The sequence below is a fragment of the Peribacillus tepidiphilus genome, assembly GCF_009466385.1.
Classification (GTDB): Bacteria; Bacillota; Bacilli; order Bacillales; family DSM-1321; genus Bacillus_BN; species Bacillus_BN tepidiphilus.
Genome location: NZ_WIAQ01000001.1, coordinates 115,344 through 173,014 on the forward strand (window position 1 = coordinate 115,344; position 57,671 = coordinate 173,014).

Annotated in this window: 64 protein-coding genes and 1 riboswitch (2 of these 65 cut by a window edge); of the genes, 8 read left to right on the forward strand and 56 right to left on the reverse strand. The window is 37.3% G+C overall.

The window, feature by feature from the left end; translation table 11 throughout:
* From GD441_RS00605 to hbs, 4 genes are all read right to left on the reverse strand, one after another.
* Positions 1–388: the beginning of a heptaprenyl diphosphate synthase component 1 gene (locus GD441_RS00605; RefSeq protein ID WP_153122620.1), read on the reverse strand. It extends 434 nt beyond the left edge of the window; the window shows 388 of its 822 coding nt (coding positions 1–388); its start codon is at positions 386–388; the stop codon falls past the left edge of the window.
* A 161-nt stretch (positions 389–549) separates the two neighbouring features.
* Positions 550–774 carry a trp RNA-binding attenuation protein MtrB gene (mtrB, locus tag GD441_RS00610; RefSeq protein ID WP_153122623.1) on the reverse strand — a complete coding sequence of 75 codons (225 nt, stop codon included), beginning with the start codon at positions 772–774 and terminating at the stop codon, positions 550–552.
* A gap of 27 nt (positions 775–801) precedes the next feature.
* A complete protein-coding gene (gene folE / locus GD441_RS00615; RefSeq protein ID WP_153122625.1) occupies positions 802–1,368 on the reverse strand; it encodes a GTP cyclohydrolase I FolE in 567 nt (188 codons plus the stop codon).
* 270 nt (positions 1,369–1,638) lie between these two features.
* Positions 1,639–1,911, reverse strand: a complete 273-nt coding sequence (gene hbs, locus GD441_RS00620; protein ID WP_153122627.1) for a non-specific DNA-binding protein Hbs — start codon at positions 1,909–1,911, stop codon at positions 1,639–1,641.
* 680 nt (positions 1,912–2,591) lie between these two features.
* Between hbs and GD441_RS00625 the strand changes: the two genes are divergently transcribed.
* On the forward strand, positions 2,592–2,909 hold the full coding sequence (locus tag GD441_RS00625) for a hypothetical protein (protein ID WP_153122629.1): 318 nt from the start codon (positions 2,592–2,594) through the stop codon (positions 2,907–2,909).
* A gap of 3 nt (positions 2,910–2,912) precedes the next feature.
* Here GD441_RS00625 and spoIVA read toward each other — a convergent pair whose 3' ends face one another.
* From spoIVA to GD441_RS00665, 8 genes are all read right to left on the reverse strand, one after another.
* Positions 2,913–4,391, reverse strand: coding sequence for a stage IV sporulation protein A (spoIVA, locus tag GD441_RS00630; protein WP_153122631.1), 1,479 nt, complete (start codon positions 4,389–4,391; stop codon positions 2,913–2,915).
* A 455-nt stretch (positions 4,392–4,846) separates the two neighbouring features.
* Positions 4,847–5,569, reverse strand: coding sequence for a hypothetical protein (locus GD441_RS00635; protein WP_420849632.1), 723 nt, complete (start codon positions 5,567–5,569; stop codon positions 4,847–4,849).
* A gap of 19 nt (positions 5,570–5,588) precedes the next feature.
* Positions 5,589–5,792 carry a DUF2768 domain-containing protein gene (locus GD441_RS00640; RefSeq protein WP_153122633.1) on the reverse strand — a complete coding sequence of 68 codons (204 nt, stop codon included), beginning with the start codon at positions 5,790–5,792 and terminating at the stop codon, positions 5,589–5,591.
* 280 nt (positions 5,793–6,072) lie between these two features.
* Positions 6,073–7,125, reverse strand: a complete 1,053-nt coding sequence (locus GD441_RS00645) for an NAD(P)H-dependent glycerol-3-phosphate dehydrogenase (protein WP_153122634.1) — start codon at positions 7,123–7,125, stop codon at positions 6,073–6,075.
* 15 nt (positions 7,126–7,140) lie between these two features.
* Positions 7,141–8,451 carry a ribosome biogenesis GTPase Der gene (gene der, locus GD441_RS00650; protein ID WP_153122637.1) on the reverse strand — a complete coding sequence of 437 codons (1,311 nt, stop codon included), beginning with the start codon at positions 8,449–8,451 and terminating at the stop codon, positions 7,141–7,143.
* Positions 8,452–8,585: 134 nt separating this feature from the next.
* Entirely contained in the window at positions 8,586–8,771 is a 186-nt protein-coding gene (locus GD441_RS00655; protein ID WP_153122639.1) for a capping complex subunit for YIEGIA, read from the reverse strand.
* The gene (locus GD441_RS00660; RefSeq protein WP_153122641.1) at positions 8,768–9,664 is read right to left on the reverse strand and encodes a YIEGIA family protein; all 897 of its coding nucleotides are present in this window, start codon (positions 9,662–9,664) and stop codon (positions 8,768–8,770) included. The genes GD441_RS00655 and GD441_RS00660 overlap by 4 nt, the downstream gene beginning before the upstream one ends.
* Positions 9,661–10,266 (reverse strand): YphA family membrane protein, encoded by a 606-nt coding sequence (locus GD441_RS00665; RefSeq protein WP_153122643.1) that lies wholly within the window; start codon positions 10,264–10,266, stop codon positions 9,661–9,663. The genes GD441_RS00660 and GD441_RS00665 overlap by 4 nt, the downstream gene beginning before the upstream one ends.
* A gap of 121 nt (positions 10,267–10,387) precedes the next feature.
* Between GD441_RS00665 and GD441_RS00670 the strand changes: the two genes are divergently transcribed.
* Positions 10,388–10,519, forward strand: coding sequence for a YpzI family protein (locus tag GD441_RS00670; RefSeq protein ID WP_153122645.1), 132 nt, complete (start codon positions 10,388–10,390; stop codon positions 10,517–10,519).
* A gap of 50 nt (positions 10,520–10,569) precedes the next feature.
* Here GD441_RS00670 and fni read toward each other — a convergent pair whose 3' ends face one another.
* The 9 genes from fni to prsW form a co-directional block, all read right to left on the reverse strand.
* Entirely contained in the window at positions 10,570–11,598 is a 1,029-nt protein-coding gene (gene fni, locus GD441_RS00675; protein ID WP_153122647.1) for a type 2 isopentenyl-diphosphate Delta-isomerase, read from the reverse strand.
* Between the two features lie 11 nt (positions 11,599–11,609).
* The gene (gene rpsA / locus GD441_RS00680) at positions 11,610–12,743 is read right to left on the reverse strand and encodes a 30S ribosomal protein S1 (RefSeq protein ID WP_153122649.1); all 1,134 of its coding nucleotides are present in this window, start codon (positions 12,741–12,743) and stop codon (positions 11,610–11,612) included.
* Positions 12,744–12,920: 177 nt separating this feature from the next.
* Positions 12,921–13,505 carry a lysophospholipid acyltransferase family protein gene (locus GD441_RS00685; RefSeq protein WP_153122892.1) on the reverse strand — a complete coding sequence of 195 codons (585 nt, stop codon included), beginning with the start codon at positions 13,503–13,505 and terminating at the stop codon, positions 12,921–12,923.
* Positions 13,505–14,182, reverse strand: a complete 678-nt coding sequence (cmk, locus tag GD441_RS00690; protein ID WP_153122651.1) for a (d)CMP kinase — start codon at positions 14,180–14,182, stop codon at positions 13,505–13,507. The genes GD441_RS00685 and cmk overlap by 1 nt, the downstream gene beginning before the upstream one ends.
* 232 nt (positions 14,183–14,414) lie before the next feature.
* Positions 14,415–14,600, reverse strand: coding sequence for a DUF5359 family protein (locus GD441_RS00695; RefSeq protein ID WP_153122653.1), 186 nt, complete (start codon positions 14,598–14,600; stop codon positions 14,415–14,417).
* 68 nt (positions 14,601–14,668) lie between these two features.
* Positions 14,669–15,325, reverse strand: a complete 657-nt coding sequence (locus tag GD441_RS00700) for a flagellar brake protein (RefSeq protein WP_153122655.1) — start codon at positions 15,323–15,325, stop codon at positions 14,669–14,671.
* A 145-nt stretch (positions 15,326–15,470) separates the two neighbouring features.
* Positions 15,471–16,823: a germination protein YpeB gene (gene ypeB / locus GD441_RS00705; RefSeq protein WP_153122657.1), complete on the reverse strand. Its 1,353-nt coding sequence runs from the start codon at positions 16,821–16,823 to the stop codon at positions 15,471–15,473.
* 15 nt (positions 16,824–16,838) lie between these two features.
* Positions 16,839–17,657, reverse strand: a complete 819-nt coding sequence (gene sleB / locus GD441_RS00710) for a spore cortex-lytic enzyme (protein WP_153122658.1) — start codon at positions 17,655–17,657, stop codon at positions 16,839–16,841.
* Positions 17,658–17,951: 294 nt separating this feature from the next.
* Positions 17,952–18,641, reverse strand: coding sequence for a glutamic-type intramembrane protease PrsW (prsW, locus tag GD441_RS00715; protein WP_153122660.1), 690 nt, complete (start codon positions 18,639–18,641; stop codon positions 17,952–17,954).
* 133 nt (positions 18,642–18,774) lie between these two features.
* Between prsW and GD441_RS00720 the strand changes: the two genes are divergently transcribed.
* The gene (locus GD441_RS00720) at positions 18,775–19,749 is read left to right on the forward strand and encodes an asparaginase (RefSeq protein WP_153122662.1); all 975 of its coding nucleotides are present in this window, start codon (positions 18,775–18,777) and stop codon (positions 19,747–19,749) included.
* Positions 19,750–19,846: 97 nt separating this feature from the next.
* On the opposite strand, the gene GD441_RS00725 is transcribed toward GD441_RS00720, so the two are convergent.
* The 12 genes from GD441_RS00725 to GD441_RS00780 form a co-directional block, all read right to left on the reverse strand.
* Positions 19,847–20,809, reverse strand: a complete 963-nt coding sequence (locus GD441_RS00725) for a YpdA family putative bacillithiol disulfide reductase (RefSeq protein ID WP_153122664.1) — start codon at positions 20,807–20,809, stop codon at positions 19,847–19,849.
* 501 nt (positions 20,810–21,310) lie between these two features.
* Complete coding sequence (locus GD441_RS00730) at positions 21,311–22,588, reverse strand: Glu/Leu/Phe/Val family dehydrogenase (protein ID WP_153122666.1); 1,278 nt, start codon at positions 22,586–22,588, stop codon at positions 21,311–21,313.
* 298 nt (positions 22,589–22,886) lie between these two features.
* Entirely contained in the window at positions 22,887–23,462 is a 576-nt protein-coding gene (locus tag GD441_RS00735; protein ID WP_191992058.1) for an adaptor protein MecA, read from the reverse strand.
* 93 nt (positions 23,463–23,555) lie between these two features.
* Positions 23,556–24,464, reverse strand: coding sequence for a MerR family transcriptional regulator (locus GD441_RS00740; RefSeq protein ID WP_153122670.1), 909 nt, complete (start codon positions 24,462–24,464; stop codon positions 23,556–23,558).
* A 116-nt stretch (positions 24,465–24,580) separates the two neighbouring features.
* On the reverse strand, positions 24,581–25,351 hold the full coding sequence (locus GD441_RS00745) for a metallophosphoesterase (protein WP_153122672.1): 771 nt from the start codon (positions 25,349–25,351) through the stop codon (positions 24,581–24,583).
* Between the two features lie 9 nt (positions 25,352–25,360).
* Positions 25,361–25,756: a hypothetical protein gene (locus GD441_RS00750; RefSeq protein WP_153122674.1), complete on the reverse strand. Its 396-nt coding sequence runs from the start codon at positions 25,754–25,756 to the stop codon at positions 25,361–25,363.
* Between the two features lie 56 nt (positions 25,757–25,812).
* Positions 25,813–26,445, reverse strand: a complete 633-nt coding sequence (locus GD441_RS00755; protein ID WP_153122676.1) for a CBS domain-containing protein — start codon at positions 26,443–26,445, stop codon at positions 25,813–25,815.
* A gap of 77 nt (positions 26,446–26,522) precedes the next feature.
* Positions 26,523–26,981, reverse strand: a complete 459-nt coding sequence (locus GD441_RS00760) for a YpbF family protein (protein WP_153122678.1) — start codon at positions 26,979–26,981, stop codon at positions 26,523–26,525.
* A gap of 88 nt (positions 26,982–27,069) precedes the next feature.
* On the reverse strand, positions 27,070–27,747 hold the full coding sequence (locus GD441_RS00765; protein WP_153122680.1) for a LysM peptidoglycan-binding domain-containing protein: 678 nt from the start codon (positions 27,745–27,747) through the stop codon (positions 27,070–27,072).
* Positions 27,748–27,771: 24 nt separating this feature from the next.
* Positions 27,772–28,356, reverse strand: coding sequence for a CPBP family intramembrane glutamic endopeptidase (locus GD441_RS00770; RefSeq protein ID WP_153122682.1), 585 nt, complete (start codon positions 28,354–28,356; stop codon positions 27,772–27,774).
* A complete protein-coding gene (locus GD441_RS00775) occupies positions 28,353–29,846 on the reverse strand; it encodes a RecQ family ATP-dependent DNA helicase (protein ID WP_153122684.1) in 1,494 nt (497 codons plus the stop codon). Before GD441_RS00775 ends, GD441_RS00770 begins: the two co-directional genes overlap by 4 nt.
* Positions 29,836–30,897, reverse strand: a complete 1,062-nt coding sequence (locus GD441_RS00780) for a YpbB family protein (RefSeq protein WP_153122686.1) — start codon at positions 30,895–30,897, stop codon at positions 29,836–29,838. Before GD441_RS00780 ends, GD441_RS00775 begins: the two co-directional genes overlap by 11 nt.
* Positions 30,898–31,138: 241 nt before the next feature.
* Between GD441_RS00780 and GD441_RS00785 the strand changes: the two genes are divergently transcribed.
* Positions 31,139–31,387, forward strand: coding sequence for a ferredoxin (locus GD441_RS00785; RefSeq protein ID WP_153122688.1), 249 nt, complete (start codon positions 31,139–31,141; stop codon positions 31,385–31,387).
* A gap of 204 nt (positions 31,388–31,591) precedes the next feature.
* On the opposite strand, the gene GD441_RS00790 is transcribed toward GD441_RS00785, so the two are convergent.
* Positions 31,592–32,176 carry an ECF transporter S component gene (locus GD441_RS00790; RefSeq protein WP_153122690.1) on the reverse strand — a complete coding sequence of 195 codons (585 nt, stop codon included), beginning with the start codon at positions 32,174–32,176 and terminating at the stop codon, positions 31,592–31,594.
* Between the two features lie 157 nt (positions 32,177–32,333).
* Positions 32,334–32,470, reverse strand: a riboswitch (FMN riboswitch).
* 272 nt (positions 32,471–32,742) lie between these two features.
* Here GD441_RS00790 and serA point away from each other — a divergent pair.
* A complete protein-coding gene (gene serA / locus GD441_RS00795) occupies positions 32,743–34,353 on the forward strand; it encodes a phosphoglycerate dehydrogenase (protein WP_153122692.1) in 1,611 nt (536 codons plus the stop codon).
* An 87-nt stretch (positions 34,354–34,440) separates the two neighbouring features.
* On the opposite strand, the gene GD441_RS00800 is transcribed toward serA, so the two are convergent.
* The 18 genes from GD441_RS00800 to GD441_RS00885 form a co-directional block, all read right to left on the reverse strand.
* Positions 34,441–35,253, reverse strand: coding sequence for a histidinol-phosphatase (locus GD441_RS00800; RefSeq protein WP_153122694.1), 813 nt, complete (start codon positions 35,251–35,253; stop codon positions 34,441–34,443).
* Positions 35,254–35,376: 123 nt separating this feature from the next.
* Positions 35,377–36,093 (reverse strand): peptidoglycan DD-metalloendopeptidase family protein, encoded by a 717-nt coding sequence (locus GD441_RS00805; protein WP_225434104.1) that lies wholly within the window; start codon positions 36,091–36,093, stop codon positions 35,377–35,379.
* A 229-nt stretch (positions 36,094–36,322) separates the two neighbouring features.
* Positions 36,323–37,537: a GerMN domain-containing protein gene (locus GD441_RS00810; protein WP_153122696.1), complete on the reverse strand. Its 1,215-nt coding sequence runs from the start codon at positions 37,535–37,537 to the stop codon at positions 36,323–36,325.
* Positions 37,512–38,063, reverse strand: coding sequence for an RNA polymerase sigma factor SigX (sigX, locus tag GD441_RS00815; protein ID WP_153122698.1), 552 nt, complete (start codon positions 38,061–38,063; stop codon positions 37,512–37,514). The genes GD441_RS00810 and sigX overlap by 26 nt, the downstream gene beginning before the upstream one ends.
* A gap of 274 nt (positions 38,064–38,337) precedes the next feature.
* Positions 38,338–40,125, reverse strand: coding sequence for an ATP-binding protein (locus GD441_RS00820; RefSeq protein ID WP_153122699.1), 1,788 nt, complete (start codon positions 40,123–40,125; stop codon positions 38,338–38,340).
* Positions 40,122–40,838 (reverse strand): response regulator transcription factor, encoded by a 717-nt coding sequence (locus tag GD441_RS00825; RefSeq protein ID WP_153122700.1) that lies wholly within the window; start codon positions 40,836–40,838, stop codon positions 40,122–40,124. Before GD441_RS00825 ends, GD441_RS00820 begins: the two co-directional genes overlap by 4 nt.
* A 294-nt stretch (positions 40,839–41,132) precedes the next feature.
* Positions 41,133–42,311 (reverse strand): c-type cytochrome biogenesis protein CcsB, encoded by a 1,179-nt coding sequence (gene ccsB, locus GD441_RS00830; protein ID WP_153122701.1) that lies wholly within the window; start codon positions 42,309–42,311, stop codon positions 41,133–41,135.
* Complete coding sequence (gene resB / locus GD441_RS00835; protein ID WP_153122702.1) at positions 42,298–43,950, reverse strand: cytochrome c biogenesis protein ResB; 1,653 nt, start codon at positions 43,948–43,950, stop codon at positions 42,298–42,300. The genes ccsB and resB overlap by 14 nt, the downstream gene beginning before the upstream one ends.
* Before the next feature lie 17 nt (positions 43,951–43,967).
* The gene (gene resA / locus GD441_RS00840; protein WP_153122703.1) at positions 43,968–44,495 is read right to left on the reverse strand and encodes a thiol-disulfide oxidoreductase ResA; all 528 of its coding nucleotides are present in this window, start codon (positions 44,493–44,495) and stop codon (positions 43,968–43,970) included.
* A 98-nt stretch (positions 44,496–44,593) separates the two neighbouring features.
* Positions 44,594–45,322, reverse strand: a complete 729-nt coding sequence (gene rluB / locus GD441_RS00845; RefSeq protein ID WP_153122704.1) for a 23S rRNA pseudouridine(2605) synthase RluB — start codon at positions 45,320–45,322, stop codon at positions 44,594–44,596.
* A gap of 231 nt (positions 45,323–45,553) precedes the next feature.
* Positions 45,554–46,087, reverse strand: coding sequence for a spore maturation protein (locus GD441_RS00850; RefSeq protein WP_153122705.1), 534 nt, complete (start codon positions 46,085–46,087; stop codon positions 45,554–45,556).
* Between the two features lie 3 nt (positions 46,088–46,090).
* Positions 46,091–46,681 (reverse strand): nucleoside recognition domain-containing protein, encoded by a 591-nt coding sequence (locus tag GD441_RS00855; protein ID WP_153122706.1) that lies wholly within the window; start codon positions 46,679–46,681, stop codon positions 46,091–46,093.
* Positions 46,674–47,822 (reverse strand): D-alanyl-D-alanine carboxypeptidase family protein, encoded by a 1,149-nt coding sequence (locus tag GD441_RS00860; protein ID WP_153122707.1) that lies wholly within the window; start codon positions 47,820–47,822, stop codon positions 46,674–46,676. Before GD441_RS00860 ends, GD441_RS00855 begins: the two co-directional genes overlap by 8 nt.
* Positions 47,823–47,920: 98 nt before the next feature.
* Entirely contained in the window at positions 47,921–48,790 is an 870-nt protein-coding gene (locus GD441_RS00865) for a superoxide dismutase (RefSeq protein ID WP_225434105.1), read from the reverse strand.
* A gap of 152 nt (positions 48,791–48,942) precedes the next feature.
* A complete protein-coding gene (locus GD441_RS00870; protein WP_153122709.1) occupies positions 48,943–49,431 on the reverse strand; it encodes a YpuI family protein in 489 nt (162 codons plus the stop codon).
* A gap of 37 nt (positions 49,432–49,468) precedes the next feature.
* Positions 49,469–49,879 carry a hypothetical protein gene (locus GD441_RS00875; RefSeq protein WP_153122710.1) on the reverse strand — a complete coding sequence of 137 codons (411 nt, stop codon included), beginning with the start codon at positions 49,877–49,879 and terminating at the stop codon, positions 49,469–49,471.
* A gap of 87 nt (positions 49,880–49,966) precedes the next feature.
* Positions 49,967–50,545 (reverse strand): SMC-Scp complex subunit ScpB, encoded by a 579-nt coding sequence (gene scpB, locus GD441_RS00880; RefSeq protein ID WP_153122712.1) that lies wholly within the window; start codon positions 50,543–50,545, stop codon positions 49,967–49,969.
* Positions 50,535–51,296 carry a segregation/condensation protein A gene (locus GD441_RS00885; RefSeq protein WP_153122714.1) on the reverse strand — a complete coding sequence of 254 codons (762 nt, stop codon included), beginning with the start codon at positions 51,294–51,296 and terminating at the stop codon, positions 50,535–50,537. Before GD441_RS00885 ends, scpB begins: the two co-directional genes overlap by 11 nt.
* Before the next feature lie 261 nt (positions 51,297–51,557).
* Between GD441_RS00885 and GD441_RS00890 the strand changes: the two genes are divergently transcribed.
* Together GD441_RS00890 and GD441_RS00895 are read left to right on the forward strand one after the other, a co-directional pair.
* Complete coding sequence (locus GD441_RS00890) at positions 51,558–51,650, forward strand: YjcZ family sporulation protein (RefSeq protein ID WP_153122716.1); 93 nt, start codon at positions 51,558–51,560, stop codon at positions 51,648–51,650.
* A gap of 108 nt (positions 51,651–51,758) precedes the next feature.
* Positions 51,759–52,289: a DUF309 domain-containing protein gene (locus GD441_RS00895; protein ID WP_153122718.1), complete on the forward strand. Its 531-nt coding sequence runs from the start codon at positions 51,759–51,761 to the stop codon at positions 52,287–52,289.
* 45 nt (positions 52,290–52,334) lie between these two features.
* On the opposite strand, the gene GD441_RS00900 is transcribed toward GD441_RS00895, so the two are convergent.
* The gene (locus GD441_RS00900) at positions 52,335–52,694 is read right to left on the reverse strand and encodes a GNAT family N-acetyltransferase (RefSeq protein ID WP_153122720.1); all 360 of its coding nucleotides are present in this window, start codon (positions 52,692–52,694) and stop codon (positions 52,335–52,337) included.
* A 448-nt stretch (positions 52,695–53,142) separates the two neighbouring features.
* Between GD441_RS00900 and GD441_RS00905 the strand changes: the two genes are divergently transcribed.
* Positions 53,143–54,021, forward strand: a complete 879-nt coding sequence (locus GD441_RS00905; RefSeq protein WP_153122722.1) for a DUF1002 domain-containing protein — start codon at positions 53,143–53,145, stop codon at positions 54,019–54,021.
* A gap of 98 nt (positions 54,022–54,119) precedes the next feature.
* On the opposite strand, the gene lysA is transcribed toward GD441_RS00905, so the two are convergent.
* From lysA to spoVAEA, 3 genes are all read right to left on the reverse strand, one after another.
* On the reverse strand, positions 54,120–55,439 hold the full coding sequence (lysA, locus tag GD441_RS00910; RefSeq protein WP_153122724.1) for a diaminopimelate decarboxylase: 1,320 nt from the start codon (positions 55,437–55,439) through the stop codon (positions 54,120–54,122).
* A gap of 350 nt (positions 55,440–55,789) precedes the next feature.
* Positions 55,790–57,271: a spore germination protein gene (locus tag GD441_RS00915; RefSeq protein WP_153122726.1), complete on the reverse strand. Its 1,482-nt coding sequence runs from the start codon at positions 57,269–57,271 to the stop codon at positions 55,790–55,792.
* Positions 57,234–57,671, reverse strand: partial view of a stage V sporulation protein SpoVABEA gene (gene spoVAEA, locus GD441_RS00920; protein ID WP_153122727.1) — the 3' portion only. It continues 162 nt past the right edge of the window; only the last 438 of its 600 coding nucleotides appear in the window; its start codon lies beyond the right edge, outside the window; the stop codon is at positions 57,234–57,236. The genes GD441_RS00915 and spoVAEA overlap by 38 nt, the downstream gene beginning before the upstream one ends.

Genomic DNA, 57,671 nt, shown 5'->3' on the forward strand with positions numbered 1-57,671 from the left:
CGTTTATATCTTTAATAGCAGTAGCTAAGGATTGAATAAGCGACACATTTTGAATATCCGCTAATATTTTATAATATAGACCACTATAATACACACCGGCTAACACGGTTAACTGACGATTTTTTAATAAATCCGAAATTTCCTTTTCCGCTTTGGAATTTGAAACTTTTTCATGAGTGTCAAGGGCCATTTGGACAAGCATTGTTGATGTGATAAATTTATCCTTTTCTTCATCACTAATTTCCAAATCGTCTAGCAATGAAGCTAATATCGTCAATTTTACCTCATCAACAAATGGTGGTTCCAAATATTGAAGAAGGTAAGGATGACTTGCCTTTGAATGAATCAAATCCCGAAGCTCATTTATGTATGTAGTTATATTCATCATTCTAAATCACCCTTACACCTTGAGTTTATGTACTTACAATTTTTCGCACGATCCTACGATTTAAGCGACCATAATAAAAGCACACATTATTATATCACAAAATAAGAATAAAAGGCTCTGTTAGAGTATTTTTTCAAAAAAATAAGCAGGAATTTCCCTGCTTATTTTTTTGAGCTGTCTATTTCACCGAATGGCGTGTAGATTTTCGCATTACCTCTTACTTTTATGGCAGAGGTGTGTTCTGTAAACTGGGCAATCATCACTTCACCTGAGTCTAGCTTTTCTGAATGATGGAAACGGGTATCTGATCCTCTTGTCAAACCAATGACATTCACTCCGTCATCCAATGCCTTGATTACAACATAATCAAAGTTTTTTTCACTCATTTTGACTCACCTCATCTTTTCTTTTATTTAAGATTTAATTAGGGAAAGAACCTCACTTCTGGTTCTGGCATCTTCTGCAAAAACACCCCGAACAGCTGAGGTCACGGTTTTAGCCCCAGGTTTTTTCACACCTCTCATCGTCATACACATATGTTCCGCTTCAACAATTACCATTACCCCGTATGGATCTAACTTTTCCATGATTGAATCAGCCACTGTGGATGTAATTCTTTCTTGAAGCTGTGGCCTTCTTGCAACAGCTTCCACCGCTCGTGCAAGCTTGCTTAATCCAGTAACCTTTCCATTTTTCGGTATGTATGCAACATGAGCATGTCCATAAAAAGGGACAAGGTGATGCTCACATACTGAATAAAATGGAATATCCTTTACAAGAACTAATTCTTCATGGTCTTCCCCAAAAATGGTTTCAAAATGCTTCTTTGGGTCTTCATTCAATCCAGAAAATATTTCTTCATACATTCTGGCTACACGTTTCGGTGTATCTAAAAGTCCTTCTCTTGAAGGGTCTTCTCCAACTGCTTCCAATATCATTCGAACTGCTTTTTCTATTTGGGCATGATTAACCTTTGCCATAACTTTTCCTCCTACAGCTAAACAATCAATGTAAAAATTACATGATACCATCTTAGCACAATTACGAAAAAATAAGCAAAAAAAGAAAAGCCCAAAGCGCCGAGTAGAAAAATTAAGAGTGTAAAGTCAAACTTCTTTAATCTAAACTTTTTCAATATATAGGGCGGATATTCAACTATGGTAGAAACTGATCTTTTAAAATTATGAATGATAATAAAAAGGACCTTGCATACGCTAGGTCCTTTTATCTACATATTGCAGGATATGTAATTACTTCACTGCATCTTTAAGTGCTTTTCCTGGTTTGAATGCAGGAACCTTGCTTGCAGCGATTTCAATCTCTTCCCCAGTTTGAGGGTTGCGACCTTTACGAGCAGCACGTTCACGCACTTCGAAGTTACCGAATCCGATAAGCTGTACTTTATCACCATTTTTTAATGCGTCTAAAATCGTATCAAAAACAGCATCAACAGCTTTTGTTGCATCCTTTTTGGATAGCTCGCTAGCTTCTGCAACAGCATTGATTAATTCTGTCTTGTTCATGCCATTCACCTCCTCCCAAAAAGAATTTCATACAAAGTAAGATTTTATATAACCGAATAATCAATTGCAATCATTCGATATATTTTCTATTAAAAAAAATTTCATACCTAGTATTTTTTTAAAAATAAGGAGCCTATTAATTCGCTTAATACCGGAAGAATGGCTGATGTAATGCGTTTTCTGTTAGTAGATTATCATAATCAACTAGTGTTAGCAAGAGAATTCCATCAATAATGGCAATGTTTTGCTTAATTACTTAATTTTTCTCTCCATAAGAGAGTGCAAAACCTATTTTTGATCGGATCCTATCAGTATTTTTTATACTATCCATGATTGCCGTATTTTCAAATAATAAACCTGTAAACAGCGCTAAAATAAAGAAGGGATTGTCCAGAAAGTCAGTTTTCCTGACTTTCTGGAGCCTCTTTTTTATCATTTATTTAAAAAATAAAGTTCTTTTCACATAGAATGATGTTTTTAGACTATAAAGTTTGCCCGTTGATTTCCGCTCCAGGCACTTGCTTTCCGCGGGGAGGGATGTCACTCCTCGGCGTTGCCGCCTGTGGGGTCTCCCACTTCCCTCTTTTTCCCGCAGGAGTCAAGTACCCTCCGCTACAATCAACTCAGATCGTACCTATATTGAAGCCAATGCCAATAGTGAAGAAAATTATGTATATGCGATGGGTGACGAGAAAGAGCCTCGATTTGATTTTCCCATTCCATATGGATCCTATATTCAAGAACAGACACGCAAATACAAAAAAGACATCAAAAACGCGAAAAACTGGACCTATCATGAGCAAGAGGATTGTTTTATTTGCCCGAATGGAAGAAAGGTTACGTTTAAAAGAATCAGTCTGGTTATAGTAGCAGGCATCCGCCAGCTACTTTCAGAGAAAAATCCAAATAACACAAAGGCAAGTGGAGAAAAACGAATCGTTTTTCTCCACTTGCTTCATTTTAGGGACTTTTTAGACAACCCCTTCTTTATTTGCTAATTTTTACAATATGATGGCAATCAGTCCACCTGAGCCCTCATTAATGATTCTTTCGAGTGTTTCTTTAAGCTTATAACGTGCATTTTCAGGCATAAGTGAGAGCTTTGCAGAAATGCCTTCCCTAACAATGCTGCTTAAGCTTCTTCCGAAAATATCGGAATTCCAGATGGATAAAGGATCATCCTCAAAGTCCTGCATCAAATAGCGAACAAGCTCTTCACTTTGTTTTTCTGTACCGATAATCGGAGCGAACTCGGATTCTACATCTACTTTAATCATATGGATAGAAGGTGCAACCGCCTTTAGTCTTACACCAAAACGAGCTCCCTGGCGAATAATTTCCGGCTCATCAAGGCTCATGTCTGCTAATGAAGGTGCTGCTATTCCATAGCCTGTTTGTTTCACCATTTTTAATGCATCAGAAATTTGGTCATATTCAGCTTTTGCATGTGCAAAATCCTGCATAAGCTCTAGCAGATGATCCTTACCTCTTATTTCAACCCCAACAATTTCTTTTAGAATGCTGTCATAGAGCTCATCCGGTGCAAATAAATCAATTTCCGCTACCCCTTGACCCATTTCGATCCCAGCCAAGCTTGCTGAATCGATGAAATCAAAGTCATTAAATTGCGTAATGACACGATCCACATCTCGAAGTCTTTTAATATCTTTAACTGTTTCTTTTACTGCTTCCTGGTAGCTTTCACGAAGCCAATGATTTTCCCTGAGTACCATCACCCAGCTAGGTAGATTTACATTCACCTCAAGCACAGGAAATTCAAATAGCGCTTCACGAAGGACGTTTAATACGTCTCCCTCTCTCATGCTCTCAACGCTCATCGCAAGAACCGGAATATCATACTTTTCTTGGAGCTGAGTTCTTAGTTCGGCTGTGTCAGGGTGATGGGGTTGAACAGAGTTAATGACAATAATAAAAGGTTTTCCTACCTCTTTTAACTCTTCGATCACTCTTTCCTCTGCTTCAACATAATCAGAGCGAGGAATTTCACCGATCGTCCCATCCGTTGTTACGACCACTCCGATGGTCGAGTGATCTTGAATAACCTTTCTTGTGCCGATTTCAGCTGCTTCATGAAATGGTATTGGTTCTTCGTACCAAGGTGTATGGATCATTCTAGGACCATTTTCATCTTCATACCCTTTTGCGCCAGGTACTGTATACCCAACACAATCCACTAGACGAATGTTTACTTTAAGACCTTCGTCTACCTTAATGCTAGCTGCTTGATTAGGTACAAATTTCGGCTCTGTCGTCATGATTGTTTTTCCGGCAGCACTTTGAGGAAGCTCATCCTGTGCTCTGGAACGTTCTGCTTCATTACTAATGTTAGGAATCACAACCAATTCCATGAACTTTTTTATGAAGGTAGACTTGCCAGTGCGGACTGCACCAACAACTCCCAGATAGATGTCGCCGCCAGTTCTTTCTGCAATATCTTTAAAAATATCTACTTTTTCCACGAGATCCCCTCCCGAAATTAGAGTTGCTGGGATGAATTTATCCATTTAGTAATATACTTGGACAATACATGTGTATGATTGCTATACAAAAGTATTCTTACTTTTTTTCAAAAACCCCCTTTTTTTCTGCAATTTTAGTAAGTTGTTATTGGCACATATCGTTGTTTCCCATGCTTTTCTTGTCATGGCGTTCCCATCGAAAAAGAAAAACAACACTTCACACAGAATTTCAGGTATTCTTTAGATCATTGACGCTAATTATTGACCCTTTTCCCCAACTTATATGTAGAAGAGCAATTTTTAGCCTTGTTCTTCCCGAAATCCATTATTCATTACTAGTAAATAAACCTTATGATCTATACAAAGAAGCAAACAAAAAAACCCTTCTCCTACAATATATTTCGTAAGAAAAGGGTTATGACTATGGTTCATGATTTTCTACTATTCAAACTCCATTATTTACTCAGGAAAATAGGCTTATTTGACTTTTGGTCGATTGTATAAGGTAAAGAATAAGCAGGAACAAAGAAAGAATTCTCCACTAGAATGTTCCTGATATCCTCACCATACTTGTAGTTATGTTTATTATTTTGCAAGGCTGTCAAAAGATCTGGCGTATAATCAACAAATATTTGTGCTTCATTATTAATGATTAAGCCTAACGGTTTTTGAGAATATGGACTTATTACAGTCGGAGGTTCTTTTAAACCAAGTTTCTTATAATCCAAGGTAAAAACATGATCTGCTATTCTTTCCTTAAATGGAGGATAGCCATTCGATTGACGATATACTTCTAATCGAATGGTCAAATCCTGTATTGCCCCGGCCATTCTCATATCAAACAGCTTAACGGTTGGGTCATTTTCCACATCTACAAGAACATATTGAAAAACACCACCGCTTTCAAATGCATTACCCGGAGGCTCCGCCATATATTTTGGCACAATTTTCTTAAAATCGATTAAATATTTTTGGTAAATCGGCGTGTCACCATCTTTTGTTTTGATAGGTAACAGTCCTTTTTCATCCTTTTGATACTGATCGACAGCAGATTGCACTGCTTGTATCTGGTCTTGATAAGGAACCTGGTTTTCGGCTCTATTTTCTTGAGGATACAAACAACCAGATAGAACGGACATAGAAGCCGCAAAAACTAGGACGAGAATCAGCTTTTTGATACTGCGATGATGGATGTTTTTAAGCATCTGTCGGTCCACTCATCACTACAAAGAATATGATAATACCAGCCAAAATCATTAATATGTAAGCGATTATCGCAGTTAAAACCTTCAAAAAGCCCTTTCTCAATTTAAATCTGCTCAAATAAATAAAAAGCAAGGATATAAACATGAAGATCATTGCGGCAAATGAAATCCACATTTTTTGCAATGCTGGCGTCATTACTTTCACTCCTTTTCACGAAAAGTATTATAACATACCCAGCATAAAGGAAGTACATTTTTTGTAAGTATGAGTCAGAGTTGACTCATTAACTTTTATACAATTAAGTCTAAAATATAATAAAAAACAGAAGATTAGACTCTCGCCTAAGTTCTTCTGTTTGACTAAAGTTATACCGCCTGACAGGTTTTTTACTAGCTTGTTACATTATATAATATGTTACAATAGGGCTTCTGCATCTGCATTTGCCCATTAATATCAATCTTTTACGGAAAATATTTTAGGACTCTTGTTTGTCAACCAAAATGTTAACAAGGTCCTCCATTTCAGACTTTTTCATGCGGGACATTAAAGAATCTACTGCAGCTTTTACATCTTCGCCGTTAAAGAGGACGTTATATAAAGCTTCCGTAATCGGCATTTTCACCTTATATTTTTTTGCCAGCTGATAAGCTGCCTTTGTCGTCCTTACTCCTTCGACCACCATTCCCATATTTTGTAGCACTTCCTCAAGCTTATGTCCCTTACCAAGCATATTACCCGCTCTCCAGTTGCGTGAGTGAACACTTGTACAAGTAACGATCAAATCACCGATGCCGGTTAAGCCTGAAAATGTAAGCGGATTAGCCCCCATTGCGGTTCCAAGCCGAGCAATTTCCGCAAGACCTCTAGTGATCAGAGCAGCTTTTGCATTATCTCCATACCCTAGGCCGTCTGTGATCCCAGCAGCAAGTGCAATAATATTTTTTAATGCACCGCCAATTTCCACTCCAATAAGATCTGGATTGGTATACACACGAAAATTACCATTCATAAATAGATCCTGAATTTTTTCTGCTGCCTTCATATTTTTGGATGATACGGTAACGGTTGTTGGATGTCGTAAGCTTACTTCTTCGGCATGACTTGGTCCTGAAAGAACGACAATGTCTTTTAATAAATGGGCAGGCATTTCTTCTTCTATCATTTCAGAAATCCTAAGTAAAGAGTCCGGTTCAATTCCTTTACTTACATGGACGATCAATATCGGGTGGGTTATTTCCTTTGCCACCTTCTTAAGAACATCACGAATGGCTTTTGTAGGAACTGCCAAAATAACAATTTCTAAGTTTTGAAGCGCTTCATGAAGGGATGTATACCCTTTTATTTCTTCCGGCAAAACAATTTCCGGAAGATATTGCTGATTTGTGTGCTTCGTGTTGATTTCTTCGATCTGCTCTGATTTATGCCCCCATAATCTGACTTCATGCCCATTGTCAGCCAACACCATTGCCAAAGCTGTTCCCCAACTACCTGCACCTAACACAGCAACTCTTTCACGAGCTTGATTCATACCATCACAACCTTTTTATTTTCTTTGTCTAGCAAAAATTTTGATCGGTGTACCCTCAAAGCCGAACGCATCCCGAATTCGGTTTTCTAAAAATCGTTCATATGAGAAGTGAAGAAGTTCCGGATCATTTACAAACAATACGAAAGTTGGAGGTTTTACAGCCACTTGAGTTGTGTAATAAATTTTTAAGCGATTTCCTTTATGCGTAGGAGTAGGATTCATTGCTACTGCATCCATAATCACTTCATTTAAAACATTCGTTTGAACACGCATTGCATGATTTTCACTTGCTGTATTGATGAGAGGCATTAACGTATGAATTCTTTTTTTCGTTTTGGCTGATAAGAAAACAATCGGTGCGTAATCCAAGAACAAGAAATGGTCGCGAATTTTTTGCTCGAAATCCTTCATCGTTTTATCGTCTTTTTCAATAGCGTCCCATTTATTAACGACAATAATGACAGCTCGTCCCGCCTCATGGGCATAGCCGGCAATTTTTTTGTCTTGCTCTCGAATTCCTTCCTCAGCATTCAGAACAACCAATACGACATCTGAGCGTTCAATGGCTCTTAGGGCCCTTAACACACTATATTTTTCAGTACTCTCATAGACTTTTCCTTTTTTCCTCATACCGGCTGTGTCAATAATGACATAATCCTGGCCATTATATTTTAAAGGAGAGTCGACAGCATCTCTTGTTGTACCCTCTATATCACTAACGATGACACGTTCTTCACCTAATAAGGCATTAACTAATGAAGATTTTCCTACGTTCGGTCGACCGATTAAGCAGAACTTTATTACATCTTCATCGTACTCTTTTCCATTATATTTAGGAAAATGTTTCACCACTTCATCCAGTAAATCCCCTAATCCCAATCCGTGTGTTCCAGATATAGGAAACGGTTCTCCGAATCCAAGTGAATAGAAATCATAAATCTGATCTCTCATTTCCGGATTATCTACCTTATTTACAGCAAGAACAACTGGTTTCTTGGACTTGTATAATATTTTTGCAACCTCTTCATCAGCAGCAGTTACTCCTTCACGGCCGTTTGTCATAAATATGATGACATCTGCTTCATCAATGGCTATTTCTGCCTGCTGACGAATTTGCTCTAAGAACGGTTCGTCCCCAATATCGATTCCACCAGTATCAATAATATTAAACTCATGTGTGAGCCATTCTCCAGAACTATATATTCGGTCTCTTGTAACTCCAGGAATATCTTCTACAATCGATACCCTTTCTCCTACGATACGATTAAAAATCGTTGACTTACCTACGTTAGGCCTTCCAACTATAGCAACAACTGGTTTTGGCATGGAAGTCACCCTTTCTTTATTTCATTTTTTTATCGTTTTTTTAGCTAAAATAACCCTTCTTGCATAAAGAAGGGTCTAACTATCTTATAGTACCAAATTTTCATTAGCACAACAACGATTATCCCAAAAGCCCTTTAATGCTTGACGATAATATAAATATCCTCAGTTAAAGCATGAGCAATCCCATCCAAAATGGCCTCCAAATTTGCTGCAAAATCATCCATCTCCTCTTTGTTTGAGCAATGGAATACGTGAGCTCCAACTGGTACTTTTTCTGGCTTTGTTGTCACAACGGCTAAAATATACTTTTCTAGCGTCATCGAGAGACCTTTCCTTTCTTCCCAATATTAGACTTAGTAGGCATTCTGATCGCATTTTCTAAAGTAGGAACATTGCCGATGATCGCAATGGCTTTTTCGATATCCTTTTCTTGTGGTAGGACAAAAACCCCGACGCGGCCATCGTCTAAGTCTCTTTTTGCCAAAGGAACAAGTGCAGGTGTACCAGAATCCCGATACACACCTAACGCTGTCGATACATCATGAAGAATGGCCTGTCTTTGACCCAAATTTGCAATCGTAGAACGAACATTGAAGTTTTTTGGTTTTAAAATGAAGCCCATCCCGTACCGTAGAACTTCTTTTTGTCGTTTAGGAAGTCCGATATTCATTATGTAAATATTATCAACATATAAGCCTGCGCCATCAAATCTTGGCTCAAAATATTCTATATCCACTAAGTCCTTCAATCGATTACCGGACATAAATCTATGACATAAACATAACGAAATGATAAACGCAACAAGTCCGACCCAAATATTCCAAAGTAAAATTCCAGCAGTAGTCAATAAAGAAGTTAAAATGACCAAATAGTTTCTGCCTTCAAAGGCAATTGCAATGCCTTCTATGTATGTATTCCCTCTTTTCACCAACTCGTATTGGTCTAACTCAGTAAGTGTATTTCTTTCCATATTCCGAACTTCCCGAAACTGGGATGCAGCAAGTGTTAAAAAAGTAATAGCAGTAAATTCCTCTTCCAGGATGGCTGGGATGACAATGCTCCCTAGGCCTGCAGCAATAAACCCTAACGCCAAATGTATGATTTTCCCATGCAAATAAGTTGGATATTGCCGATAATCGCTTCTTAGCATATATAATCTTGCAATCGTTCCTGCCATAACGCCAAAAAGGATCGGTAATGCATACTCATTCATCGCGATTTAACCTCTTTCTTACCTAATGTTTTGTTGGTATACATATAGCCAGCCAATAATTCTAATCCGTGCCACAGGGAACTTACCATTACTACCATTGATAGTTGATCGTACCAAGTTAGAGTGGCCATTTCATAAGGAACTCCAAGAGGATCAAAAACTAAAAATAAAAGTCCATCCCCTATGAGCATTCCAAGTACGATACTTAACAGTCTCTGTTTCCAATCGGATAGGAGTATTATGCTCAAATACGTCAAAATTATTGTCAGCATCCATTTTGGATCAAAAAGAACCCAAATAGGATCAATGAATGAGAATAATATAAAACTGCTGGTACACAGCCCCATTAGGAAGGAAATAACCACAACACTCCATTTATTCTTAGACCGTAAATTTCCAATATAAAATGAAGCGAAAATAATAAGAAGAAGCGCACCTGCATTTACGTCCGTATTGTATAAAGGGATACTTTTATTGGACAAATAAACAAGTAATAATATCTGTATGAGCAATTTGTCTCGATTGCTATTTGTTGAGGGAACAAAAAAAATCAAAAAGACAATGACAATCCAAGCAATCCAGAAGAAAAAAATTCCATCCACTTTTCTCCCTCCTTTCCCTACCATTATGGACTAAATACAAAAATTTTAACGACTAAACATACAGACAATGACGAAGCATAAAGTCAATGGAAGATGGAATGTTACTAGTAGGAGGTGTGTGATGGGAAAGGATCGACAAGAAAAAAAGCTAAAGCAAAGCAGAAGGACGGAGTCAGACCGTGACCAGTCCCTAAGCTATCCGGGCTCAACAATGTTGGAAGGCCCTGAAGAATCAAGAAAAAGGAATCAATAGGGGCAAATTCTAAAAAAAAAGCGATGATGAAGATAGTAAAAATTTCTTCATCATCGCAGCCCCCGTTGAATTGCCCAATGATAGGTTTTTCCTTCAATTACAATCGGTGCTTTTTTTAATTCACTTATATTCCTCGTACCTAATGCAGTCATGATTAGTCGTAGGTCTTCTTGAATTGTCCGAATTTCTTCAATTAATAGTTCCAGCCCTTGCTGTTTGTAGATTTTTAGGAAATGTCCTGCTAGTCCAACTGCATCCGCACCAAGAGCATGACTTTTTGCAATGTCGAGTGAGTCTCGAATTCCCCCAGAAGAAATGATTGAAATTGGAGCATCAACACTTTTGGCTTCGAGAAGAGAGCAAGCTGTTGTTATTCCCCAATGATTGAAATAAGAGAGTACTTTTTCACGGCGTTCATTCTCAATTTTCGCAAAATTTGTACCGCCGAATCCCCCAACATCAATAATGGATACCCCAACAGAAACAAGCTTCTCAATCGTTTCTTTACTCATTCCGAAACCAACTTCTTTTACAATGACGGGAACATTTATACCGGAAGAAATCGTTTCAATTCGTTTTAAAGTATGTTTGAAAGAGCGATCTCCTTCAGGCATGGTTAATTCTTGGATGACGTTCAAATGAATTTGCAAAGCGTTTGCTTCAAGCATCTCTACAGCTCTCTTCGCCTGATCGAGAGTGGCTTCCCCACCCAAATTACCTATAATGATTCCATTAGGATTCTCTTTGCGGACTACAGAATAGGTGTCAACTTGTGTTGGATCTTTAATCGCTGCCATTTGTGAGCCTACTGCCATGCCAATCCCCGTCTCTTTCGCAGCAATAGCAAGGTCCCTATTCAGCTTTTTCGTTTCTTCCCCGCCGCCTCCGGTCATGGCATTGATAAAAATTGGCGAACTTAAGGAAAGTTCGCCAATAAACGATTGAAAATCTATTTCTTCAACACTACGATCCGGTAAGCTTTGATGAACAAACGTAATATCATGAAAGCCATTGGATCCTTCCTGCCCAATTTTGAGGGCATGTTTGATATGATCCAATTTACGTTGTGTTCTTGACAAGCGCATCACCATTATTTTAATTTTTTTAATTGGTCTCCAATCACTTCACCTAATTGGAACCCTTTTGCTTCTTCAGGTAGCTCATATTCTTCAGCAGCAGGAACTGCTTTCTCCTCTAGCTCTTTAATACTTAAAGAAAGTCTTTGCTCTTCTTCGTTCACATCAAGGACTTTCACTTTTACAGTTTGTCCTTCTTTTAACACTTCATGAGGAGTAGCGATATGTTTGTGTGAGATTTGAGAAATATGAACCAGACCTTCTACACCTGGGAAAATTTCAACAAAGGCTCCGAAAGAAACAAGTCGTTTTACAACACCCTCTAGCACAGAGCCCTTTGGAGCTTTTTCGCTAATGTTTGACCAAGGGCCTGGTAATGTTTCTTTAATGGACAAGGAAATTCGCTCATTTTCTCGGTCGACCGATAATACTTTTACCTTTACCTTGTCCCCCTCGCTAACTACATCAGATGGCTTATCGACATGCTCATGGGAAAGCTGGGAAACATGGACAAGTCCGTCAACTCCTCCGATGTCAACAAAAGCGCCAAAATCGGTTAACCGTTGAACCGTTCCATCCAATACTTGTCCCTCTTGAATAGATTCCAAAATGTTTTTCTTCTTTTGGCTTTTTTCTTCTTCGACGACAGCACGATGAGAAAGAATTAACCGATTTTTCTCACGATCTAACTCAACAATTTTGAAAGTCAACGTTTTATTTTTGTAATCAGAAAAATCTTCAACAAAATAATCTTCAACAAGAGAAGCAGGTACAAAGCCACGGACACCTAAGTCCACTACAAGTCCGCCTTTTACGACGTCTTTCACCTCAGCTTCGAAAACTTCACCCGCTTGGAACTTCTCTTCGAGTTGATCCCATGCTTTTACAGCATCGACCTTACGTTTAGAAAGAATTACATTTTCTTCTTCCACTTTAATAACTTCCAATTCTAATTCGTCACCTTCATTTACTACGTCAGAAGCTTTTTCCACATGAAGGCTAGATAATTCACTAATCGGAATAATGCCATCAGATTTACTGTTCTCTACGTCTACAATTACTTGTTTCTCTTCAACCTTAATGACTTTACCTTTTACTTTGTCACCGATTTCAAATTGGCTCACATTCATTTGCTGTTCCTCTGTCATATGTACTCCTCCTTCACACAATCTGCTTTCAAAGCGGTTAAATAGCTAGGTGATCAGCTTTGTTTTTTACTTAAATTAATAGTAAGACAAAGCACCGCATTTTAGCTTTCATTGATTGGAATAAACATCCTTTAAACTAAATTCTAATAAAAAAAGGATTTTGTCAAGCAAAGTGAATTATTTATGCTGAGAAATCAATTCAGCAATCTTTTCCATAATGATTTCTGTTGCCTCCTCGGCTGAAAGTTTTTGATTTTTACCGTATTCCTTTAGGTCAATTGGTTTTCCATATACGACTTTTAATTTTCTAAAAGCCTTATAAGGTCCTATAATCGCGCATGGCATCACAACGGCATCCGTCCTTAACGCAAAGAAGCCAGCACCTGCGAGGCCCTTACCAAGCTCACCGGTTTTACTTCTTGTTCCTTCCGGAAACAATCCCAAAACTTTTCCTTCTTTTAGAATGGCTAGCCCTTTTCTTAAGGCCTCTCGATCACTCATACCCCGTTTCACTGGAAAAGCATGTAGACTAGGCAACAATTTTTTAAGGATAGGCACATGAAATAGCTCTTCTTTCGCCATAAAATGGACATCTCTCGGTGCTGTGATTCCTACAACAGGTGGATCTAAATTATCAATGTGATTTGAACAAAGCAAAACTCCACCATCTTTTGGAAAATTCTCGACACCTATGACTTCAATTCGATAAACAGGCGTCAAGACTGTTTTGACGACTCCTTTAGCAAATCTATAAAAACTAATCATCTTGAAGTCCTCTCATTCATTAAAGAAATAATTTTGTCAGCAACTTGTTGAATGGACATGGATGTCGTATCGATCTCGATGGCATCCTCTGCTTTCCTTAAAGGAGAAACCTCCCTTTCAGAATCATATTTATCTCTAGCCGCAATCTCTTTCTTTAATTTCTCCAAATCGGAAGTAAAACCTTTTTGCAGATTTTCAAAATGTCTTCTTTGAGCCCTCTCATCAACGCTGGCGATTAAGAAAATTTTCAATTCGGCATGCGGTAATACGTGCGTCCCAATATCTCTTCCATCCATCACAACGCCACCGTTTTTCCCAAGCTCCTTTTGCATTTTAACCATTTCTTCCCTAACAGCCCGGTGCTTTGCAACGGCAGAAACAGATGCTGTAACTTCATGAGTCCGTATTTTTTCTGTTACGTCCTCACCATCCACAAGAACAAGCTGTCCCTTTTTACTTGGTTTAAGTTGAATATCCGTTTCAATTAAAAGCCTATGTAGCTCTTGTTCGTCTTCAACGTCTACATGATTTTGTAATGCTTTATAAGTTAGGGCCCTATACATTGCACCTGTATCAACATAAACATATGAAAAATGTTCAGCCACTATTTTGGCAACTGTACTTTTCCCCGCTGCTGCAGGTCCATCAATTGCTACTGATATTTTCTTTTCCATAATTCCTCCTGTATAATAACAAAACTACATCATCCTCTTTATTTTATCATACAAACGCTTATCATTTTCAAGAATGTCATATTTCTAACATGTAATTCTTTCATTTTCATTATTCCATTTTGGAAAATAAATTCACAGATAGAGGATCCGAAAAGTAAAGCTTTTAGAATGGGGATACCATTTTTTCATTAAAAAATCCGACCACTTAAATTAGCAGTCGGATCTGTTTTAATCACCGAAGTAACTGATTCATTGTTTCTACAATGATTCTGTAGTTGTCACTGTATACCCCTTCGTATTGAGCCATCTTCTTTAATTCAAGGAAAGTATCTTCTTGATGAAATAATATTTGAAAAAACAACAAAAATAACAATTGTATCACAATTAGCTTCATAAGGATTCTTTCTACAGCCTTCATACTTTACCCTCTAAAATTATATTGATAAGATCAAGTATTGGCTTGCCTATAGCTATTTATACCATTTATTATAATCCTTTATTTCTCATCTCTAGCTGTTTTTCAAAACAGAACCGGATCAAAAGCTGGCGGTCACCTTTACTGATTTCAGAAAACTGAATAGAAACTTTGTTAAAATTACTACCCTCTTGTTCTACGATTCTAATAACCTTGCTTTTTAGTTTTAAATAATATATATCACCTGATTTTAATGGGAGTACAATCCAAACATTTATGTAAGAGCCAGGTTTGATGGTGGTTGTCTTTGGTACTAGGATGGCTGCCCCACCTGCACTAATGTCAGCAGTAATTGCAGTAAATGGCCTAAATTCAAAATTTAAGGGGTGTACAGCAACATCAACTGCAGCATCAATCCGGACATACTGCCTACGTTGTATTTTGACAAATTGATGTTCAGCTGGAGTTCTAAGCTGAACAAAAGGTAGCTCCATTTTCTTTCTCCCCAAAACTTCTGTGTCAAAAATATATACGTTTCCTTCAGTACCAATATACGTACACTTTAATTGCGTACCATCCGTCAGAAAAACCGTACGATTTGTATCCAAATTGATCGGATAATCGATATAAAATACATTTCCTGTTATTTCATGGATTTTGCATTTGTATTTTTCAGGCTGAAGGGAATATTTAGGTTCTAATAGTAAGGAATCTCCAATTTTCAACATAATCTCCACACTTCCGGACGTTATTCAAGTTGATCATTGTTTTATAGTTTTATTATGACATGTTATGGAAAAAAGGAAAAGTACAGAAGTACCTTTCCTTTGGAAATTTATATACTAAAAATTTTAAATGGACATTCAGTTGCTACTAAACCATATCTTCCATAGAAGGCTCTGCGTTTTGCAATTTTTCTATAAGTTCTTCTTGATTCGTTTCAGCATTGATGAATATTCTGTAAGTATCATCATGAATGACTCCCAAAAATTCGTGGCAGAGCACCTCTTCACCAAGATCGTTCATAATTACGGCCAGCCTGTTCTCCATAATCTTTACTTTCGGATTAATGGTTTTTCTAGCTTCTGCCGCTGTGATAGTTGGTGCTTGAATTTTACGTTCATGATTAGACCTAAAATATTCTTCCGCTGAAAAACCGATTATGCTTCCATTATCCAATGCTACCTTGATTTTTATGGAATCGGGATAAACTCTTACCCCATTCATAACTGAAACATAAGTAAACATTCCGATGTTATTGAATTGGGTGCTTTCAAATAACTCCAGATTTTTAAATTTATTTTTCTTCAAAAAATCTGCTGCTTTTTGTGATGCGGTATTTAAGCCGATTTTAGCTTTCGAGACATTCCGATTATGAATAAACCAAATGGGGTATCCACCTTTTTTTGTAACATCCATATTGACCTCTTTTTTTGAATCCTTTTCCCTTAAACTAACACTATAGAAGCCGAAATCTGAGCCATTCCCATTTTCTTCGACTTTAACTGTTAAATTTCCTTTAAGACCTGAAAACTTTTTGGTTAAGTTTATTGCTTCTTCTTTGGTAATTGTTCTACCCGATAAATGTTTAAAATTCTTGTTTTTTTCTTTATTGCTAACGAAGGTGGGGCCAAATTGAGAAGCCTCCGAATATCCGGTTACTTTATCCTCTACCATTTTTAATCCGTCAATAATGGTATTGTCTGCTGCTTCCTTTCCTGTTGCCATAGCCAATTCAACATCCATCCATCTAAGGTTATTTTTTAATACTAGATATTGAACTTTTCTTAGCTCCTGTTGGATTTCCGCAGACTGCTTATATAATTGCTCTAAGTTTTTATATTCATTAGAGGTCAAAGGTTCTTGATCCAAGTCTCTTACAGCCGTTTTATAACTAAAATTTCCGATCTTTGATAGGAATTCCTCCGTTTTATTAAAAGGTAACAAAGTTAGAGGAAGCTGTCCGACATCAGTTTGTGCTTCTGAAGCAATTCTCCAAACATCTACAAGAGCCGGAGATATAGATTTTCTTGAATTCATCGCAAGCGTTGTTCCAATCTTATCATTCAATTGATCAATCTGAAAAGATAAATCATGGAATGCCCGCTGATAGTTGTTTTCTGCATTTAACAGAATCGCATTCTTTTCTTGATGCTCTTGATAACCCCAGAATGCCGTTCCTGCCACTGCAATACAAAGAACAGCGATAAGTATTCCTCGTAGCAAGCTTCATCACTCCTATTATTTACAAAAGATGTGTTTTCCGATTCGTTTGATTTGAGGTCGTGACCAAATCCATTTACTTGTAGCTGTTGCAGGGTTGAAATAATATAAGGCATTTCCAGACGGATCCCAACCATTAATAGCATCCATCACTGCGTCTCTCGCTGTTTGGTTTGGTGTCAGCCAAATTTGCCCATCAGCCACTGCGGTAAAAGCACCTGGTTCAAAAATCACTCCAGAAACCGTTTTAGGAAAAAGCGGGCTTTCAACCCTGTTAAGAATAACTGCGGCAACCGCTACCTGCCCAATATAGGGCTCTCCACGAGCTTCGCCATATACAGCATTGGACATTAACTTAATATCGTTTTCAGAAAATCCGGAAGGAATATTAGATGCTGTTTTTGTTGCTGTTGCTCTTTTTTGAGTGCTACTTCTAGCTTTTGGCTTTATTTGCTTCTCGATTGGTACGCCAGCGTAATAAGTGAAATCATTTCCTTTTCTTATTTGATCATGAACAAACTGCTTGTTGAAATTAGATGCACTCACCAATTTTGCTTTTGTCGACTCACCAACTAAACCATCTACAGGGAGTCCGAAATTTTGTTGGAAATTACGCACTGCCCAATAGGTTCCCCAACCATAGACACCATCAATTTTCCCATGATAATAGCCGATATTTTGAAGTCTTGCCTGAAGCTCGATTACATCGTCTCCGACAGCTCCCTTCTGTATAACTTGATTTGAAAAAGCTTCTGTTTGAATCGGTTTATTGGCAAAGATCAGAACAAATAAGAGAACGAAACAGAAGGCTTTCCCTATTGACGAAATGCCTTTCATCAACTACACTCCCTTTTCAATAATTGGAATTAACCCTATTTTCTTCAATAGCCTCAATTTTATTCCTTAGTAATCGCCAATAAACCATTTTGTTTTTCTCAAAGAAGCATCATTCTTTTTTCAAAAAGGCTGTTTCAAAGCGGTTACGCCGAGGAATGCATCCCTCCTCGCAGAAAGCAAGTGCCTCTCGCTGCAATCAACGGCAAACTTTATAGTCTAAAAATAACAATCTATGTGATAAGAGCCTTCAAAAAAAAAAAAAAAATAAGATGACCATAGGTCACCTTATTCAAACTATAACTTCATATTTAGCGTTGTATTTAATCGCTCTCTTGCATGAATATCGGATAGAATTCTAGCAAGCTTCACTTTTCTTAAGCCGAGCCACCACAAGAAAATCATGAATGGTAGCATCCAATATAACCATTGGCGCTGGTTGGTTAAAATGTAATCATAAATCCCGTGCAAAACAAATGGTAACAAAAAGGCAAAAAACAGGAACAGTTTAGTTTGATCCTTCCCAAATTTGCCTTTTCCTAAATAATATCCCATAATAACACCGAATAATGCATGACTAGAGACTGGAAGCAACGCTCTTCCAATGGCAAACTCGACACCGTTTGCAATCAGATATAAAATATTTTCTGCCGTTGCAAATCCAAGTGATACCGCAGCTCCATATACAATCCCATCATAAGGTTCATCAAAAGAAATATGCTGATAAATGACATAAATTAATATAAACCATTTGAAAAACTCTTCCAAAAGTGAAGAAACGAAAAATGCAGAGACAAAACCATTTGGGACCAGTTGCTCGGCTTCAATTACATATTGAATAAACATAATTGGAAAAACTAAAAAAGCACCAAATAAAAAAGTCTTAACGACTACGGAGACAGGCTCTGTTTCATAATAATCCTTTAAATAAAAATAACTTAACAAAGCCAGCCCGGGTGCAATACCAGCTGATAATATGACCAGCATAGGCTGACCTCTTTTCTATTCGTATTTGCTTAAGTAACAATTTAAGGTAAAAAATCTATGTGTGCTTTGTTTAATATTATCATGTTATGATGAAAAGGAAAACCGTTATTGGTAATTATTTGGGAGGTGCTTTATGAAAAAAAATATACTTGTCATACACACAGGAGGTACCATTTCAATGGAAGAAGATGCTTCCACTGGAGCAGTGAAGCCTACCAAGGATAACCCGATGAAAGATAAAAACGATCAAGTATTTTCAATGGCGAATTTACTAATAGAGGACCCTTTCACGCTACCTTCCCCTCATATCACACCTCTTGAAATGTTAAAAATAAAAGAAATGATTGAAGACTATCTTAAAAACCAAGACATATCGGGAGTCGTTATCACACACGGAACAGATACACTGGAGGAAACGGCTTATTTTTTGGATTCGACCATTTCAACGGATATTCCGATTGTGTTAACTGGTGCAATGAGGTCTAGTAACGAAATTGGGTTTGATGGCTTATATAATTATATTTCATCCATTCGTGTGGCACTTTGTCCTGAAGCTAGAAAAAAAGGAGTATTAGTTGTATTAAATGACGAAATCCATACAGCAAAAAATGTCACTAAAACCCATACAAGTAATGTATCGACCTTTCAAAGCCCACAATACGGTCCGATCGGAATTGTTACGAAGCGCAAAATTTTATTTCATCATCAGCCCATGCTCAGTGACAAATTCAATATTACCTCTATTTCAAAAAATGTACCTTTATTAAAAGCACATGCTGGTATGGACTCATCCTTATTTTATGCACTTAAGTCTTTAAAGATTGACGGACTGATCATCGAAGCGCTTGGACAAGGAAATTTACCACCCCAAACTCTTCCAGGCCTTAGCGCACTTTTAGAGGATCAAATTCCTGTTGTACTTGTTTCCCGCTGCTTTAATGGAATCACTCAAGATGTGTATGGATATGAAGGAGGCGGAAAGCAATTAAAAGAAAAAGGTGTGATTTTTTCTAATGGCTTAAATGGGCAAAAAGCTAGGATTAAGCTACTCCTTGCACTAGAAGCGAACTTTGATCAAAGCAAACTTTCTGATATTTTTTCTTATTAAAAAAGAAATGCGGAAAGCGCCCGCTTAGCTCTGATTAGAGTTGGACGATAAGAAATACGAAAAGCCACCTCGTCAAAAGAGAAGTGGCTTTTCGCATTTATTTAGCTAAAAGATGTTTCGCGATAAGACCGCCGTGAAATCTTCCATTTTCAATGAATATTTCATTTGCATTGTTTCCAGCTGCGATGACGCCTGCAATATAAATCCCTTCTACATTCGTTTCCATTGTTTCAGGATTATATAACGGTCTTCCAGTAGCCTCATCAATCCCTACGCCCATTGCTTTTAAAAACGTATGATCAGGATGATAGCCTGTCATAGCAAAAACAAAATCACTCTTAACTGATTTTTCTTCTCCATTTACCTCATAAATAACACTGTCTTCTGTAATCGCCTTAATTTGCGCGTTAAACACCATGTTAATTGTTCCATTCTTCACAAGTGAAACAAACTCGGGCAAAATCCAAGGCTTAATACTACTGGAATATTCTTTTCCACGATACAAAACCGTAACTCTTGCATCTGCCTTCACTAACTCCAAGGCTGCATCTACACTTGAATTTTTCCCTCCTATTACTGTAACATCCCGATCGAAATATGGATGGGCTTCCTTAAAGTAATGGAAAACGTGTGGCAAGTCTTCACCCGGAACATTCATATAATTAGGGTTGTCATAATAACCGGTAGCAATCACAACATGTTTCGTATGATAATCCCTCTTAGAGGTTTTTACGATAAATAAACCATCTTCTTGCTTATCCACACTTTCTACTTTTTCAAAGGTATGGATTCTTAGGCCTTTTCTTTTAACAACCTCCCTATAATAAGCCAATGCTTGATTCCTAACAGGCTTACGATTTTCAGTTATAAAAGGAACATCACCGATTTCAAGCCGATCGCTGGAACTGAAAAAGGTTTGATGCGTAGGATAATGATAAACAGCATTAACAACATTCCCTTTTTCAATAACAAGCGGGTTTTTTCCTACTTCTTTTAAAGCGATTGCTGCTGCCAAACCGCATGGACCGCCTCCAACAATAATCACATCTTCCATTTGCATAACAAAATTCCTCCAAAATACAATGTTTCGATTTCAAACTTTTGACGAAAGCACACAACATTTTATTTTTAGACTGTTTTGGCAAACTTTGTTGCTTTTTAACAAGTAGTGAGGATCGGTTGATTTCCGCTCCAGGATGCTCACTTTCCGCAGGGCGGGCGGTGAGCATCCTCGGCGCGCAGCGCCTGTGGGGTCTCACCTGTCCCGCAGCTCCCGCAGGAGTCTCGCACCTTACGCTCCAATCAACCAACTTTTTTTCAAAGGTTTTCATTCCCAGAACCTATGTAAAAACAATAATCTTTTAGAAAAGAGCTTATTTTTATTATCTAGATTGTCCAATTCGTCTGATAAATGAGCAAAAACTCATATTTTCTTTAAAATCAGTTGATATGAACAAGAAATAGTATGAACGTAAATTAAAACTCCTATCTTAACCATGATAGGAGTTTTTTCTTCGTAATTCAATTTTGATGCTCATTTGTTAAAAATCTGTCAATGCTATCAGATCCAACCTCGGTAACGGGAAGCCTCAGCCATTTTTCTTACACCCACCATATAAGCTGCCAATCTCATGTCTACACGTCGTGTTTGGGCAATTTCATAAATATTGTTGAAGCTTTTCACGAGGATTTTTTCTAATTTTTCCTCCACCTCTTCTTCAGTCCAATAATACCCTTGGTTGTTTTGGACCCACTCAAAATAAGAGACAGTAACCCCACCGGCAGATGCAAGGACATCCGGTACCAATAAAATGCCTCTTTCTGTCAAAATTTGAGTAGCTTCCAAAGTCGTTGGACCGTTTGCCGCTTCCACAACAATTTTTGCCTTGATATTGTGAGCGTTTTCTTCGGTAATCTGGTTCTCAATCGCTGCAGGGACAAGAATATCACAATCTAATTCTAGTAATTCTTTATTAGTAATCGTATTTTTAAAAAGCTTTGTAACGGTTCCAAAGCTGTCTCTTCTATCTAACAAATAATCAATATCTAAGCCATTCGGATCGTAAAGGGCTCCGTATGCATCTGAGATCCCCACAACCTTCGCTCCAGCATCGTGCATGAACTTAGATAGATAGCTACCTGCATTTCCAAATCCTTGAACAACTACTCTTGCACCTTTTAAATCTATACCTTTTTTCTTTGCGGCTTCACGAATACAAATCGTAACACCCTTTGCAGTCGCGGATTCTCGTCCATGTGAACCCCCAAGGACTAACGGTTTTCCTGTAATGAAACCTGGAGAATTAAATTCGTCGATTCGACTATATTCATCCATCATCCAAGCCATGATTTGAGAATTCGTAAATACATCCGGTGCAGGAATATCTTTAGTAGGTCCCACAATTTGACTTATGGCTCTTACATAGCCACGACTTAATCTTTCAAGTTCCCTAAAAGACATGTTCCGAGGATCGCAAACAATACCGCCTTTTCCTCCACCATATGGTAAATCAACAATTCCGCATTTTAAACTCATCCAAATTGAAAGCGCTTTAACTTCTCTTTCTGTTACATTTGGATGAAAACGGATTCCTCCCTTTGTAGGTCCGACTGCATCATTGTGTTGCGCTCTATAACCTGTAAATATCTTTACAGAACCATCGTCCATTCTAACAGGAATTTTGACTGTTAACATACGAAGTGGTTCTTTTAAAAGCTCGTACACCTCTTCTGGATACCCTAATTTCTCTAATGCCTTATGGATCACAGTTTGGGTGGACTTTAGGACATCATGCTTTTCTTCACGTTCTGCATGATCCGTACCTTTTTCGGCTACCATTTATGTACCCCCTAAAAGTCATCATACTTTTCTAATTGGTGACCTATCAGTGATAGTATACACCTCCTACTCCCCCTATGCAAAGTAATTATCTTTGATTTTATGTAATATTTAGAATTACTCTATTCCACTTTTACTTCCCTTTTTATTTTGTTCTAATCAAAACTTACATCTAAAACTTGGTTTCTATGCAACACATTTTCATTTCATTAACAATATTCATTCTGCATTGCTTTTTTTCAATTTTTAAAAAAAAGCCTGACAAAAAAACGGATGCTTTCATGTCAGGTCACATTATTTAAACCATGAAATGTTCTGTTATGGTTTTTATTGCACATTTTTCGAATATTAGTTTGCCATACTCTTGTATTTTGTAAAGAGTTAAAGTTGAAGCATTTCCGTACTCTGACGTAAGCGATATGACTGATTTATATTTTTCAGGCTCCACGTCTTCAATATAAATATAATAACGGTCCTGATACAAAAATACCTGCCCTTGCTCCAAGCCCAACACTTTCAAACGATGGGCGAGTTGAATGATATCTTCGAATTCGAGGAATACATATAGAATATGAGCGTGTTCCCCTAATTTCACTTGAAAGTTCAAATAATCCTCATCATCTAAATCTTCTTCATCCTCACGCGAAACAATAATAATTAACCCTTGAGCATGCAGAGAAAAAATTTCGATTTCAATCGCACCATTCATTTTAAAATTCATTTCATCACAAGCATCTTCAATCAGATGTTGAAAAATTCTTTGTGCCTTTAAGGAATGTTCTCTAATCTCTTCGAGCGAAAGCCCGTGGTCCATTAAATCATCAAAGGTTAGAAATATTTTAAACTTGTTTTGATCGAGCCGCTCTAGCTTCATGCATGATGCCCCCTGTGATGATACCCATATTGCTATATCATATGAAACAAAAAAAACAGGGTGCATATCCATCGAAGAGCGGAAAACGCCTGTTTAGCTGATGCGCTCTTGAAGCCATTTTTCCCAATAGGATGGTTCATTCCCTAATAAATGAGATGCATACTTTTCTTTTAGGTCGGAAGGCAATGTATCCATCGCATTTCCTCCAAGGCCTATTTCCAAACTCTTAAATTCATTTTTTAGAGTTTCGATCAATGTAATGGTTCCTTCCACATTTTCCTCTAATGTGCAAGAGAAAAATAAAAATTTGGGACAGACGGTTTGTATTACGATACTCAAATCCTTAGGAGCAAGGCTTTGTCCGAGATAAACAACATCAAAGCCTCTTCTTTTAAGGAACAAGGTAAACATTAAGAGACCGATTTCATGCCATTCATTCGGGCCACATACGGCAACAGCCTTTGGCAGAACCTGATTATGCGGGAGCGTTTGAATAATGAAGCCGATTCTCGAACGTAAAATGGAAGATGCAAAATGCTCATGGGCACTTGTGATTTTACCATTCTCCCATAAGTCTCCAATTTGATGCAAAATACTGCACAATATTTCTATTACTACTTTTTCAATCGAATACAAACTGAAAGCATGGTTTATTAATTCATATGACCTGCCTTCATCAAAATTCAGTAATGCTTCCAAAAGCTCAGCAGCTAATTTCTTTGATTGTTCATAATCAGCAAATTTAATTTCATTCGTCTCCTGGAGCAATTCCTGCCGTTCTAACAAAGAAACAGCCTGACTAATCGTGAATCCCTGTCTCGTTTTATCAACCAGCCAGCGCAAAATTTTGAGATGCTCGTCCGTATACAGCCTATGACCTGATTCGTTTCGGTCAGGGGCGATAAATTGATATCTTCTCTCCCATGCCCTTAATGTACCAGGCTGAATCCCCAACATTTTCGATATTGCCTTTATATTATATTTTCCTTTATGTACATCCATACAGATCCTCCACCAAGACAACAATTCTAACATTAAGTATACAAAAGTATTCTTACGTGTAAAATCTGTAGAAGTTTTGTTCATTAAAAGTATAAGTGCCTCTAAAACTCTTATTTTCAAGAAGAGGAATGTGTAATTTCAATTAGATGAGTTTCCGGCTTAGCTCCAAGCCTAAAGGGAACGAGGGTCGTGCCGTATCCATTGCTCACTAATAATGTCAGATCATTTTCCACTGTAACTTTACCTATCTCATAAGGTCCCATACCAAACAATCGAATTTGTCCACCATGCGTATGTCCGCTTAAAACGAGATCAATGCTGTGCTCAGGGTTAATTTTTCGCACGATACTAGGATCGTGACTTACTAAAATTCGGAAAGAATTCGGAGCAGAATCCATGACAGCCAAATCGATATTATCACGATTTGCTCCCAAGTAGTCAATACCGAGCAAGCAAACTTTATCACCTTGATAAGATTCAAAAGTAACTGAAGTATTATCAAGAATTTTTACTCCAAAATCCAATAAAGTCGCATCTAACAAATGATAGTCGATTTCATAATCATTGTTTCCCCATACAAAATACATCGGCCCAATTTCTTTAAGTCTTCCTAGATTTTCTTTAATTCTAGAAAAAGGTACTCCCTTTTCAGCTAAGTCTCCTCCAATTACAACAATATCTGCTTTTTCTTTTGCAGCTTGGATGATTTTTTCTCCGACTACTCTCTTATGTATATCCGATATAAAAAAAATGGTCAGCTTCCCAAAGCTTTCAGGAAAGCTAGGAAACTGTAAATGATGCTCAATAATCCTATCAGATTTCGCAATCCTCCACATATAAACGAGAAAGGAAAAAACAATTAAAATAAAAAATAAAAGTAATACCATATTTACTCCTTAATCACTGGTCTCGTTAATTTTAAAACTTTTATAATCAATTGAAATGATACCATATATGAATGAAAAACAGAAAAAGAGATAGCTCTGAATTTTTCCATATCTCCATAAAAAAAAGAAAGAACCAATCGCTAATAATAACACGAATAAATTTACAGGATTGAACGGTTTTTTCGTCCAAATTCTTCCGATCTCTTCTATCCCAGCTTTCAGTATACTTGCCTGACATAAAAATCCAATAATAAACATGAAGGTTGCCATAAAGTAATCTAACGGATGTAAAATAAGCTCCACTAAAAACGTTTCAAACTGAAAAGAATTTGAAATAGGGAACCATTTAATAAATAAAAAGCCACAAAGAGATCCTATCAGGATTTTTAGAGCATTTGCAAACATAAAAAAATCCCCCCCATATCCAATGTATGAGAGAGAGATTTTTTCATAACCATATTTCAGTCTTCCTGAATATCTAGAATCCTGAACCCAGAATCTTCAAGTTTCTTTGTAAACTTCTCTATGTTTGGCTTCTTTTCAACTTTCATAACAATTCTTCGTACAAGCTTATCTGTTTCATCAAATGTAACAAGGGAAATAATATGCTCGTGAAAATGATGGGCAATTTCAGCCAATCTTGCAATTCTTCCTTCTGTTTCAACAGAAGTAAAAGCAATCCTTACTCCCGGCTTATTCATGCCGAAAGCACTTTGAAATTGTTCAAGCACATCATAGCGAGTCACAACCCCTAAAAATTTTCTGTTTTCGTCAACAACTGCCAATAATGGGAAGTCCTTTAACTTAAGCAAGGTATGCTCAAAAATTTCATGCCCTTGTAAGTAGTTGTCTTGGTGTGTCGCAATATCTACAGCTCTTCTTTCATTTAGAAATTCTTCTTTTGGTGTATGACTGTTAAAAAAGTTCTCATAGATTCCAAAGCGGGTAATTATTCCAACATATTCTTCATCCTTTAAAACCGGAAGGCCATCAACCTTTTTTGATTCCAGTATGTTTAATGCAGTTTGTAAAGAATCGTCATGCTGAACTACAAAGCAATTAAACTTGGGAATCATAATGCTTTTTACAAACATGAAGTTCACCCCGTCAGAATGATTTTATCAATGTATTCCACAATATATGGAAAATTACCTGCTTTTCAGAACCGTTTTTATTTATTTTCATGATAAAGATTAATATCGAATTTCTCTTTCATTAGCTCAAACACTTTGTGCCGGTTTTTCCAAGCCTCTTCTTGCTTCCACAAATCTTTGCTTTTGTCGATTATTTCACATCGTAAGTCATGGTATTCCTTTTCAGCCTTGTCTAGCTTCTTTTTTAAATAGAGCATGTAGCCGTAAAAGCCAAATACAGTAAGCATATAAAAAAGGTTTATGTAATGATTTACAAACACAGAAAACATATCAAAAAAAGAATAATAATACGGCTTTACAATAAATACATACAAATAGATAAGAAATAGTAAGCCCAATAAAAGTGTAGCAAGTGTAACAAATAGGTGATCTCTTTTTATTTTATCGAATTTCTTCTTTCTCTCGATAACGTTTTGAAGCATCATTTTGGTGGCCTGATCGGTATGCTCAACGCGCATAATGATAGACGATTCCATTTTCCTTCCCTCCCCCATACTCACAATAACATTTTATGTACCTGTCCAAAGCTGTAGACCTTTTAAAGTATGAATGAGAGGGATTTTATTATTTCTTAATTGGTACTTTTAATACCTGCCCTACTTTAATATTGTTATCCTGAATATTGTTCCATTCTTTTAATAAAGGAATCCCTTCCTGGGAACCATAATATTTCATAGAAATACGGAAAACTGTTTCTTGAGGCTGCACCGTATGATAGACAATTTTATACTCATCGTTTTTACGATCTCCCGCGTGATCCTTCTCTTGTTCATCGCTGTTTTGCTCTTCTTTACTACTAGGATTTACTGTTTCTGTTGAAGCCATTTTTTGTTCGGTATGTTTTGTATGATTTTCCGTATTTGAACCTGAACGGATTTCATCTGTTAGAGAATTCTGTTTTTTTGATTCTTGATCATAAGATGAAGAAATGAAAGATGGTTCATTGTTATTTATTTCAATTGTCTCGAACCCCTTTTTTTCTTCAGAGATAGAATTAACGACTTTTTCATCATTTCCTGAAGTATAAAGTGCATAGATTGTTATCGGCATTAAAATAAAAAATAGCGATAAGAGCTTGATTAAAGGATATTTAATTTTTAGCTTAACCTTTTGTTTTTTCTTGCCATGAATTTCAGCCCTGGAAGGCAAAGAGTCTTTCAATCTCACATTTCGGTTCACTAACTCCACTTCAGATCTTAAGCTCTCAGCTTGATCGAGATTTTTGTTTTTTTCCCTTTTCATTAGCAGTCCCTCTTTTCTATCTCCTCATCTGGGCTTTGAATTTTTTCTTCTAATCATGAAACCCAAAAGACAATCAATTAGAAAATGTGCAAAAATCGTGACAAGTAAATTATCCGTCCATTGAAAAATCAATCCAATCACAAAACTTAAAGAAACGATGTTGATGAATAAAAACCAGTTAAATAGATAACGGTAATGAACTAAAGCAAAAATAAAGCTTGTCCCAATCAACCCTATTTCAGTTTGTATAACCCCTCTAAAAAGAACTTCCTCTGAAATCGCTACTACTAATGAGACAATCAAAATCATTGGATAGGAAAGGCTGCCGAAAATCCTTTCATTAATGCCCCCATCATCATAATAGGAAGAAGGCAAAATTCTCATTAAACAAATGTCTAATGCAACGATTCCAATCCCTGTACCGCCTCCAATTAGAATAATTTCTAAACAATCCCATTGAAAAAGGTTTAGAAAATCATCTAAACTTTCAAAAGTAAAGGATCCGATTACGATCGCTATAACAACTAAAATCGTCTGTGTAAGAAAAACATTTAAAAGAAGTTCACGGTCACTTAATGTTTGAATGATTTCCGATTGTTTATTTCTCATATGCTCCCTATTTTCTCTGTTAATAATATTTTTGCAAGCTCCTGCTGCCAGGCTTCTTGTTCAAGGGGAGATGCATCATCCATGGGTTCCATTTGAGCTGTACACATGATCATTGAATCATCACATCTATCACAGCATGGTGTTTGGACAAGTTTATGCTCATGGAAGTAATCTAAAATGCCTTTTCTCCTACAATCCTTCGATTGGATCCATCTCATAACAAATCGCAACTTTTCCATTTTTACTTCTTTTCGATGTTGGATATAGGAAAGTAGTGATGCTTTCACATCCCTTACATCATGGCAATCTTCCAAAAAATAAGAAACAATCCTACTTTGTATCTCATTTAATCCAATTTGGCCAAAATAATCGTCCAAAGCATTCTTTTGTAAGTGTACTTGCTTGTCTATTTTTTCAAAAAGCCAATCAATCTGTTCTTTTGATGGAAATTCCTGCTCCAATAAGGTGAGAGGAATACCTTCATCGCCCTCTGCGTATAGCAAAATGGCAGTGCTTTGTTTACCGTCTCTTCCTGCACGGCCAATTTCCTGAACATACGATTCCATGTCCCCTGGAGGATGAAAGTGGATCACATATCTTACATTCTCTTTATTAATACCCATACCAAAAGCACTCGTCGCACAAATAATGTTGATTTGACTATTTAAAAACTGCTGCTGAATCAAGATCCTCTGCTCCTGCTCCATTCCTCCGTGATAATATTCTACCTTCCCAATCCCACGTTCTTTTAAGTAAGAAGCTGTTAGCTCCGCTGCTTTCTTGCTTTTGAAATAAATGATTCCAGGAGGCTGTAATTTCTTTACCAATTCAAGAAGCTGCACCTGCTTTTCATGATAGGTATGGAATGTTTGAATCATAAGTGAGATATTTTGACGGTTCACACTAGAAATAATTTCCATTGCACCTTCCATGTTCAGCCGTTTTTTTATATCCTCTCTTACCTCACTGGTTGCTGTAGCTGTAAGTGCCAATGTTAGTGGATTGCCCAATTTTTTTCTGATGAAGCCCAACTTCAAATAATCTGGCCGGAAATCATAGCCCCACTGTGAAATGCAGTGAGCCTCATCTACAACAAATAATCCAATTTGTAAATTCCTGATCGCCGATAACACATTTGGTACACTGAGCATTTCAGGTGAAAGAAAAATAAACCTAAATGTTTGCAATTGTCGTAGTGCCTCTCTTTTTTGATCGGGAGACATAAATGAATTTAAAGCGATGACACTTTTTTCCCCTCTAACCTTCATCTGTTCAACTTGATCCTGCATTAATGATAGCAAAGGGGAAACCACGATCGTCGTTTTTTTCAACAAATAAGCCGGAAGCTGGTAACATAGTGATTTTCCTGTTCCAGTCGGCAGCATCGCTAAAGTATTTTGTCCATTTAAAAGTGCTTGTATCGTTTCTTTTTGTCCTTGTCTGAATGCGGAGAAGCCAAAGTAGCGGTATAAAAATTTTTCAAGTTCCATCACGATCACCACTCTTTGCAAGAACCAACCGAATTTGAAAATAACTTACTTTTGATTGAAGTTTATTTTTAATAGGCTTTAGCTTTTTCGTTTTTAATGCAGCTGCTGTTTGCATAATTTCATTTTGTATGGACTTGTCCACAAAGGGATCTATTGAAAACTCTGGAATAAAAAGAGCCATTTCCACGATATGGTCCTCTATTGTACTTACTTTTAGCTGTCTAGCTTTCGCTGCTCTTTCTACAGAAAAGCCATTTTTAATTAAAGAATAGGTAGCTTTACTACTTTCTGTCAGTTGATAGTTCGAAATGGGAGGTGCAATCATGCTTAATATTTTATATTTAGACTTAGCCCTGTTCGTTTCCATCAATATGAAATGTAAGGTATCCAAAAATAAAATATGAATATAGGCTTCGTCTCGATTTGTTTCTTCAGCTAACTGTTTGTTCGTAAGACCGATCCTGTGGTATGCAGATAAACGAGAAACAAAAATCTTACCTTGTAGCTCAGGTAATTGATTTAACAAAGAAAAAAGCTCTCCATATAATTTTTCCCCTAATAATCTTTTGTCAGTGTATGTCTTTAAAAACCTTTTAACCCAAGCTTGTACAGATAAATCACGCTGTATTGGATAAAAAGAATAATGCCCATGAATTAAATGAGAAACCGTTTGGATAACAAGTGATAGTCTTTTCCAAAAAATTGCTGACTGTGCCTGGAAATGATACCCGTGCAAATGCTTTGGAAAAGGGGAAAGAGCCATATATTGTTCAAGAGCCTTTTTCCCCTCAAAGGTTACTTCTATCTCATTTCCTTCATGCTTGATCGATATGTATTGATTATTTATGAGTTTTTGGACTGTCTCTTCAAAAAAGTCTCTTTGTAACGATTGAAAAGTACCAAAAAATGTCTCAAGACCATATAGATGACAGTCTTGAATCGTTTGAAAAGACTTTTTCCCTTTTAAAATATGGTAAATGGATATTACTGTTCTTTCACCGTTCAGTTTCATAATCATATGGATGATTAGAGCCTCTAGAAATTGAATCATGGCTAACTCTCGCTTTTACATCTTTTCTTATTTCATATTTTATCAAAAGATGACGGTTCTTGTCGTGAACTTTCATCTTTTTTGTTGTTTCTTCTCAAAGTTGTAGAATCCTTATGTGATAAGCATTCTCAATAGATTCCCTATTGAAAAGTTATGCTTACACCTTTACAATAGGAATTAGTAACAGGTTTCAGAGATTCTTTTTGAGACCGTACAAAGTACATAATGGGAGGTTATTTTCATGGCAAAATACACAATCGTTGACAAAGAAACTTGCATCGCTTGTGGAGCTTGCGGAGCTGCAGCGCCTGATATTTACGATTACGATGATGAGGGTATTGCATTCGTAACTCTTGATGACAACCAAGGGATCGTTGAAATTCCAGACGTACTTGTGGATGATATGATGGACGCTTTTGAAGGCTGCCCAACTGACTCCATTAAAGTTGCTGATGAACCATTCAATGGAGACCCAACTAAATTTGAATAAAAAGTGAAAAATCATTGCGGACGGTCGCAATGATTTTTTATTTATAAAAGGCTATTTCCGTAAAGTTTGTTGCTTTTTTAGTGTAATGTAACGATACGATCTGAGTTGATTGTAGCGGAGGGTACTTGACTCCTCGAAAATGCATTCGCGTTTGGCTCGAACAGATTTAAAAAGCCGCCACGTTTTAATCGTGACGGCTTTTGTTTATATTTTCAGCTGTGCTGTTGCTTGCTTTTCAATCCACCCATGAAGACGGGTAAATAACAACATGAAAACAATTGTAATAAGCAAACCTTTCACAATGTTAAATGGCAAGATTGCAGTCGCAATAAACTGTCTTAAGTCTGGAGCTGACATAGGTTCCCATCCCATAAACATCGTGTAGGCTGGGAAAATAATGAAATAATTTAAAATACTCATCAAGGTGGCCATTGTCAGTGTTCCAGCAATAAGAGCAATGGTCATACCAATTTTGGAGCTTAATTTTTTAAAAATATAATAAGTTGGCAGAATAAATATGACACCAGCCGTAAAGTTCGCGATATGACCAATCGGAACGCCCGTTGAGCTTCCTGTCATCAAATAATCCAAGATGTTTTTAATGAATTCTACCATTACACCCGCCACAGGACCGAATATTAACGCAGCAACTAATGCCGGTATATCACTGAAATCTACAAGTAAAAACTGCGGGAACCCCGGAAACGGGAAATTTAGCAGCATGAGAATATACGCAATACTGCTGAACATACCCACCGCGACAAATTTTCTTACCTTTCCTTGCTTCATACTATCTCTCTCCTTCTTTTTGTGAGATCTACTTCACGAAAAGAGGACAGTTCAAGCCCATGCTTTGAAATAAAAAACCCCGTAATCTTGTAGACAACGGGGAGAAAAAAGCATGGTCAAATAAACGTTTTAAAGAATCATTTTAAAACGCTTGAACCTCCACCTTCTCCCATCCAGACTGTACTGTCGGCTTTGGAATCTCACCAAATCCTGCCACAAAAATTTGTGGCTCGCGGGCTTAGAGCTTTGCTCATCACCGCCGGTCGGGAATTTCACCCTGCCCCGAAGATAGATCTATTAAATTTTTATTACAAAAATGATTATAGCCTAAAAAAGTCTCGATGTGAAGATATTTATTCATGATTCACAAATATGTAATACTTTACTTTACTAAAAAATTTTTCCTTAAATAAAAATCGATTTTGACAATTCTAAGTCTATTTGTATATTAAGCGCTTACATATGTTTGCGCTAAATTGACATTGACCCTTAATTTTTGTAGAATTAACAGAAATTTAAAAGTTTAGAATTTTACTATATTAATAATAATGGGATGGTGTTTTGGGGTGTATCGAGTATTAGTAGCAGACGCAATTAAACCGGAAGGGCTGACTCCATTGCTACAGGCTTCAAATATTGAGCTTGTACAAAAAACAGTCGATGAATGCACGGAGGAGTTGCATGTAATGGATGCAATTCTTGTAAGAAGCGCAACAAAAGTTACAGAAGACTTAATGGAAAAAATGCCAAACTTAAAAATTATTGCACGTGCTGGAGTTGGGGTAGATAACATTGATGTACCAGCTGCAACGAAACGTGGAATCGTGGTTGTAAATGCTCCAGATGGGAATACTATTTCCACTGCAGAACACACCTTTGCTATGATGGCTGCATTAATGAGACATATTCCACAAGCTTATGCCTCATTAAAGATTCATAAAGAATGGAAGCGTAACGCGTTCTCCGGAACTGAATTAAACGGAAAAACACTAGGGATTGTCGGAATGGGCCGTATTGGTAGTGAAATTGCCAAACGAGCAAAAGCATTTGGCATGTCTGTTTTAGTGTTCGATCCGTTTTTAACTTCGGAGAGAGCCAAAAAAATGAATGTTACAGCTTTGCCATTAGATGAGCTTATCGAAAAAGCTGATATCATCACCGTGCATACTCCACTTACGAAAGAAACCCGAGGCTTACTAAATAAAGCTAGATTGTTAAAAGCCAAAAAAGGTGTTTATTTGATTAACTGTGCTAGAGGCGGGATCATTGATGAAGATGATTTATATGAGTTAATTGTAGAAGGACATGTTGCTGGAGCTGCTCTGGATGTTTTTGTTGAGGAGCCTGCCGTTCATAACAAACTTCTTGAACTGGATCAAGTGATTGCAACACCCCATTTAGGAGCTTCTACGAAAGAAGCCCAGTTGAATGTCGCTAGTCAAGTAGCTCAAGAAGTACTCCTTTTCTTAAACGGAAATCCAGTTTCAAATAGCATCAATTTGCCTGCTATTTCTAAAGAATTGTTTGAAAAAATTCAGCCATTTTATCACCTTGTCAAACAGCTTGGAAGCATTGCCTCTCAGTGCATGAAAGAAGGAATCCATGAGATTTCCGTTACTTATGCAGGCTCTGCCCTTGACTTTGATACGAGTATCTTGACAAAAAGCTTGCTTTCAGGCTTTTTCAATTCAAGAATCGATATTGCTGTCAATGAGGTCAATGCCCTTCTTGTTGCTAAAGAAAGAGGTATTACAATTGGTGAAAAAATCTCTCAAAATACATTCGGTTATGCAAATGCTATTTCCCTTACAGTTAAAGGGGACAACAGAATATTTGAAATCAAAGGTACCTATATCGAAAATTATGGTCCTCGTGTAGTCAGCTTAAATGGATTTAATATTGATTTCAATCCTGAAGGAAATCTTCTATACATCCAACACACGGACCGTCCAGGGGTCATTGGTCGTGTCGGTAAAATTTTAGGGGATCATGATGTCAATATCGCAACCATGCAAGTGGGAAGAAAACAAGCGGGGGGAGAAGCAATCATGATTCTATCCTTTGACAAGCCTTTATGTGATGAAGTGTATAATATATTGAATGAATTGGATGATACAACGTTTACGTATCGTATTTCCCTATCATCTCATCCATCTTTGCCTAAAATACAAGAATAATAAATAAAGGGCTGTCCCATAAGTCATTATGGGCAGCCGCATTTATATCCGCTAAAATGTACTCGAAAAGACTGTTTATCCTTCATTCTAGCCTAATTCCACTTCTTTTCTCTCGCCTTTTGAGAAAGTCATAAGCGTTGTATATCCGACAGATCGTGCCAGCTCAATCGCTTGATTAAAGTCTGCCCCGACATGTTCTGGGAAATGGGCATCAGATGAAAGCACGATTGGAATACCTTTTTCATAACACATCTCAAGCAATCTTCTGTCAGGATATAATTCCCCAACAGGCTTCCTTAACCCAGCTGTACTGATTTCCACACAAGTTTTCGAGTTTTTAAGAGCTTCTGTTGCTCGATCATACTGTTCTAACAAAAAGTCCTCATCATTTGGAACATATTTAAAAATTTTCACCAAATCAATATGTCCAATTATATCGAATAAGTTGGACTCTGCAAGCGTTACGACCTGATCAAAATATTGTCTGTATATGTCAAACACATCCCGCTTGTCCCATTCATGGATGTATTCTTTTAAATCAATTCCAAAATCGCCGACCCAATGGATCGATCCAATCACATAATCGAAATCATAAGCCTTGATAAAAGCTGCCATTTCTTTATGCTTACCTGGAGTATAATCCATTTCAATCGACATTTTCACATCGATCCCACTATTCCACGCTTGCTTAAATAAAGCCACGTAATCAGCCATGTCATAGAATCTTCTAGGGTTCACCCATTCATTTTGTAAAATATCCGCAGTTTGGTAAAAATGATAAGCATGTTCTGATATGCCAAAATGCTGAATGTTCTTTGATTTTGCGGTATCCGTAAATTTTTTTAAATAATCCAGCGTAAGTGTCCCGGTTTCTAGATGATTATGATAATCCGTCAGCATCCTTCTTCCCCCTTTATCCCTTTAATTATACAAAGGCATAAAGTAAAAAGGAAGGAATATTAACATAATTCTTATTTATTTTAATTTGTCCATAATATGTCAGTTTTCATCAACTTCGTTATGCTATATCCCTTTATGAATGACTAGCCTTTGGTTCGGATAGATCAAGTCAGAATTCAAATTGTTAAGTTGCATAATTCTTTCGACTTCGGTATCAAATTTAACTGAAATCGCCCAAAGCGTATCTCCTTTTTCTACTGAATAGACCATATCTTCCTTAACAGGGACTGTTACATCTAATGCTTTTTCAATGTTTACATTCGCTTCGTTAGACACACTCACTAATCTTGACTGTTCTAGAACTAAAAGCGGGTCCATTGCGTTCTCTTTTCCGAATGTCCATTCATCCTTATGAATCTCAAAATGGAGATGCACGCCTCTTGATCTACCTGTATTCCCCATTTTGCCTATTATTTGACCTTGTTTTACTTGTTGTCCAACCTCTGTAAATCTTTCATTTAAATGGGCATATACCGCTTCAAAAGAACCATGAGAAATAAATACGACATTGCCATATGTATGCGAATAATAAGATTTTGTGACGATCCCATCTGCAGCAGCCACGATGTCAGTATTTAATGGTGCAGCTATATCAATTCCCTTATGGGATCCGTTTCTTGTTCCAAATGTATCCGATATTTCACCATTGGATGGCCAAATCCAGTCTTTTGGTAGTGTTTCAATTTCATCTGCCTGACCAGTACTCCCCCCCACAAACAAGAGTCCTATACAAATGGCAATAATCATCACAATCAAAAGCCTTTTTCCATAATCCTGCATGCTTTTCCTCCTATAAAAACCTTGTCCCTCTTGATACTATGCAACACTTTGTACAAATAGAACATTGCATTGGAAAACTGTTCCTTATGCTAATGTTTCACGTTTAATAGTATTCCTCAAGTCTTAAAAGAAATATGCAAGATCCGAAGAAAAACAAAAAGGCTGCTCCATGCAGCAAGCGATTAACTGAATGAAAATCGCAATGGACATGAATCAGCCAAAAAGGTTCCTATTCTTTCACATAATTCGGATAAACAATCACACTATTTTCGCCATTTAATGTAATTTTTCCAATCTTATCAACCTGACTATTCTGAAAGACAACACTTTTATATCCAAATTCCTTTGCTGTTAACAAGATGGCTTCTAATCCCTTTACAACCTCTTCAGAATTATTTAGCTTTGTATCATCACTGAAGGTTAAAACAAGTCTGTGGCCTTCTGTTTTAATCGAATCGATATGGATCCATTTAGGTAAAGAGGGATAAATCAAACTACTATCGGTAGGTTTTTTCATTTCTTCAATAGCCGCTTCAATTGTATCAAAATGACTGATCGTAGGAACAAGAAGCTTCTTTTGATGAACATTGGCTTGATAAAGTAAATAGGCTCTTTTAGTTGATCCTTCATTTACTTCTATCTTCGGAGTATAGCCTGTATGTGAAAATTCCGCACCTTCTTTGCCATTTGTTGTGAAACGTATTGTATCAAAGCCCTGATTTCTAGCAGTCTCTTTTAGAGCTTCCATAAAAATGGATTCTGTTGCAGATGAGCCATATGGATGTCCTGGACGTACATCCACCACAAGCTCTGTCTGCTTCTCAGAAGGTTTTATTTCAACTTCCTTCAAAGGATAAAAATCTTCTAACCCAAGAGATGCTTCATCAATTTTTTCCATCGTTTCCTTTATCAAACTAACCTGATCCTTATTTTCTTCACCGTCCACGACCAACGTTACTGGAACAATATTGTTAATATTCAAATCAGGTACACCAAGCGTGACGGTAATTTTATTTTCCACATCCTCCTGAAATGCGATCGAATGTGCAACTTCTTCAGCAGCCTGCTTCATTAAAGTATTTGGCTCCTCAGCAGTTGTTGATTTGTTTTCATCAGCAGTTTTTATATCCGCAACCTTCTCATCGGAAGATTGCTTGTTATCAGTAGTGACTTCTATCCGTTCCTCTGACAATGGGCTATTTGCCAATTCTTTTGATTCCTTAGAGGCATCTTTTTTCAAAAATAAGGAGGAAGTAATAATTGCAAAAATGAAGAGAGCCGTTGCTGCAGCCATCACAGGAAAGAGCCGATGTACATTCCATTTCTTTTTTTCTACTTGCTGCACCCTAGCAAAAATCAGTTCCGGTGTGCGTTGATCCTTTATTATCGGTAACTCGGAAAAAAGTTGTTCGATTTCTTCATCTGTCCATTGTGATTTTTTCATAACTACTCTCCTCCTTTCCTGCATTTTCTTCCATAATTTTTTTCACGGCCTTTAACGCCCGGTGCTGTGTTGTTTTTACTTTACTTTCTGTCCATCCAAGGACTTCAGCAGTTTCTGAAATCGATAAAGATTGGATATATCGTAGGATAATAACTGATTTCTGATCCATCGTACATTGGTCTAAGCTTTTATATAGCCACTGAATCTGTTCTTTTTGCAAAGCAATCTCTTCAGGAATCGAACTGTCATCCTTTACTTGCTGCTTATCCCAATCGAAGTTTTCTAAGAGGCGCTGCTTCCAGCTTTTCTGCTTTCTAAAATGATCAATGGCTGCATTACGGGCAATGGAATAAAGCCATGTTTTTTCACTGCTTTTCCCTTCAAAACGCTGATATGATTTATATACCCTAATATAGACTTCTTGAACAAGGTCTTCTGCTGTCTCTTTATTCTTTACCATATAAAACAAAAATTGAAATAAATCCTGATGATAGTTTTCATAAATCCTTTGAAAAACGGAGTCCATTTATCCCCCTCCTCCGTCATAATAATAGTCGAATGTTAACAAAATAAAGTTACACTTTTAAATATAGTCTTTTTTAGATAAAAATGGAAGGGTCTGGATAACCCATTCTTTCAGACTACTTCCGCTGTGATGCTCCCATCCTCGACTGACAAGTGTTTTCAAACAATCTGAATATGTGTGTAATACAATAAAAAAGAAGGGTGTAGATAACCCTTCCTGTCTTTTTAATGAAAAGTCGCTGTTTCTCATGTAACAAGATTTTTCGGCAATTCTTTTATTTTTTATCGTATTGTCTCAAATTTTGCGGTATGGTGAAAGTAAATGTCGTACCTTTGTGCAAATAACTTTGTACCATAATTTCACCATTGTGAGCTTCAATGATATTTTTTGCGATGGCCAGTCCCAAACCTGTACCTGATCTTCCTCTTGTTCTAGCCTTGTCAGCCTTATAGAAACGTTCAAAAACAAATGGTAAATCTTCTTCTGGAATACCTGAACCAGAATCTTTCACTTCAATAACTAAACCTTTCCGAGGGTGAAGACGCTGAATAATCGTTACAGTACCATTTTCAGGAGTATGTCTAATGGCATTATCAATCAAATTCGTCAATACCTGTTCGATTCGATCAGGGTCAAATCTCCACTCAAGATCCTGGTTCTCAAGTGATGTACTGATAAGAATCCTTTTTTCTTTAGCCAACCCATAAAATTTGGAAGCGATGCGTTTTAAATAAGGCTCAAGTTGGACTGTATCCATTTTTAAACTAATGTGTCCAGCTTCCATTCTTGCAAGGTCAAGTAAATCATTTACCAGTCTTCCCATTCTTAATGACTCATCATATATGATTTTCGCCATTTCCTTTTTATCTTCCTCAGTGGCCGCAATATCATCAATAATGGCCTCACTGTACCCTTGAAGCATGGAAATAGGTGTTCTTAGTTCATGTGATACATTGGCAATAAAATCTTTTCTTAACTTATTGAGTCTTCTTTCTTCCGTCATGTCACGAAGAACTGCAACAGCCCCCCGAATGTTTTCTTGATTATAAAGAAGACTAACAATGATGACCCAGTGGTGACCTTGCAGCGATATTTCTCCAACCTGTTCTCTTTCCGATTCTACTGCCTTTTCGAACAAGCTCATAAAAATAGGCGGGGCTTCATGTTCATCCTTTAAAAATCCTTTTTCATAATACCAATACTGCAGGAACCGTTCTGCAGGGGGATTGGTAGCAAGAATGGTTCCGTCTCGATTAATCGTAATCACTCCGTCAGCCATACTGCTTAAGATGTTCGATAAGTTTTCTTTTTCCTGGCTCAACGCATTCATATTAAATTTTAATTGTTTTGCCATTTGGTTAAAAGCAGTTGCTAGTTCACCAATTTCATCATGAGTTAAAATTGGCACTTTGGTATCAAATTTTCCACGTGCCACTTCAAATGCCGCTTCTCTCATCTTTCTCAATGGCGAGGTAATTCTTGTTGACAGGAAGAAAGCAAATATGGTCGTTAGAACAATGGCTACCCCAGCAGCCAAAAGAATGAATTTTGTAGTAGATTGAATGGTTTTCTCCATGTCTTGAAGCAATTGATAAATGAAGATGACACCATTTTCCCCATTCACTTCCATTGGGAATCCAATCATGATAACAGGTGTCCCATCTTTTTTATCAGAATTTTGTAGCACTAATTCTTTACGAACGATTTTCCTGTCTGTAAAAATTTTCGAAAGATCCTTATCCTGTTTTAAAACATCTAAGGAAAAAGCCGGAGACATGGAAGAATCTGATGTAAAATATGTTTCGTCTCCTACAACAATCATAATTTTTGTTGAACTTCCTAACAATTCGGAAGAAATCGTTAAAGCTGAATCCGGATCTTCGTACTCTTCGACGATTTTTGCGATCCGACTTGCAGTAATAGTCAATTTGTCTTCGATTTGGTTAATATGGAAATTCTCAAAGAACTCCAACAATAATACGGTCAATATAAAGAGAACGAACGAAACGAGCAAAAGGATTGTTAGCCAAAGCTTCCCAACGACACTCCGCCAAAATATCATTCATTCACAACCTCAAATTTATAACCTACTCCCCAGACAGTTACAATCATTTTTGCAGCATTCTCTGAAACTCTGTTCAGTTTTTCACGAAGTCTTTTGACATGAGTGTCAACCGTTCTCAAATCGCCAAAAAATTCATAATGCCACACTTCCTTTAAAAGCTGCTCTCGGTCAAATACTTTATCAGGAGATTTTGCCAAAAAGTAGAGCAACTCATATTCTTTCGGAGTTAGTGATACTTCCTTACCGTCTGCTGTTACTCTATGTGCATCGTTATCAATCGTTAGATGCGGGAATACAATAACATCCTTTGTTGTTGTCTCGGTTTGCAAATAGCTTGTTTTAGACGATCTTCTGAGCAAGGCTTTTACCCGAAGCACGACTTCACGTGGACTAAATGGTTTTACAATATAATCATCCGTGCCGACCTCAAATCCTTGAACACGGTTTATTTCTTCACCTTTTGCAGTAAGCATGATAATAGGTGTTGATTTCTTCTCGCGTAGCTCCCGGCAAACCTCTATCCCATCCTTACCCGGCATCATGATATCTAATAAAATGAGATCATAATCATTTTCAATCGCTTTTGACAATGCCTCATTTCCATCCTCTGCTTCATCAATGATATATTCTTCTCTTTCTAGATACATTTTCAATAAACGACGAATGCGCTCTTCATCATCCACAACTAGAATTTTGATTTCATTCTCCATGTTTCTTCTTCCTCCCTTTTGTTTAGTACAAAATCTCGGTTTGCTTTTCCATTACTATTATTTACAGGTCATTTAAACCCTTACAAAGTATGTAATTTTGGTCCTTTCATTATTTCAACTCTTTCATTATATATAAAATCCTTAAAAAGCAAAATAATCTTTGTTGATTGACAAGTTTGAAAAAGTTTACTATTAGTATTTCTTAATCGATCCATATCTCATTCATAAAAAAGGATGACTCCTAATTAAAGTGCTGAACACTTTCCTGAGTCATCCCTTTCTCATGGCTTTTGATTAAGCATAAGAGTGCAGACCTGCGATTACTAAATTTACTACAATAAGGTTAAACATCATAATAATAAATCCTATGACTGCAAGCCAAGCTGATTTTTCTCCATGCCATCCTCTTGAAAGGCGTAAGTGTAAAAATGCCGCATAAAACAGCCATGTGATTAGAGCCCAAACCTCTTTAGGGTCCCATCCCCAAAAACGTGTCCAAGCAATTTGTGCCCAAATCATTGCAAAGATTAGTGCTCCAAGTGTAAAAACTGGAAATCCAATTAATACAGAACGGTATCCAATTTCATCTACAAGGTCTAAATTAACATTTTTAACTAGTGGCTGAAGAGTATGAGCGATTCTTTTTCTAAAAATCAATCGGAGAAAACAATATAAAACTGCACCAGTGAGTAATGACCAAACGACTGTGTTTAATTTTTTTGCATTGATTATTGCCGGCATCTCAACAAGTGGTTCCAACCTGTTGTCTGTTTTCAATTCATTTTCATGGAGTCCGACAAGTGCTGGAAGATGGTAAACTTCCTCAACTTGTTCCCCGTGTTTGTTAACCCAATCAAACTTTGCTTCATAACCCATAGCTGAAAATACAGAAAGAATTATGACGAAACCTAAAGTAGCAATTAAACCAAACATTGTTGCTTCGAGCCAAAATGTACTTTTGGTTTTCTTTGATTGATCTACTACACGAATTAAATAAATGATTCCCGCTGCAAAACTAACAGCTAAGATTGCTTGTCCGGCAGCTGCAGTCGTCACATGGATCGCAAGCCAGTTACTTTGAAGTGCTGGAATCAGCGGTGAGATTTCTCTCGGGAACATGCTGGCATAAGCAATAATCAAAACCGCTATCGGGAGTGTAAAAACTCCGAGAACTGGGGTCTTATAAATTGAAAAAATAACGATAAATGCTCCGACAAGCATCATTCCAAAGAAGGTCGTAAATTCAAACAAATTACTGACAGGTGCATGTCCTGCAGCAATCCATCTCGTGATAAAATATCCTGATTGTGAAACAAACCCGATAATAGTTAGAATAAATCCGATTAGAGCGAATTTACTAAGCTTTTTCTCTCCACGATGTCTTTTATCTTTAATGGCTCCACTGAAAAGAAAAGTTGCCAGCAAATATAGGATGAATGCGATATATAATAAATTGCTGCTAAGCTGGACCATTCGTTTCCCCCCTATTTTGAAGCTTTTCTACTTGCAGCTGATCAATCGGCTCATTTAATCCCAGATCTTTGATGATTGAATGGATATCCTTTTTCAATCCGTACCAGTTTTTGTTCGTATGAGCTGCTATCCAAATCTCATCTCCACGCTTTTGAATCCAAATTCGACGATGATTCCAATAAGAACCTTGAATCACGCCAATCATAAAAATGATTCCTCCGATTCCTATTACCCAAAGCGTCATGTCCTTACGAACCGTAAGAGCGGAAACGTTCTTTGTCTCAGCTCCGGCAAATGCCATTTTGTATGTATTGTCACCAAATGGCTCTACCGTTTGCTGAATGGCAACAAAGCTTACTTCACCTTTTGGTTTATCAGGTGTAATCATCTTAAAAACAAATGCAGGATTGTTTGGAATTCGAGATTTAGTCGTAGGTTTTCCATTTTCATCAAACTCAAAGTCCGGAAAATAGCTCATCAATTCGACCGTATATCCATTTCCTAAATCAAATTTTTGCTTTGGATCATAGAGATCAATTGTGATTGTGCCATATTCTTTCTTGTCTGACTTTTTCGTTAACTTGAAGATCATCTTGTTCAGTTCGTTCAGCTTATAATCCACTTGGTATAAAGCATAGTGATTATGCTTTAGCGGTTCATTAACTCTTATTTTCTGATCTTTTATTTTTTTCAATTTAGGCTCTTCACCCGGTAAAGTGTCTTCACTTTTTTCGTAGAGTGTGACATTTGTTTGGAAATTCTTTGGCACTGAACCAACCTTGTCCAAAGCTTTCTTGAAGACTTCTTTATCTTTTTCTTTATCGTACACTTCGAAAATGAATCCATTACTTTTTAAGAAATATTGACCGTTCGTACCTGGGATTTCCTTTGTTTCGCCTTCCCTGATCCACAGAACTTTATCTACATACATACCAGGAACGAAACGAAGCATCGTACCAAAAAGGAAAATAATCAGACCGATATGGTTAATATAAGGACCCCATCTTGAAAAACGACCTTTTTCCGCTAAAATGCTGCCATTTTCCTCCCGCACATGAAAACGGCGCTCAGCCAATCTCTTTTTGATTGTCTCCATGTCAATCTGTTTTCCAGCAACATTTGTTATACCGAAAATACGTTGACGCTTTAAAAAGCCTTCATGCCTTTCGACTTTTTGCGTTTTTAACGCCCGATAAAGGGGGACGACTCGGTCAAGGCTGCATATTACCAGTGAAATTCCGATCGAAGCTATCAGAATCAAATACCACCATGAACTATAAAGGTTATGAAACCCTAATGTATAGTAAAGCTTTCCTGCCCAGCCATACTCCTCTTCATAATAAAGCTCTGCAGGCATTGTAGGAGGTATGTACATTTCCTGAGGAAAAATAGTACCAATTGCTGAAGCAACCAACGTAATAACAATCAACCATACACCGACTTTAACAGAAGAAAAGAAATTCCATATTTTATCGATAATCGTTTTGTTATAAGTCTGCGATCTTCTAGCTGTTCCCTCATAACGCATGTCCAGCAGTTTATTGTCATTGCTTTCTTCATCCAATACCCGTCCGCACGATTCACAAAGAACAGTACCATGCGGATTTACGTGCCTACATTCGCATTTTACATCATTCATTAAAAAATCTCCCCAAATTAAGGTTTAATTCTCTCCATATGTTCCTGAATCATCTTTTCTGTAAGAGTCCCGGTAAGGGAATCAATGACCTTACCATTTTTGTCAATTAGGAAAGTAACGGGAAGTGGCCCGACACTATAAGCATTTTGCACCTGGCTTTTCGAATCTATTAATATCGGAAACGATAGATGATGTTTTTGGACAAAATTATTCACAGCAAATTTAGATTCTCCTACATTCACTGCTAATATTTGAACACCTTGGTCTTTATAAACCTTATATTGATTATCCATATATGGCATTTCCTTTTCACACGGCTTACACCATGTTCCCCAAAAATTCAAAAATACCCCCTGTCCCTTATAGTCAGATAACTTATGTTTGTTCCCTTCTAGATCTGTCAGAACAAAATCTGGTGCCTCTGAATTTATTTTTACCGTCTCATTTTTTTCTTTCATAAAATTAGCATAGAGTGTATAAATAATAGCCGCACCTAAAATGGCGAGAATAGCCGCTCGCATAATGAGCCGTCGCTTTTTCCCCATACAGAATCCCCCTAAAAACATTCTTAGACATTATTATAGCATTTTACAACACAGTCATATTGTTTTCATTTTTGAAGGTTATGTGACAAATTTTCACACTATTTCTTAACTTTGGTAGCTAATACCCTCAATTGCTTAACCTCATGAGGCGTTAATTCTCGAGATTCTCCTGGTTTTAATCCTTGTAAAGTTAAAAACGCATACATTTCTCGTTTTAGCTTTAATACAGGGTGACCGACCGCCTCGAGCATTCGTCTCACTTGGCGATTTTTCCCTTCATGAATCGTAATTTGAACGATGGATGTATTTTTCTTCTTGTCAGTAGAAAGCACCTTCACTTTAGCAGGAGCTGTCATACCGTCTTCAAGCTTGATTCCCTTTTCTAGCTTTTTCACCGTCTCTCGGAACATAATACCTTTGACTTTTGCCACATACACCTTTTCTACTTCATTTTTCGGATGCATCATTAAGTTGGCAAAGTCCCCATCATTGGTTAATAAAAGTAGACCTGAAGTATCATAGTCCAACCGTCCAATCGGATAAATTCTGGCAGTGACTTCTGGGAAGAAATCCGTTACAACCTTTCTACCCTTATCATCATGAACCGCGGAAATGACTCCTCTTGGTTTATATAAAAGAAAATAAACCGGTTCCTCCCTTTCGAGTGGAATTCCGTTCACTTCCACCTTGTCATTTGGACCTACCTTTACTCCAAGTTCTTTTACAACCTTTCCGTTTACTTTCACTTTTCCTTCAACGATTAGCTCTTCCGCCTTCCTTCTCGAAGCTACACCGGCATGAGCAATCACTTTTTGTAATCTTTCCATACTATCACCTCTTACATATTACTTCGAACTAAATAAATAAACAAGCAATACACAATTATGACATATTTACGTTGAAAAGAGAAATAGTGGTTAAGAAGCCTGTATTTTTACTTGTGGAATTAGATTCATTTATCAGAATTAGTTTGAGGTATTGGCAAGGAGCCAGTCAAAATAGAGAAAAAAAAATAGGCTTTACCCAATTGTCCAATTAGACGACTGAGCCAGCCTTTTTTAACGACCAAATAGAAATGAAATGACAATGATTGCGGCAATAAAACCGATCAAATCGGCAAGAAGCCCCACTTTTAGGGCATCCCCCATTTTATTGATCCCTACAGCACCAAAATAAACGGTCAACACATAGAATGTTGTATCTGTGCTACCTTGAATCGTTGATGCAAGACGACCAATAAAGGAATCGGCTCCATAAGTCGCCATTAAGTCACTTGTCATCCCTAGAGCAGCATTCCCTGAGATGGGTCTTATGATTGCCAGGGGAACGATTTCTGCTGGAACTCCTATCATTTCAAACATCGGTTTCATCAGTCCAATAAACGCATCAAGCGCTCCTGAAGCTCGGAACACAGTAATGGCAACGAGCATTCCCACCAGATACGGAATGATCGAAAAAGATATCTCAATTCCTTCCTTTCCGCCTTCTACAAATCTTTCATATGTTGGAATCCGTTTATATGTTCCGTACAGGAGGATAAAAGCAATGAGAACCGGTATAATCCACATTGAAACCATTGTGATCCACTGCATGTATTATCCTCCATTTCTTTTCCTTTTGTAATAATAGTACCGATCAATTAGGATGGCTCCAATTGTGGAAATAAATGTAGCAATCAATGTAGGAAACACAATATCTGTCGGGGAAGCGGACCCATGCGTCATTCGAATGGCGATAACCGTTGTTGGAATAATTGTGATACTTGATGTATTAATAGCCAAAAAGGTAACCATTGACCGGCTTGCATGATCCTTTCCACCATTCAACTCTTTCAGTTGTTCCATTGCCTTAATCCCAAGAGGAGTGGCAGCATTACCCAAACCAAACGTATTTGCCATCATGTTTGATAAAATGTAGCCGATAGCCGGATGATTTGCAGGTACATCCGGAAACAGCCTTGTAACAAGCGGCCTGAACAAAATGGAAAGCTTTTTCAAAAGACCTGCTTCTTCCGCGATTTTCATCAGCCCCAGCCAAAATACAAGGACACTCATAAGCCCAAAACAGAGAGTGACGGCTTCTTTTGCCCCTTTAAACAGTGCTTTGTTTACCTCATCAATGGTCCCATTCAAGGCTGCATATACGATTCCTATTAACATCATCCCAACCCAAATATAATTAACCATCGGCGTTCATCCCTATAATCATAAAAAATAGTGTTCTCCAGCTTTCAAAAAAATGTCTCCCAAACGTCTCACTGACTGGTTCAAAAAAAATATTCCTCGTTCCAATCGGTTCACCATTCAAAAAAATGTAGGCTTTTCCCACTTTCTCAGGTAAATTCTTGCCCTTTTTCCATTTTGATTGGGGTTGAATCAGTACATAATCCACTTTAATCTCCTTTTTCTCTTCAGAAGTAAGTGGATAATAAAATTCATTTTTCAACACAGCTTTGTTTTTATAAAAGGAGTCCTTCACTTTTTTTACGACATCATCATCCAAAATTTCTACCAAATCATAGTTATGAAAAGCTGTTTCAAACATCGTAATATGATCATCCCAGTCATCGGGGGCATTTAATGTTACGGCAATCAAACTCATATCTCCCTTTTGAGCAGTCGATACAAGCGTTCTTTTTGCTAGTTTTGTATATCCTGTTTTTCCACCAGTAGAATATTTATAAAGAGAGAGCATTTTATTTTTGTTCTTCCAGGAGTAATCCCATTTTTCAAAAGGGTTAGAGGCACGATGAACCTTTGTTGAAGAAATCTTTCGATACTCTTCATTGTTCATTGCATAGCGAGTTAATAATGCCATGTCATAAGCTGTTGAATAATGATTCTCCGTATTATCGAGCCCATGTGGATTAGAAAAATGCGTGTTTTCCATTCCAATTTCTTGCGCTTTTTGATTCATAAGCCAGACAAAGCCCTCCATACTCCCCCCCACATATTCAGCTATCGCAACAGCTGCGTCATTGCCTGAGCGGAGCATCAAACCATAAACCAAATCTCTCAACTTCATTTTCTGACCATTTTTTAAATATAAGCTGGAGCCTTCTGTCCCGATCGCTTTATCGCTTATCGTCACCTGATTGTCCATTTTCCCTGATTCTATAGCAAGAATGGCTGTCATGATTTTCGTTATACTCGCAATCTTTCTTTGTTCGTGAGCATTTTTTTCGAATAATACCCTTCCGCTTACCTGTTCCATTAATACTGCATGATGTGCGCTAACAGTAACTTCAGCACCTGCTTGCCTAGGAAAAGAAGCGATCCATATCGCTAAAATGATTACACATATGTAGCTTGTTTTTTTAAAACGCATAGCAGCCCTCGTCCTTCTAGTGTTTTGTACAAGTTTATGCGGAAGGACAAGGGTTATGATAAAAACTTTTTTGAACGATTAGATCCTTCTGTATAGGATTAAAATGGTTCCCAAGTGAGTTTTTTTGCTTCTTTATAACGACTTTCGACTGCAGGCCAATACACGATGTTCCACCAATGATCCACGTACTCTCCCCTATTGTTTTGATATTGTAAATAATATGCATGCTCCCAAACATCTAAGACAAGGATTGGAATGGTGTCCCATTGGGTCAGAAGCATATGTCTTTCTGATTGAAGAATTTCAAGTCTTCTTGAACGAGGGGACCACACCAAAAGTGCCCAGCCAATTCCTTCAACCGCTTTAGCTGCTGCAGAAAAGTGGGCTTTGAAGGCCTCAAAGCTGCCAAAATCCTTCACAATTTGCTCAAGAAGCTCTCCCTTTGGCATTCCTCCACCTTTTGGGTTCATAATTTCCCAAAAGATTGTGTGTAAATAATGTCCGGAACCATGAAAAGCCGCTTCTCTCTCCCAATGCTTAATTAAAGCAAAATCATTTTCCTTTCGTGCTTTTTGCATCATGATTTCAGCTTTATTTAGTCCATCAACATACGATTTATGGTGTCTGTCGTGATGAAGGATCATGATTTGTTCTGAAATATACGGCTCTAATGATTTGTAAGGGTAGGATAGGGGAGGTAATTTGTGCTCTCCAATCGGAACTGAGGTCTTTCGTATTGGCATGGTAGACTGTATAGAAGCTGCGATTGAATCAACGATTATTTGAGTTTCCTGAATAAATTCCGGAATAAATACTCCCCTCCTTTTTGCTGATTGAATTTTCTCGTCTAATAAAATGATTCGTTCTCTTATTTGATCCTGTTTTACATCATTGTAATTTTCGAGATACCGTTTTACTTCCACCAACCACCACGAAACTTCTTCCACATATTTTTCATAATTCCCCAATGAAAACACCTCCTTCATTACCTTATGAACAGGAAATGCTCATCATGTTATGAATTATTTTCATTAAAAAAGCTGACTTAACGTCGTTAAGCCAGCTTAGTCTGATTGTCGAATAAAATCCACGACCCAAATCCATTTTTAGGTCAACTTTTTTATTTAGATTGAATCATTTTCGTCCGGTAATCTGTTTCGTAGAATTCAAGCTCTTCCCTTACAGTTTGAAAACCGCTTTCAAGTTTTTTTATAAGAGCTGATACTTTCTCAGGCACTTCTTGATGGAATTTAATGGAATTTCTCCCGGTGTATGCTGAACGACTGTCTTCATACCATTGGTCATTTTTAGGTGAGAAGAACTCCTCGATGCATTGATGATAAATCTTGTATAGAGTTTTTTCAGCAGCCGCTTTATGAAAAACTTCATTTTTCAAAACGATTTTACTTACATCTAGACCTTCTTCGCAATGAACGAGTAAACGTCTGAGTGTAGAAAGCAAACCTTTATAATAAGCCTCATCTCCGCTCTTTTCCTGCTGAAGCATCGTGTAAGTTGTTTCGTTCAAAAAATCCTCAAGGCTTTGAACCGTTTCCGTTAAAAAAGCAGCAACATCTTCAAGCTGAGTTTTTACAATTGAATTCCCCAAGAATAACCCTCCTAAATAAAAACCTTTTTTTTAAATTTTATACTAGAAACTCCAGTGCCGATTGAAGTTTATAACTACCATTTTGCTCCAATGATGTAAATATTACTTTGAGTTTTTCAAAATCCACACCTTCAAAATAACTAGCAAATTCTTTTTCACTACTAATATAAATTCTTTTCCTATTTCGAAAACCTGTATTTTTCAGTAAGCAAACAATTCCTACCAGATCTTTAAAATATACATCCCGTGTTCCAATCGTAAAAACTGGATCTGTTTCAAATGGAGTATAGGTCTGAAACTGCTCGTCAAAGTAGCGTAGGTATAAAATATGTAATGTTTTTAGTTCTCCGTTTTCTTCAAATGTCACTTCTGAACGATTAAAAAAATCCTCAGAGGTGTTGGGCTTTTCTTTTTCCAATTCATAGCCTTTACATTCTTTGATCAACAAGCAAAATCCCCCCAAAGTCGTTACACATCATTCTACAACACTTTCTTTTTATATATTAACACAATTCAGATAAAATGTACCGATTTATCAATGCTCTTGCTTGTTTAATCCAAAGAACAGGTCGGCTTCGGACTGTTCAAATGAATCTTCCCCTGCTTCTTTAAGTTCTGGCAGTTCTTCGAGCGATTTCAAGCCAAAATAATCTAAAAACTCTTTCGTTGTACCGTAAAGAATGGCCCTACCAGGTCCGTCTGCTCTACCTACTTCTTTAATGAGTGCTTTGGCTACGAGAGTTTGTATAGGTCTTTCTGTTTTAACGCCACGTATATCTTCAATTTCAGCTCGGGTAATTGGCTGTTTATAAGCAATAATAGCCAGTGTTTCTAAAGCAGCCTGTGACAGATTCTGACTACCCGGTGCTTCTACCAGCTTTTTGAGATAATCTGAGTATTCCTTTTTCGTGGCAAGCTGATAAACCCCTGCCATCTCAACTAACTGGATTCCACGATCTTCTTTTTGATACTCTTCCTTTAATGTCTCGATCCATTGCAAGGACTCCATATCCGTTACGTTCATGACATTAGAGATTTGCTGTATAGAAAGTCCCTCATCGCCAGCTGCAAATAACAATGCCTCTAGTACTGCTTTCCAAGATCTATGTTCCAATTGTTACAACACCTTTCACTGCAATAAAAATTTCAGAAAAATTATTCTCTTGCTCCACCACGATTTCGTTAAGCTTCATTAGTTCGAGAATAGCCAGAAAGGTAACAACCAGATGCTCCTTTTCATTTGAAGGAAACAAAGAATAAAAGCTTATTTTGCCCCTTGCATTTTTTAATTGATGGAGCAATTCTTTCATTCTTTTTTCGATCGAAATCTCCTGTCGAGTAATTTTAGTCTGCAAGGGCTTTTGTAGTTTTTTTCTTCTTAGCAGCTTTTGAAAAGCCCCTAGCATATCGTACAAAGTAACGTTAAGTTCCAGCTTTTCAGGCTCGATTTCCTTTGCTAAAGCTGAGAGGTCACTCGGAGGCTTTGTGAACATTAAGCCCCTCTCCTGTTCAAGCTGTTTGAGTTCTCCTGCTGCTTCTTTATATTTCTTGTACTCTATCAATTTTTCAACAAGCTCATCTCGTGGATCTTGTTCCAAATCAAACTCTTGGTCATTTTCTAGGTTATCTTCCTCATGCTTTGGTAGCAGCATTTTACTTTTGATCGCCAATAATGTTGCTGCCATTACAAGATACTCACTAGCCACATCAAGCTCCAACACCTTCATCGTGTGAATGTAAAGAAGGTATTGCTCTGTAATTTCTGATACAGGTATATCATATATATCAATTTCTAGCTTATGGATTAAATGGAGCAATAAATCGAGGGGGCCCTCAAAAGCATCAATTTTTACATGATAAATCATCTTTTTCCCCACTTTGATATCTTTTCATAAGGTCAGTAATAGACTCGATTATATTCCATTACGTCTAAAAGAAGAAAATTAAATGGACATCAAGTCTAAGCTATTCATAGTATAGTGGATTAATCTTATTTGTCCAATAGGGAACTTCTTAAATGAACTTCTTAATCTTTCCTTTTTTGGGTATTCGCCCATACCAAAATCCATTGAATACATATGCTGAAATGGAAACCTGTGATATTTGAATTAAAAGGAGGAATTTCAATGGGTGACAAGGGTTGCAGACATAGCAGTGGTTTTGCTTTAATTGTCGTATTGTTTATCTTATTGATTATTGTTGGAGCCGCTTGGTTTTAATAAAGCCTATGAACCCGACCTCGATTCAAAGGTCGGGGTTTTTTTATCATTAGCAGGATTTCATTTTATTTGTTACACTCTTACTATTGAATTTAAAGGAGCGATCTTATGTCATATCCAAAAGAATATATATCTTTTTTGGTCCATTTTCATGGTGACAGAGATTATTTTGAGTGTCATGAAATTTTAGAAGAATATTGGAAGAAGGTTGATCCAAAAAATCGTGAGTCTGTCTGGGTAGCTCTCATCCTATTAGCTGTTTCTTCTTATCATTACCGACGAAACAATCTTTCTGGCGCAGAAAGGACGATAAAAAAATCGATCGATATTCTTGAAAAAAATCAGGAAGCAAAACAGAAACTATCCTCACTGGGGATTGACGATAAAGGGTTCCTCGAGATTCTTAAAGATCAATTGGCCCGAATACAAACTGGTTTGCCTTACATAGACCTTACATTTCCTCTAATAAGTGATGAACTGATTAAAACATGTAAACTGAAGTGTAAAGAGCTTGGATTTAAATGGTGTGATAAGGAGTATACAGCTGATGACACGCTTGTACATCGCCATAAAGTTCGTGATCGTACAGAGGTCATTGAGGAAAGACTAAGACAAAAGCAAATCAAGAGGCAAAGGTAACACTCTATATCGATTTAAAGAAAAATAAGCGGCCGATTAAACCGCTTATTTTTCTTCATTGGCCATATTGCATTTTTCAAAAAATGACACAGTCAGTTCCGTTGGAAGAATATTTTTATCCGAATACAGATCATATAGCGCTTGTAACATTGATTTTCCTACACCTTGGTGACGATAGGAAGGATTTACCGAAATATGCTGAACGATCACATCTTCATTATTTTCCAAAACTACACCAATTAAGCCTATGATTTCTTCTTCTTTCCAAAGAAATAACTGCCAGTTTTCCTGCATTTCATATTGTTTCATTGTATTTTGGAGCTTTTTGATATCCTTTTCGTTTGGCATGAAAGAGAGAAGTCCCATCGCAAATTTCTCATAAACTTTTTTATATCGAATTAACATAAAGATCCCTCGTTATTAAATAAAGTATATTTAGTACTTTAGTCTTAAAAATTATGTTTGAATGGTTTCATCATACAAAATAATGGCTAACACTTCAACTCTATAAATCACATTTAATGGTTAGGGTGCCAAAAATCATATCTTCCTCCCTAATTATGTTGCCATAAAGTATAAATAGCCATTTATTGCTCTTTTTCACCATCCCAACACCTCAATAGGATATCATTTTTCTTTATTTATTTTTATTGTAGCCATAAAAATTTTTTTACAAAAGCTCTTGCCAAGAACAAAATTTTTCTCTACATTTTATTAATGGTTTCTCCCCATAAAAATTCGATTTCCAAAGTATATTTCTGACTGTACCTTTTGGAGCTGAATCCATAAATTTTCATAAAAAAATGAATCTTTTTTTAAAAAGGATCGTCTAATATCCTAAGGAGGTTTTCGTATGAAAAGAATTTTCGGTAATAAATGGATGTATTTAGGATTAGTTTTTCTTTTCCTTTTACCTGTACAAGCTTTCGCCGATGCACAACCCGGAGACCGTTTTATCACCCTCGGCGAGGATTTAACAGAAGAACAAAAGAACATGTTACTATCAGAAATGGGAGCTGATGATCAGGAAGAAATCATTACCGTTTCAAACGAAGAGGAGCATAAGTATCTGGGCAATTATATTTCAAAGAGATTGATTGGAACAAAAGCTCTTTCTTCTTCCTCTATTACATTAGGAGAAAAAGCTTCCGGCCTCAAAGTCGAAACGAAAAATATTACCTGGGTTACAAAAGAAATGTATGTAAATGCGCTAATTACAGCAGGGGTAAAAGACGCTGAAATATATGTGACTTCTCCAATTCCTGTATCAGGAACAGCTGCTTTGACTGGAATACTTAAAGCATATGAGGTTTCGTCAGATCAAGCGATTCCAGAAGATGTAAAGCAGGCTGCCAATGAAGAAATGGTTAAAACGGCGAGACTTGGCGATGAAATCGGAACCGATGAAGCGACAGCCCTTATGACAAAAATCAAACAGGAGATGGTAAAAAACCCTCCGGAGACTGAAGCTGATTTAAGGGCTTTAATTGAGTCAGCAGCAAAGGAGCTTGGTATTACGTTAAATGAAGAACAAATCCAAAGCTTACTTGATTTATTTAATAAATTAAAAGAATTGAATATTGATTGGAATCAGGTTGGAGAGCAATTGAACAAAGCAAAAGAACAATTGGATGCCTTCTTAAATTCTGAAGAAGGTCAAACTTTCTTGCAAAAATTAAAGGAAGTGTTCGCTAGCTTAATAGACGCAATTGCTGCACTATTTAAGGGATAATATGAATTTAGGTGGCTCTACCCTAGAGCTACCTTTTTTATTTGCGACGGACAGGATCGCCAAAAAAGGCGTCACTATAGTAGTGAACGCCTTTTATTTCATTTAATCGCTTTTGTTTTTAGGGGCAGATCGTTTTTAATCAGATCATCCATGGTTTCTCTTTTGATTACTAATTGATCCTCACCGTTTTCAACAAAAACAACGGCTGGTCTTTGAATTCGATTGTAGTTATTGGACATGGAATAGCCGTAGGCACCTGTACAAAAAACCGCTAAAATATCATCTTTTTCTGGTTTAGGCAATGATAAGTCCCAGATGAGCATATCACCACTTTCACAACATTTCCCTGCAATCGAAACGATTTCCTCATTTGGATCATTCATTCGATTAGCGAGTACAGCTTCATATTTGGCATCATACAATGCTGGACGGATATTGTCACTCATTCCACCGTCAATGGCAACATACTTTCGAATATTTGGAACTTCCTTCTGAGATCCAATTTTATACAGGGTGGTTCCAGCATCTCCAACAAGTGAACGACCAGGCTCAATCCAAATTTCCGGCATATTCATGCCATGTATTCTAGCTTGGTCTTTTACTTCGTTTACAATCTCCTCGACGTATTGGGAAGCAGGAAGTGGATCGTCTTCATTTGTATATCGAATTCCAAAGCCCCCGCCAAGATTTAAAACGCTCGGTTCAAAGCCCAATCTGTTCTGCCATTCCTTTAATTTTTCCATGATTTTTCTCGCAGCTAAAATAAATCCGGTGGTTTCAAAAATTTGTGAACCAATATGACAATGTAAACCCAGCAAATGAATCCATTCTGAACCCATTGCAAAAATAACGGCTTCTTCTGCTTGTCCGTTTTGAAGATCAAATCCAAATTTCGAATCTTCTTGACCTGTCAAAATATAATCATGGGTATGAGCTTCGATTCCCGGTGTTACACGAATTAAAATGTTTACCTTCTGTTTCCTTCTGGAGCAAATCGATTCCAAAAGTTTTAATTCGTAAAAATTATCGACAACAATGCAGCCGATTTTCTCATCTAGGGCCATTTGTAGCTCAGCTTCACTTTTATTGTTACCATGAAAATGAATCTTTTCTTTTGGAAAACCAGCTGCAAGGGCCGTATAAAGTTCCCCACCTGATACAACATCGAGTGACAGTCCTTCTTCCTCTGCAAGTTGAATCATCGCGATAGAAGAGAAAGCCTTGCTTGCATAAGCAACCTGGGCTTTGACACCTAGCTTTTCAAAAGTTTCTTTAAAGCCCCTTGCACGCTCTCTGATCAAGGCAACATCGTATACATAAAGAGGTGTTCCGTATTTTGCAGCTAGTTCTGTTGTATCAACTCCGCCTATTTCAAGGTGTCCTAAATTATTGATCTTGCTGGTTCCATACAAATACATTTCTTATCTTCCCTTCCCTGTATATCAACAAAAACGTTTATGCAAACACAATAAAGAAATAGACAGTCACCTTCCGATGAACTGTCTCAGACTGTTGACAAACGCTCGCATTCTTCGTCACGTCCCCTCCTCCGGTGCTCATTACCGTCTAGGGTAACTCCGCTCCTCGCACGGGTTCGTTCCTCGACTGACAAGCGTTTTCAATCAGTCTGAATGCGAGTAATATATACTTTTTCTACAATCTAAGACAGTATCTTACGATGAACTGTCTAAATATTCATTATTTTATATGCTTTACTTGAATAAATTAAAATTAACATAATTAATTGGGAACTTCAATAAGAATCTATTCAAGAATTAGATGGCTGTTTATATCGATTTTTTGGATGGACAATGCTGGGTCTTATTTTTGAACCGGGCACTGCTCTTCTAAACAGAATTTGTAGAAATGCCTTCGGATTAAACGGAAGCAACGGCCATAAGTAAGGAGTATTCAAAGATTTAATATTTGCTAACAGGATAATATATATAGTCGTGGCGATCATCAATCCTGGGACATGGAACAAAGCAACAGCGATCAAGAGAAACAAGCGGACGATCTTATTGGCCACACTTAGTTCTAAGCTTGGTGTAGCAAAGGTTCCAATTGTTGCAACTGCTACATACAAAATGACTTCTCTTACAAACAACCCAACATCTATGGCGATTTGTCCAATTAACACAGCTGCAACCAAACCCAAAGCAGTAGATAAAGGAGTAGGAGTGTGTATGGCTGCCATGCGTAAAAATTCTACTCCTATATCTGCAATAAAAATTTGTACTACGACCGGGATATTCGTTTCTTCATTTGGTCCAATAAAGGATAATGGTTCAGGAAGCAACTGTGGTTCGAGGACAACCAACAACCACATCGGAAGTAAAAAAAGTGCTGCTATTATTCCTATGAAACGGACCCATCGAACAAAAGTTCCAACTGCTGGTGATTGTCTGTATTCTTCAGCATGCTGAACATGATGAAAAAATGTAGTTGGTGTAATGATTACACTTGGCGAAGTGTCCACATAGATCAGGACATGTCCTTCCAATAAATGGGTAGCAGCCACATCAGCTCTTTCCGTATACCTGACAAGGGGATATGGATTATATCCTTGTTTAACAAGAAATTCTTCAACCGTTTTATCTGCCATCGTCAAGCCATCGATTTTAATATTCTGGATTTCCTTACGGATTATGTCCACTAAATCCGAGTTCGCCACATCTTTTATATAGCCGATTGCAATATCCGTTTTCGATCGTTCGCCTACCTTGATAATTTGAAAACGAAGCCGTTCATCTCTTATTCTACGCCTCGTCAGCGCAGTATTTACTATTATATTTTCGACAAAACCATCTCTTGAACCACGTACCACCTTTTCAGTGTCCGGCTCCTGAGGCTGTCTTCCAGGATAGCTGCGAACATCGACGACAAGTCCTTTCGGTTCTCCTTCAACTAAAAAAACAATCAATCCAGAGAGGACCTGATCTACAAGCTCGTCTAATGTATGAATTAGAGTGACAGACTGATGGATTAATCGATTCTCTACAATTTGAAAAAAATCATGCTGCATCTCTTCATTATCGTTAATTTCCACAACCTCTTGAATCAATTTTATGATGAATTGTGTTTCACAAAGGCCATTTACATAATAAATATGAACATCACGATTCTTAATGTGTAACTTTCTTACTCCTAAATCAAAACTCTCTCCAAGACCAATCTTATTTTTCATGAATTTTTCTACATCAACTAGATTTTCAGGAATCGGTTTCATCTGTTGGGATTGATTTGGCATTAAATCCACTCCTTTCTAATATTACCTGTACAGCAAGCTTCGTAATAGGTGCTCCTCGGTTGACGGAATCCCTCCGACTCATTTTTCCAATATCTCCGATTCCAACAATCACAGGTACATGTAATTGATCTAAGCAATACACTGTATCACCGGCAATCTTACCAATCTCATATTCAAGGTTTCCAAACTTATCGACACCATAAGGGGTCAATTGGCCATCACGGTCAATACAAACATCCACTTTTGTCCATTCTCTCTGCTTCGTTTTAGAAGCTACCGCTATGATCCCTAAAACTTCTATATGAGGATGATTTGCCACAAATAATAACGCCTTCTCCCCACTTCCTTCTCCGATGTATCCACTGTCATCGAACATAACTAGTACTGGATCATTTTTTGC

Bases quoted from the DNA above. Each gene is read 5' to 3' on its own strand.
- mtrB (WP_153122623.1), bottom strand. From the start codon at position 774: ATGAGTGAAAAAAACTTTGATTATGTTGTAATCAAGGCATTGGATGAC.
- folE (WP_153122625.1), bottom strand. From the start codon at position 1,368: ATGGCAAAGGTTAATCATGCCCAAATAGAAAAAGCAGTTCGAATGATA.
- hbs (WP_153122627.1), bottom strand. From the start codon at position 1,911: ATGAACAAGACAGAATTAATCAATGCTGTTGCAGAAGCTAGCGAGCTA.
- GD441_RS00625 (WP_153122629.1), top strand. From the start codon at position 2,592: ATGGGTGACGAGAAAGAGCCTCGATTTGATTTTCCCATTCCATATGGA.
- GD441_RS00640 (WP_153122633.1), bottom strand. From the start codon at position 5,792: ATGACGCCAGCATTGCAAAAAATGTGGATTTCATTTGCCGCAATGATC.
- GD441_RS00645 (WP_153122634.1), bottom strand. From the start codon at position 7,125: ATGAATCAAGCTCGTGAAAGAGTTGCTGTGTTAGGTGCAGGTAGTTGG.
- der (WP_153122637.1), bottom strand. From the start codon at position 8,451: ATGCCAAAACCAGTTGTTGCTATAGTTGGAAGGCCTAACGTAGGTAAG.
- GD441_RS00655 (WP_153122639.1), bottom strand. From the start codon at position 8,771: ATGACGCTAGAAAAGTATATTTTAGCCGTTGTGACAACAAAGCCAGAA.
- GD441_RS00660 (WP_153122641.1), bottom strand. From the start codon at position 9,664: ATGAATGAGTATGCATTACCGATCCTTTTTGGCGTTATGGCAGGAACG.
- GD441_RS00670 (WP_153122645.1), top strand. From the start codon at position 10,388: ATGGGAAAGGATCGACAAGAAAAAAAGCTAAAGCAAAGCAGAAGGACG.
- rpsA (WP_153122649.1), bottom strand. From the start codon at position 12,743: ATGACAGAGGAACAGCAAATGAATGTGAGCCAATTTGAAATCGGTGAC.
- cmk (WP_153122651.1), bottom strand. From the start codon at position 14,182: ATGGAAAAGAAAATATCAGTAGCAATTGATGGACCTGCAGCAGCGGGG.
- GD441_RS00695 (WP_153122653.1), bottom strand. From the start codon at position 14,600: ATGAAGGCTGTAGAAAGAATCCTTATGAAGCTAATTGTGATACAATTG.
- GD441_RS00700 (WP_153122655.1), bottom strand. From the start codon at position 15,325: ATGTTGAAAATTGGAGATTCCTTACTATTAGAACCTAAATATTCCCTT.
- sleB (WP_153122658.1), bottom strand. From the start codon at position 17,657: ATGAAAGGCATTTCGTCAATAGGGAAAGCCTTCTGTTTCGTTCTCTTA.
- prsW (WP_153122660.1), bottom strand. From the start codon at position 18,641: ATGCTGGTCATATTATCAGCTGGTATTGCACCCGGGCTGGCTTTGTTA.
- GD441_RS00720 (WP_153122662.1), top strand. From the start codon at position 18,775: ATGAAAAAAAATATACTTGTCATACACACAGGAGGTACCATTTCAATG.
- GD441_RS00725 (WP_153122664.1), bottom strand. From the start codon at position 20,809: ATGCAAATGGAAGATGTGATTATTGTTGGAGGCGGTCCATGCGGTTTG.
- GD441_RS00730 (WP_153122666.1), bottom strand. From the start codon at position 22,588: ATGGTAGCCGAAAAAGGTACGGATCATGCAGAACGTGAAGAAAAGCAT.
- GD441_RS00735 (WP_191992058.1), bottom strand. From the start codon at position 23,462: ATGAAGCTAGAGCGGCTCGATCAAAACAAGTTTAAAATATTTCTAACC.
- GD441_RS00740 (WP_153122670.1), bottom strand. From the start codon at position 24,464: ATGGATGTACATAAAGGAAAATATAATATAAAGGCAATATCGAAAATG.
- GD441_RS00745 (WP_153122672.1), bottom strand. From the start codon at position 25,351: ATGGTATTACTTTTATTTTTTATTTTAATTGTTTTTTCCTTTCTCGTT.
- GD441_RS00750 (WP_153122674.1), bottom strand. From the start codon at position 25,756: ATGTTTGCAAATGCTCTAAAAATCCTGATAGGATCTCTTTGTGGCTTT.
- GD441_RS00755 (WP_153122676.1), bottom strand. From the start codon at position 26,445: ATGTTTGTAAAAAGCATTATGATTCCCAAGTTTAATTGCTTTGTAGTT.
- GD441_RS00760 (WP_153122678.1), bottom strand. From the start codon at position 26,981: ATGGAATCGTCTATCATTATGCGCGTTGAGCATACCGATCAGGCCACC.
- GD441_RS00765 (WP_153122680.1), bottom strand. From the start codon at position 27,747: ATGAAAAGGGAAAAAAACAAAAATCTCGATCAAGCTGAGAGCTTAAGA.
- GD441_RS00770 (WP_153122682.1), bottom strand. From the start codon at position 28,356: ATGAGAAATAAACAATCGGAAATCATTCAAACATTAAGTGACCGTGAA.
- GD441_RS00775 (WP_153122684.1), bottom strand. From the start codon at position 29,846: ATGGAACTTGAAAAATTTTTATACCGCTACTTTGGCTTCTCCGCATTC.
- GD441_RS00780 (WP_153122686.1), bottom strand. From the start codon at position 30,897: ATGATTCAATTTCTAGAGGCTCTAATCATCCATATGATTATGAAACTG.
- GD441_RS00785 (WP_153122688.1), top strand. From the start codon at position 31,139: ATGGCAAAATACACAATCGTTGACAAAGAAACTTGCATCGCTTGTGGA.
- GD441_RS00790 (WP_153122690.1), bottom strand. From the start codon at position 32,176: ATGAAGCAAGGAAAGGTAAGAAAATTTGTCGCGGTGGGTATGTTCAGC.
- GD441_RS00800 (WP_153122694.1), bottom strand. From the start codon at position 35,253: ATGCTGACGGATTATCATAATCATCTAGAAACCGGGACACTTACGCTG.
- GD441_RS00805 (WP_225434104.1), bottom strand. From the start codon at position 36,093: ATGCAGGATTATGGAAAAAGGCTTTTGATTGTGATGATTATTGCCATT.
- GD441_RS00810 (WP_153122696.1), bottom strand. From the start codon at position 37,537: ATGAAAAAATCACAATGGACAGATGAAGAAATCGAACAACTTTTTTCC.
- sigX (WP_153122698.1), bottom strand. From the start codon at position 38,063: ATGGACTCCGTTTTTCAAAGGATTTATGAAAACTATCATCAGGATTTA.
- GD441_RS00820 (WP_153122699.1), bottom strand. From the start codon at position 40,125: ATGATATTTTGGCGGAGTGTCGTTGGGAAGCTTTGGCTAACAATCCTT.
- GD441_RS00825 (WP_153122700.1), bottom strand. From the start codon at position 40,838: ATGGAGAATGAAATCAAAATTCTAGTTGTGGATGATGAAGAGCGCATT.
- ccsB (WP_153122701.1), bottom strand. From the start codon at position 42,311: ATGGTCCAGCTTAGCAGCAATTTATTATATATCGCATTCATCCTATAT.
- resB (WP_153122702.1), bottom strand. From the start codon at position 43,950: ATGAATGATGTAAAATGCGAATGTAGGCACGTAAATCCGCATGGTACT.
- resA (WP_153122703.1), bottom strand. From the start codon at position 44,495: ATGGGGAAAAAGCGACGGCTCATTATGCGAGCGGCTATTCTCGCCATT.
- rluB (WP_153122704.1), bottom strand. From the start codon at position 45,322: ATGGAAAGATTACAAAAAGTGATTGCTCATGCCGGTGTAGCTTCGAGA.
- GD441_RS00850 (WP_153122705.1), bottom strand. From the start codon at position 46,087: ATGCAGTGGATCACAATGGTTTCAATGTGGATTATACCGGTTCTCATT.
- GD441_RS00855 (WP_153122706.1), bottom strand. From the start codon at position 46,681: ATGGTTAATTATATTTGGGTTGGGATGATGTTAATAGGAATCGTATAT.
- GD441_RS00860 (WP_153122707.1), bottom strand. From the start codon at position 47,822: ATGCGTTTTAAAAAAACAAGCTACATATGTGTAATCATTTTAGCGATA.
- GD441_RS00885 (WP_153122714.1), bottom strand. From the start codon at position 51,296: ATGATTTATCATGTAAAAATTGATGCTTTTGAGGGCCCCCTCGATTTA.
- GD441_RS00890 (WP_153122716.1), top strand. From the start codon at position 51,558: ATGGGTGACAAGGGTTGCAGACATAGCAGTGGTTTTGCTTTAATTGTC.
- GD441_RS00895 (WP_153122718.1), top strand. From the start codon at position 51,759: ATGTCATATCCAAAAGAATATATATCTTTTTTGGTCCATTTTCATGGT.
- GD441_RS00900 (WP_153122720.1), bottom strand. From the start codon at position 52,694: ATGTTAATTCGATATAAAAAAGTTTATGAGAAATTTGCGATGGGACTT.
- GD441_RS00905 (WP_153122722.1), top strand. From the start codon at position 53,143: ATGAAAAGAATTTTCGGTAATAAATGGATGTATTTAGGATTAGTTTTT.
- lysA (WP_153122724.1), bottom strand. From the start codon at position 55,439: ATGTATTTGTATGGAACCAGCAAGATCAATAATTTAGGACACCTTGAA.
- GD441_RS00915 (WP_153122726.1), bottom strand. From the start codon at position 57,271: ATGCCAAATCAATCCCAACAGATGAAACCGATTCCTGAAAATCTAGTT.